The 57,296-nt window shown below is 68.2% G+C and carries 54 protein-coding genes (2 of these 54 only partly in view); 30 read left to right on the top strand and 24 right to left on the bottom strand.

What is annotated here, in order from left to right; translation table 11 throughout:
- The 3 genes in view from EV653_RS04305 to EV653_RS40965 are tightly spaced (at most 4 nt apart) and all read right to left on the bottom strand, a layout consistent with a single transcriptional unit that may run on beyond the window.
- On the bottom strand, positions 1–15 hold the 5' end (the start) of the coding sequence (locus EV653_RS04305) for an ArsA family ATPase (protein ID WP_134098147.1). The gene continues 1,305 nt to the left of window position 1, outside the view; the window shows 15 of its 1,320 coding nt (coding positions 1–15); the start codon lies at positions 13–15; its stop codon lies off the left edge, out of view.
- Positions 16–19: 4 nt separating this feature from the next.
- Positions 20–451, bottom strand: coding sequence for an SRPBCC family protein (locus EV653_RS40970; RefSeq protein WP_166679286.1), 432 nt, complete (start codon positions 449–451; stop codon positions 20–22).
- A 4-nt stretch (positions 452–455) separates the two neighbouring features.
- Entirely contained in the window at positions 456–899 is a 444-nt protein-coding gene (locus tag EV653_RS40965) for a polyketide cyclase / dehydrase and lipid transport (RefSeq protein WP_166679285.1), read from the bottom strand.
- A gap of 108 nt (positions 900–1,007) precedes the next feature.
- Between EV653_RS40965 and EV653_RS04295 the strand changes: the two genes are divergently transcribed.
- Entirely contained in the window at positions 1,008–2,798 is a 1,791-nt protein-coding gene (locus EV653_RS04295; RefSeq protein ID WP_134098145.1) for an AMP-dependent synthetase/ligase, read from the top strand.
- Positions 2,799–3,106: 308 nt separating this feature from the next.
- A complete protein-coding gene (locus EV653_RS40960; RefSeq protein WP_166679284.1) occupies positions 3,107–3,268 on the top strand; it encodes a hypothetical protein in 162 nt (53 codons plus the stop codon).
- Between the two features lie 467 nt (positions 3,269–3,735).
- Here the strand turns inward: EV653_RS40960 and EV653_RS04290 are convergent, their stop codons facing one another.
- Positions 3,736–5,601, bottom strand: coding sequence for a hypothetical protein (locus tag EV653_RS04290; RefSeq protein ID WP_134098143.1), 1,866 nt, complete (start codon positions 5,599–5,601; stop codon positions 3,736–3,738).
- A gap of 210 nt (positions 5,602–5,811) precedes the next feature.
- Here EV653_RS04290 and EV653_RS04285 point away from each other — a divergent pair, with 210 nt between their 5' ends.
- The 5 genes from EV653_RS04285 (at position 5,812) to EV653_RS04265 (ending at position 9,933) form a co-directional block, all read left to right on the top strand.
- Positions 5,812–6,726 carry an ABC transporter ATP-binding protein gene (locus tag EV653_RS04285; protein WP_134098141.1) on the top strand — a complete coding sequence of 305 codons (915 nt, stop codon included), beginning with the start codon at positions 5,812–5,814 and terminating at the stop codon, positions 6,724–6,726.
- Positions 6,723–7,499, top strand: coding sequence for an ABC transporter permease (locus EV653_RS04280; protein WP_134098139.1), 777 nt, complete (start codon positions 6,723–6,725; stop codon positions 7,497–7,499). The genes EV653_RS04285 and EV653_RS04280 overlap by 4 nt, the downstream gene beginning before the upstream one ends.
- A gap of 25 nt (positions 7,500–7,524) precedes the next feature.
- The gene (locus tag EV653_RS04275; protein ID WP_238159559.1) at positions 7,525–8,763 is read left to right on the top strand and encodes a sensor histidine kinase; all 1,239 of its coding nucleotides are present in this window, start codon (positions 7,525–7,527) and stop codon (positions 8,761–8,763) included.
- A complete protein-coding gene (locus EV653_RS04270) occupies positions 8,756–9,409 on the top strand; it encodes a response regulator (RefSeq protein WP_134098135.1) in 654 nt (217 codons plus the stop codon). The genes EV653_RS04275 and EV653_RS04270 overlap by 8 nt, the downstream gene beginning before the upstream one ends.
- Positions 9,410–9,501: 92 nt before the next feature.
- Positions 9,502–9,933, top strand: a complete 432-nt coding sequence (locus tag EV653_RS04265; protein ID WP_166679283.1) for an STAS domain-containing protein — start codon at positions 9,502–9,504, stop codon at positions 9,931–9,933.
- Between the two features lie 63 nt (positions 9,934–9,996).
- On the opposite strand, the gene EV653_RS04260 is transcribed toward EV653_RS04265, so the two are convergent.
- Positions 9,997–10,887 (bottom strand): LysR family transcriptional regulator, encoded by an 891-nt coding sequence (locus tag EV653_RS04260; protein WP_134098131.1) that lies wholly within the window; start codon positions 10,885–10,887, stop codon positions 9,997–9,999.
- Positions 10,888–10,957: 70 nt separating this feature from the next.
- Here EV653_RS04260 and EV653_RS04255 point away from each other — a divergent pair, with 70 nt between their 5' ends.
- Positions 10,958–11,707 (top strand): SDR family oxidoreductase, encoded by a 750-nt coding sequence (locus tag EV653_RS04255; protein ID WP_134098129.1) that lies wholly within the window; start codon positions 10,958–10,960, stop codon positions 11,705–11,707.
- Here the strand turns inward: EV653_RS04255 and EV653_RS04250 are convergent.
- Positions 11,667–12,869 carry an MFS transporter gene (locus EV653_RS04250; protein WP_238159558.1) on the bottom strand — a complete coding sequence of 401 codons (1,203 nt, stop codon included), beginning with the start codon at positions 12,867–12,869 and terminating at the stop codon, positions 11,667–11,669. The genes EV653_RS04255 and EV653_RS04250 overlap by 41 nt on opposite strands.
- Before the next feature lie 67 nt (positions 12,870–12,936).
- Here EV653_RS04250 and EV653_RS04245 point away from each other — a divergent pair, with 67 nt between their 5' ends.
- Genes EV653_RS04245 through EV653_RS04235 form a run of 3 tightly spaced genes read left to right on the top strand, consistent with a single transcriptional unit; the run spans position 12,937 to position 15,641 of the window.
- Positions 12,937–13,914, top strand: a complete 978-nt coding sequence (locus EV653_RS04245; protein WP_134098127.1) for a DUF5937 family protein — start codon at positions 12,937–12,939, stop codon at positions 13,912–13,914.
- A 26-nt stretch (positions 13,915–13,940) separates the two neighbouring features.
- On the top strand, positions 13,941–14,612 hold the full coding sequence (locus EV653_RS04240; protein WP_134098125.1) for a hypothetical protein: 672 nt from the start codon (positions 13,941–13,943) through the stop codon (positions 14,610–14,612).
- Between the two features lie 45 nt (positions 14,613–14,657).
- Positions 14,658–15,641: an EamA family transporter gene (locus tag EV653_RS04235; protein WP_238159557.1), complete on the top strand. Its 984-nt coding sequence runs from the start codon at positions 14,658–14,660 to the stop codon at positions 15,639–15,641.
- Here the strand turns inward: EV653_RS04235 and EV653_RS04230 are convergent.
- From EV653_RS04230 to EV653_RS04200, 7 genes are all read right to left on the bottom strand, one after another.
- Positions 15,634–16,785 carry an alanine--tRNA ligase-related protein gene (locus EV653_RS04230; RefSeq protein WP_134098121.1) on the bottom strand — a complete coding sequence of 384 codons (1,152 nt, stop codon included), beginning with the start codon at positions 16,783–16,785 and terminating at the stop codon, positions 15,634–15,636. The two genes, EV653_RS04235 and EV653_RS04230, sit on opposite strands and share 8 nt — an antisense overlap.
- A gap of 194 nt (positions 16,786–16,979) precedes the next feature.
- Positions 16,980–18,098 carry a glycosyltransferase family 4 protein gene (locus tag EV653_RS04225; protein WP_134098119.1) on the bottom strand — a complete coding sequence of 373 codons (1,119 nt, stop codon included), beginning with the start codon at positions 18,096–18,098 and terminating at the stop codon, positions 16,980–16,982.
- A gap of 7 nt (positions 18,099–18,105) precedes the next feature.
- Positions 18,106–19,350: a M48 family metalloprotease gene (locus EV653_RS04220; RefSeq protein WP_134098117.1), complete on the bottom strand. Its 1,245-nt coding sequence runs from the start codon at positions 19,348–19,350 to the stop codon at positions 18,106–18,108.
- On the bottom strand, positions 19,343–20,788 hold the full coding sequence (locus tag EV653_RS04215) for a hypothetical protein (RefSeq protein ID WP_134098115.1): 1,446 nt from the start codon (positions 20,786–20,788) through the stop codon (positions 19,343–19,345). Before EV653_RS04215 ends, EV653_RS04220 begins: the two co-directional genes overlap by 8 nt.
- A gap of 86 nt (positions 20,789–20,874) precedes the next feature.
- Positions 20,875–21,930 carry a C40 family peptidase gene (locus tag EV653_RS04210; protein ID WP_134098113.1) on the bottom strand — a complete coding sequence of 352 codons (1,056 nt, stop codon included), beginning with the start codon at positions 21,928–21,930 and terminating at the stop codon, positions 20,875–20,877.
- A 215-nt stretch (positions 21,931–22,145) separates the two neighbouring features.
- A complete protein-coding gene (locus EV653_RS04205; protein ID WP_202871476.1) occupies positions 22,146–22,403 on the bottom strand; it encodes a hypothetical protein in 258 nt (85 codons plus the stop codon).
- A gap of 82 nt (positions 22,404–22,485) precedes the next feature.
- Positions 22,486–23,793 (bottom strand): NYN domain-containing protein, encoded by a 1,308-nt coding sequence (locus EV653_RS04200; RefSeq protein WP_134098110.1) that lies wholly within the window; start codon positions 23,791–23,793, stop codon positions 22,486–22,488.
- A 183-nt stretch (positions 23,794–23,976) separates the two neighbouring features.
- Between EV653_RS04200 and EV653_RS04195 the strand changes: the two genes are divergently transcribed.
- Entirely contained in the window at positions 23,977–25,770 is a 1,794-nt protein-coding gene (locus EV653_RS04195; protein ID WP_134098108.1) for a DEDD exonuclease domain-containing protein, read from the top strand.
- Here the strand turns inward: EV653_RS04195 and EV653_RS04190 are convergent.
- Positions 25,767–26,177, bottom strand: a complete 411-nt coding sequence (locus EV653_RS04190) for a hypothetical protein (RefSeq protein ID WP_134098106.1) — start codon at positions 26,175–26,177, stop codon at positions 25,767–25,769. The genes EV653_RS04195 and EV653_RS04190 overlap by 4 nt on opposite strands.
- 84 nt (positions 26,178–26,261) lie before the next feature.
- On the opposite strand from EV653_RS04190, the gene EV653_RS04185 reads away from it, so the two are divergent.
- From EV653_RS04185 to EV653_RS04175, 4 genes are all read left to right on the top strand, one after another.
- Complete coding sequence (locus EV653_RS04185; RefSeq protein ID WP_134098104.1) at positions 26,262–27,053, top strand: helix-turn-helix domain-containing protein; 792 nt, start codon at positions 26,262–26,264, stop codon at positions 27,051–27,053.
- Positions 27,054–27,072: 19 nt separating this feature from the next.
- A complete protein-coding gene (locus EV653_RS04180) occupies positions 27,073–27,360 on the top strand; it encodes an Lrp/AsnC family transcriptional regulator (protein WP_130380065.1) in 288 nt (95 codons plus the stop codon).
- A 1,040-nt stretch (positions 27,361–28,400) separates the two neighbouring features.
- A complete protein-coding gene (locus tag EV653_RS40955) occupies positions 28,401–28,565 on the top strand; it encodes a hypothetical protein (RefSeq protein ID WP_166679282.1) in 165 nt (54 codons plus the stop codon).
- A complete protein-coding gene (locus EV653_RS04175) occupies positions 28,562–30,571 on the top strand; it encodes a hypothetical protein (RefSeq protein WP_134098102.1) in 2,010 nt (669 codons plus the stop codon). The genes EV653_RS40955 and EV653_RS04175 overlap by 4 nt, the downstream gene beginning before the upstream one ends.
- Positions 30,572–31,112: 541 nt before the next feature.
- On the opposite strand, the gene EV653_RS04170 is transcribed toward EV653_RS04175, so the two are convergent.
- Entirely contained in the window at positions 31,113–31,352 is a 240-nt protein-coding gene (locus EV653_RS04170) for a hypothetical protein (protein WP_134098100.1), read from the bottom strand.
- Between the two features lie 465 nt (positions 31,353–31,817).
- On the opposite strand from EV653_RS04170, the gene EV653_RS04165 reads away from it, so the two are divergent.
- Entirely contained in the window at positions 31,818–32,516 is a 699-nt protein-coding gene (locus EV653_RS04165) for a hypothetical protein (RefSeq protein WP_238159556.1), read from the top strand.
- Between the two features lie 41 nt (positions 32,517–32,557).
- Here EV653_RS04165 and trpD read toward each other — a convergent pair whose 3' ends face one another.
- The 3 genes from trpD to EV653_RS04150 are packed head-to-tail and all read right to left on the bottom strand — an operon-like array spanning position 32,558 to position 34,984.
- Positions 32,558–33,598 (bottom strand): anthranilate phosphoribosyltransferase, encoded by a 1,041-nt coding sequence (gene trpD, locus EV653_RS04160; RefSeq protein ID WP_134098098.1) that lies wholly within the window; start codon positions 33,596–33,598, stop codon positions 32,558–32,560.
- 3 nt (positions 33,599–33,601) lie between these two features.
- Entirely contained in the window at positions 33,602–34,021 is a 420-nt protein-coding gene (locus EV653_RS04155) for an Rv3143 family two-component system response regulator (protein ID WP_134098096.1), read from the bottom strand.
- A 45-nt stretch (positions 34,022–34,066) separates the two neighbouring features.
- Entirely contained in the window at positions 34,067–34,984 is a 918-nt protein-coding gene (locus tag EV653_RS04150) for a cytochrome c oxidase assembly protein (RefSeq protein WP_134098094.1), read from the bottom strand.
- 31 nt (positions 34,985–35,015) lie between these two features.
- Here EV653_RS04150 and ctaE point away from each other — a divergent pair, with 31 nt between their 5' ends.
- Genes ctaE through qcrB form a run of 4 tightly spaced genes read left to right on the top strand, consistent with a single transcriptional unit; the run spans position 35,016 to position 39,313 of the window.
- Positions 35,016–35,729 carry an aa3-type cytochrome oxidase subunit III gene (ctaE, locus tag EV653_RS04145; RefSeq protein ID WP_202871475.1) on the top strand — a complete coding sequence of 238 codons (714 nt, stop codon included), beginning with the start codon at positions 35,016–35,018 and terminating at the stop codon, positions 35,727–35,729.
- Positions 35,726–36,595: a cytochrome bc1 complex diheme cytochrome c subunit gene (gene qcrC / locus EV653_RS04140; RefSeq protein ID WP_134098091.1), complete on the top strand. Its 870-nt coding sequence runs from the start codon at positions 35,726–35,728 to the stop codon at positions 36,593–36,595. Before ctaE ends, qcrC begins: the two co-directional genes overlap by 4 nt.
- Complete coding sequence (qcrA, locus tag EV653_RS04135; RefSeq protein ID WP_134098089.1) at positions 36,588–37,643, top strand: cytochrome bc1 complex Rieske iron-sulfur subunit; 1,056 nt, start codon at positions 36,588–36,590, stop codon at positions 37,641–37,643. The genes qcrC and qcrA overlap by 8 nt, the downstream gene beginning before the upstream one ends.
- Positions 37,644–37,648: 5 nt before the next feature.
- Complete coding sequence (qcrB, locus tag EV653_RS04130) at positions 37,649–39,313, top strand: cytochrome bc1 complex cytochrome b subunit (RefSeq protein ID WP_134098087.1); 1,665 nt, start codon at positions 37,649–37,651, stop codon at positions 39,311–39,313.
- A gap of 67 nt (positions 39,314–39,380) precedes the next feature.
- On the opposite strand, the gene EV653_RS04125 is transcribed toward qcrB, so the two are convergent.
- Positions 39,381–39,845, bottom strand: coding sequence for a MarR family winged helix-turn-helix transcriptional regulator (locus EV653_RS04125; protein ID WP_202871474.1), 465 nt, complete (start codon positions 39,843–39,845; stop codon positions 39,381–39,383).
- Between the two features lie 41 nt (positions 39,846–39,886).
- Between EV653_RS04125 and EV653_RS04120 the strand changes: the two genes are divergently transcribed.
- From EV653_RS04120 to EV653_RS04110, 3 genes are all read left to right on the top strand, one after another.
- Positions 39,887–40,717 (top strand): alpha/beta fold hydrolase, encoded by an 831-nt coding sequence (locus EV653_RS04120; RefSeq protein WP_134098085.1) that lies wholly within the window; start codon positions 39,887–39,889, stop codon positions 40,715–40,717.
- A 294-nt stretch (positions 40,718–41,011) separates the two neighbouring features.
- Positions 41,012–41,437: a hypothetical protein gene (locus tag EV653_RS04115; protein ID WP_134098083.1), complete on the top strand. Its 426-nt coding sequence runs from the start codon at positions 41,012–41,014 to the stop codon at positions 41,435–41,437.
- Positions 41,438–41,665: 228 nt separating this feature from the next.
- Entirely contained in the window at positions 41,666–43,366 is a 1,701-nt protein-coding gene (locus EV653_RS04110) for an HNH endonuclease (RefSeq protein WP_238159554.1), read from the top strand.
- A 735-nt stretch (positions 43,367–44,101) separates the two neighbouring features.
- On the opposite strand, the gene EV653_RS04105 is transcribed toward EV653_RS04110, so the two are convergent.
- Entirely contained in the window at positions 44,102–44,941 is an 840-nt protein-coding gene (locus tag EV653_RS04105) for a LysR family transcriptional regulator (RefSeq protein ID WP_134098081.1), read from the bottom strand.
- Positions 44,942–45,106: 165 nt separating this feature from the next.
- On the opposite strand from EV653_RS04105, the gene EV653_RS04100 reads away from it, so the two are divergent.
- Complete coding sequence (locus tag EV653_RS04100; protein WP_134098079.1) at positions 45,107–45,832, top strand: SDR family oxidoreductase; 726 nt, start codon at positions 45,107–45,109, stop codon at positions 45,830–45,832.
- 94 nt (positions 45,833–45,926) lie between these two features.
- On the opposite strand, the gene EV653_RS04095 is transcribed toward EV653_RS04100, so the two are convergent.
- From EV653_RS04095 to ctaC, 4 genes are all read right to left on the bottom strand, one after another.
- Positions 45,927–47,165: a L,D-transpeptidase gene (locus EV653_RS04095; protein WP_238159553.1), complete on the bottom strand. Its 1,239-nt coding sequence runs from the start codon at positions 47,163–47,165 to the stop codon at positions 45,927–45,929.
- 220 nt (positions 47,166–47,385) lie between these two features.
- Positions 47,386–47,781 carry a cytochrome c oxidase subunit 4 gene (locus EV653_RS04090; protein ID WP_134098077.1) on the bottom strand — a complete coding sequence of 132 codons (396 nt, stop codon included), beginning with the start codon at positions 47,779–47,781 and terminating at the stop codon, positions 47,386–47,388.
- Positions 47,778–49,520 (bottom strand): aa3-type cytochrome oxidase subunit I, encoded by a 1,743-nt coding sequence (ctaD, locus tag EV653_RS04085; RefSeq protein WP_441294973.1) that lies wholly within the window; start codon positions 49,518–49,520, stop codon positions 47,778–47,780. The genes EV653_RS04090 and ctaD overlap by 4 nt, the downstream gene beginning before the upstream one ends.
- A 26-nt stretch (positions 49,521–49,546) precedes the next feature.
- The gene (ctaC, locus tag EV653_RS04080) at positions 49,547–50,434 is read right to left on the bottom strand and encodes an aa3-type cytochrome oxidase subunit II (protein WP_134098073.1); all 888 of its coding nucleotides are present in this window, start codon (positions 50,432–50,434) and stop codon (positions 49,547–49,549) included.
- A gap of 94 nt (positions 50,435–50,528) precedes the next feature.
- Between ctaC and EV653_RS04075 the strand changes: the two genes are divergently transcribed.
- The 5 genes in view from EV653_RS04075 to pulA are tightly spaced (at most 49 nt apart) and all read left to right on the top strand, a layout consistent with a single transcriptional unit that may run on beyond the window.
- Positions 50,529–51,644 carry a cysteine desulfurase family protein gene (locus tag EV653_RS04075; RefSeq protein WP_202871473.1) on the top strand — a complete coding sequence of 372 codons (1,116 nt, stop codon included), beginning with the start codon at positions 50,529–50,531 and terminating at the stop codon, positions 51,642–51,644.
- Positions 51,641–51,853, top strand: coding sequence for a sulfurtransferase TusA family protein (locus EV653_RS04070; protein ID WP_238159552.1), 213 nt, complete (start codon positions 51,641–51,643; stop codon positions 51,851–51,853). The genes EV653_RS04075 and EV653_RS04070 overlap by 4 nt, the downstream gene beginning before the upstream one ends.
- A gap of 10 nt (positions 51,854–51,863) precedes the next feature.
- Positions 51,864–52,439: a GNAT family N-acetyltransferase gene (locus tag EV653_RS04065; RefSeq protein ID WP_238159551.1), complete on the top strand. Its 576-nt coding sequence runs from the start codon at positions 51,864–51,866 to the stop codon at positions 52,437–52,439.
- Between the two features lie 10 nt (positions 52,440–52,449).
- The gene (locus EV653_RS04060) at positions 52,450–53,172 is read left to right on the top strand and encodes an SIR2 family NAD-dependent protein deacylase (RefSeq protein ID WP_134098069.1); all 723 of its coding nucleotides are present in this window, start codon (positions 52,450–52,452) and stop codon (positions 53,170–53,172) included.
- Positions 53,173–53,221: 49 nt separating this feature from the next.
- Positions 53,222–57,296, top strand: partial view of a pullulanase-type alpha-1,6-glucosidase gene (gene pulA, locus EV653_RS04055; protein WP_238159550.1) — the 5' portion only. 1,601 nt of this gene lie beyond the right edge of the window; the window shows 4,075 of its 5,676 coding nt (coding positions 1–4,075); it begins with the start codon at positions 53,222–53,224; the stop codon falls past the right edge of the window.

The raw sequence follows: 57,296 nt of genomic DNA, 5'->3' as shown, positions 1-57,296 counted from the left end.
CAGAACCCGAGTCACTGGATCAGGACTCGACGCGCTTCTTGAGGCCCTTCAGGGCGGTGTCGATGATGACCTTCTCGGCCTTCCGCTTGAGCATGCCGATCATCGGGATCGCCACGTCGACAGCCAGCCGGTAGGTCACCTCGGTGCCTTCCGCGCCGAGATCACGCAGTACATAGGCGCCGTCCATCCCCTTCACCATCTTGGCCTCGACCAGCGTCCAGGTCACCTCGTTGCGGGACCAGACGTAGGCCAGCGTGTACTCGTCGGAGATCGCGCCGGCGTCGACCTTGAAACGGACCTTGTTCGGCCGGCCGGCCTCGTCGGTGGACAGCACCTCGGTCTCCCGCATCGAGTCGGCCCATTCCGGGTACGCCGCGAAGTCCGCGATCACTGCCATGATCTCTTTGGGGCTCGCGTTCACCTGGATGGTCGAGGTGGTCTGTTCCGCCATCGATTCACCTCTTCGCCGGTCGGGTCTCAGTGTCGGTCTCGGGGTCCTCAACGGAGACTATCGCGGGATCGGACGAGGTACGTCGTTCGCCCGCCGCGCGGCCCGCTTCGGCTTCGTCCTTGAACCGCCACAGGTGCTCCCGGTACGCCGCGACGTACCGCTCCTTGAGCCGTTCGAGGGCGCGGCCGCGGACCGGCCGGGCCGGGTCGACGCGCAGGTACCAGTGCACGACGACGCCGTCGCGGACCGGTTCCAGCCACCACTCCGCCGTACCGATGGCTGCTCCGGTGACGGCCCAGCGAACCCCCTCCGCGCCGCGTCGCTCGGACGGTGTCAGGGTCAGGTCCGGCCACCATTCGCGCCAGAGGGTGTCCGAACCGAGTCGCTCGGCGACGTAGGCTGGATCAGCAACGACCAGGTCGTCGCAACTGATGTCGAGCGTGGGCATGCCTTCGAACCTAGTTCCTTGGGTCACATAAAGGTGGCTACTTGTGGGTAGGTGACTGTAGCGTGCGCCGGAAGTCGACAATTCGTGACCGACTAGGAGACGACGCGGATGCGTGAGTACACCGTTCCTGCTGTGACCGAGCCCGCCAGCGGGAGCCTGAGCGATCCGGTGTGGGCGAACGCGTCCTCCCATCCTGACACCGCGGTCTTCAGCCGCCGGGTGGCAGGCGGCGGCTGGCAGGACGTGACCGCCGTCGAGTTCGCCCAGCAGGTCATCGGCGTCGCGAAGGGCCTGATGGCGGCCGGCGTGAAGCCGGGCGAGCGGGTCGCCCTGCTCAGCCCGACGCGGTACGAGTGGACCCTGATCGACTACGCGATCTGGAGCATCGGCTCGGTCACCGTGCCGATCTACGAAACCTCCTCGCCCTCGCAGATCCAGTGGATCCTCTCCGACTCCGAGGCGGTCGTCGCCGTCGTCGAGAACGCGACCCACGGCGCGGTCGTCGAGTCGGCCCGGGCCGAGGCCCCTGCGCTGCAGGAGGTCTGGCAGATCGAGGCCGGCGCCGTCGACCAGCTCACCGCGCTCGGCCAGGACGTCAGCGACGCCGAGTTCGACAAGCGCCGCTCCGCGGTCACGGCCGACGACCTGGCCACGCTGATCTACACCTCCGGTACGACGGGACGCCCGAAGGGCTGCAAGATCAGCCACGCGAACTTCCTCGACGAGCTCGGCCCCGCGGTCAAGATCCTCGACAACCTCTTCGACACCACCGGCGCGAGCACGTTGCTGTTCCTGCCGCTGGCGCACGTGTTCGCCCGGATCATCCAGGTCGGCTGCGTGATGAAGCGGGTCAAGGTCGGCCACAGCGCCGACGTGAAGAACCTGGTCGAGGACCTCGGCGCGTTCAAGCCGACGTTCATCCTGAGCGTGCCGCGGGTGTTCGAGAAGGTGTTCAACTCGGCCAGCCAGAAGGCGCACTCCGACGGCAAGGGCAAGATCTTCGACGCCGCTGCGGACACCGCGATCGCGTACTCGCAGGCGCAGGACAAGGGCGGAGCGTCGTTCGGCCTCAAGACCAAGCACATGCTGTTCGACCGGCTCGTCTACAGCAAGCTGCGGGCGGTCCTCGGCGGCCAGGTGCAGTACGCCGTCTCCGGCGGCGCGCCCCTCGGCGACCGGCTCGGTCACTTCTTCCGCGGGATCGGCGTACCGGTCCTGGAGGGCTACGGCCTGACCGAGACCACCGCTGCCGTCGCGGTGAACCTGCCCGACGACATCCGGATCGGCACCGTCGGCCGGCCGCTTCCCGGTGTGACGGTCGCCGTCGCGGACGACGGTGAGCTGCTATTCAAGGGCGGCCAGGTGATGCAGGGCTACTGGAAGAACGACGAGGCGACCGCGGCCGCGATCGACGCCGACGGCTGGTTCCACACCGGCGACCTGGGCGAGTTCGACGTCGACGGGTTCATCAAGATCACCGGCCGGAAGAAGGAGATCCTGGTGACGGCCGGCGGCAAGAACGTCGCGCCGACGCTGCTCGAGGACCAGATCCGGCTGCACCCGCTGGTCAGCCAGTGCATGGTGGTCGGCGACGGCAAGCCGTTCATCGCCGCGCTGATCACGATCGACCCCGAGACGATCGTCCCGTGGGCGTCCGAGCGCGGGAAGCCGACCGACCCGGCCGAGCTGACCCAGGACGCGGACCTGATCGCCGAGTTCCAGAAGGCGATCGACGAGGCCAACGCCTCGGTCTCGCACGCCGAGGCGATCAAGAAGTTCTCGATCCTGCCGATCGACTGGACCCAGGAGAGCGGCGAGCTGTCGCTCAAGCTCTCGCTCCGCCGGCACATCGTTATGGAAAAGCACGGCGCCGACGTCGAGGCCCTCTACGCGAAGTAGTCGGCCGCGAGCGCGAGGAAACTGAAGGCAAGAAAACAAAGAAGCATAGAGCGGTGGCCGGTTCAGTGGTGGACCAAGGTTTCGTTGATGGGTGAGGACCTCCCGGCGTGGAGCGGAGCTGTCTAGGAACCTGTCGAACGGCGAGCAGGTCTTCGTGTCCCACGCCACCGCTGCTTTGACTTCCTCGCACCCGTTTGCGGCTGGCGCCTCCGGTGATGGATGACGGCTGGCCAGTGGCGCAGGCCGCGGAGCTTTCCAGGCGGCGTGGCCGACCACGAACCGGCGGACTGAGCGCTACCGCGAGCTCGGTGAGACCGGTATATGGGAGCGGCCATCTCGTCCACGCCACCAACCGAGCCGTACACCGCCGCACGTCGTACGCCGGATCGTCAGCCTGCGTCGCCTGCACCGGCTCGGTACAACTCGCCAACCAGACCGGCGTACCGGCATCGACCGTGCACAAAGCCTGAGGTACCGGACCGCCGCAACCGCGTACTGCGCGAACGTGGTCACTTGGTTCACCGACCGCGACATCACCATCCACCGAGCCTTGTCCGACAACGGCTCGGCCTAACGGCAAAATCGGAAGATCCACCGGACCCTCGCCGACGGCCGGCTCGGCAAATCCGATCCTCTGGACGCTCGCCGAATCGCCGAAGCCGCGCTGCCGCTGGGCGAAACCAGCTGCGACGTCCGCGCCACGGCGACGGGGAACGTGCTGCACTGCGTGTCCTGGTGGCGGCCAGGGACCAGATGACCAGCGCGTTCACGGCTGCCGTGAACGCGCTGACTGCGCTCGTTCGGGGCGTCGACCTCGGACCGAGACTCGCCGAGGCCGTGCGCCTGGCCAAGCGGGTCGTCGCTCTCGACGAAGAGCTGTCCCCCGACCAGAAGACGATGGACACCGTGGTGCTCTGCTCACGGCAACCATCACCGCCTAACCAACCCCCCTGGGCTGTACATCTAGCTCAGATCGGCTGTTGGTCGTGGAGTTAGGTAGGCGGTGGGTGCCGGTGGGGTCGACTCGGAAGGTGAACCCGTGGGGTGTGGTCCACTCCAGGGTTTTGGTGTCGACGCGGCGGACGTTCCAGCCGGTGGCATGGGTCTTTACCCGGTGGGCGAAACGGCTGAGCGGGGCGAGGTTGCGAGTGCTGGTTTGGCCGGCGGGGCCGTACGGGTCGTAGGGCTCGATGTGGTCGAGGTCGATGGTGCGGTGGGTTTCGCGGGTGCCGTACGGGAACAGTTCGACGGGGTAGGTGAGCCGGACACGTTCGCGGATCCGGCTGGGGATCTCGTAGGCGTCGGCGCTGACGGCGTCGTTGAGGTCGATCACCGGTTTGACGGTGTACGGCGCGTGGCCGACGAGTTCGGTGAGTTGGTCGGCGAGCAGCGGGCCGATCCCTTCGGCGCGCAGGACACCGTTGCCGGTGGCAAGGGTGTGGTCAGTCAGGTGGACGAAGACCTCGGTGTGCCCGGGACGCACCTGTCTTGCCGAGGTCGTGGGACGGGTGTAGGCCGCCTGCTTGATCTGGGCGAGGCGAGCGTCGAGTGCCCGTTGAGCCGCGGGATCCATCGGGAGCCCTGGATCGGGTTCTGTCCGCGGACCAGGAACGTAGCTCATGGCCCGACTGTCGAAGGGGTCAGCCGGCGGATCCGGCTCACGCGGCTCGGAGCCGTCCACGAACGGATCGCGCGGCGGCTCGAGTAGATCGCCTGACGGGGAGAGGCTGCTGTGGTCCGACCCGTCGCCTGCGCTCAGGCCCGCCGTCCTGTTGACGGATCCACCGACCGATCCACGGACGGATCCACCGACGGATCCACGGTTGGCTCCACGGTCGGCCTTGTCATCCCCTTCCAGTCGGCGACGAGCGGGCCGGCAGTCCTCCGGTTGGTCGGCCTCGTTTGCGTTCGGGGTGTCGTGTCGCGGGGTTGGCGGGCGCATCGCAGTACTACGTCGGTCGGTGCTCGGAGAAGAAACACCCACCTCATCTGCGACGGTGGCATCCGTTGGGCGCTCGGGGGCTGGGTGGTTGCGGGCTTGGGTCAGGAGTTCTTGGGTGAAGCGCGGGTCGGCGATGATGCCGATGGCGTCGGCGCGGCGGTGCTGCACCTGGCGGGTATCGCCAAAGGTCTTCAGGGCCTCGGCGATCGCGGCGATGGTCGCATCGTGGCGGATCACCGCACCGGCCGGAGCCTTGACATACAGGGTCTTGTTGCCGTGGTCGTCGCTGCGCCCGACGAACACGCCCCGCTCACCAGCAGCCTCGGCGGCCTCGGCGCGGGCCAGGTCAGGGTCGGCGTGGGCCTTCGCGGCGCGGATGATCTTGTCCAGCCGGTACGGCGTGATCGCATCGATCAACGGCGCGACACGACGATCGACGTACCGGGCGGCGTCCTCAGACAGCTTCAAGCACAGCGAGGCGAGCTGGCGTGCCTTCCAGGGAGTGGCGTCACCAGCCAGTACGCGGGCCCAGGTGAACGGGAGCCGGTGCCGCAACGCCAACGCCTCGCCGAGGAGCCCAGCTGCCACCCTCGGCGAGATCGCGAGCATCACACCGAACTCGGCGATCGCGAACTCCGCGATCTCCGGACAGCCCTCACCACCCAGCACCACGGCCCGCTCCCGCCCATCGGCCAACCGGCGACCAGGCCGGACGCCACAAACCGACGGATGGAACCGGTCGGCATAGATCTGAGCGTGCTGCAACAGCCGCGCGTCGGCCCGGTTGGCCAGCGCGCGGTTCTCGGCGGCCGACTCCAACAGGTCGGCCGTCGACAGCTCCTCCAGATCATTCTCGAACATACGTTCGATTCTAGCTGCTTGACGCTCGCCCTGCCAAATCGGCCCAACCGGCGAAACCCCTTATTTACAAGTCGAACGCGCGCACCCCACCATCGCGTCAGGTTCCCCGGGTCGAGTCCCGGTTGTAGGGCGGCATCAGCCATTTGGCTGATCCTGGCTCGAGCTTGTTGGGCGATGCCCGTGGGGTGGTTGGTCGGCGAAGCTCGAGGTATGACCACGAACAGGCCGATCGTCGAAGTCGGCAACCTGCGGAAGTCGTACGGCGGCCGCGCCGTCGTCGACGACCTGTCCTTCACCGTCGACGAGGGCGAGATCTTCGGGATCCTCGGCCCGAACGGCGCCGGCAAGACCACCACGGTCGAATGCATCGAGGGCCTGCGCGTCCCTGACAGCGGCCTGGTCCGCGTCGCCGGGCTCGACCCGGTCGCCGACCACGCGGCCGTCACCCAGGTGCTCGGCGCGCAGCTCCAGGAGAGCGAGCTGCAGGCCAAGCTCACCGTGCGCGAGGCCCTCGAGCTGTACGCCGCCTTGTACCCGCACCCGGCCGACTGGCGGCCGCTGGCCGAGCGGCTCGGCCTGACGGATCAGCTGACGTCTCGGTTCGGCGTACTCAGTGGTGGCCAGAAGCAACGGCTGTTCATCGCACTCGCGCTGATCGGCAACCCGCGCGTCGTCGTACTCGACGAGTTGACCACCGGCCTCGACCCGCGCGCTCGTCGCGACACCTGGGAGGTCGTCGAGGATGTCCGCGCCCGCGGCGTCACCGTCCTCCTGGTCACGCACTTCATGGAGGAAGCCCAGCGGCTGTGTGACCGGATCGCGGTCATCGACAAGGGCAAGATCACCGCGCTCGACACACCTCAAGGTCTGATCAGCCGTACGGCGGAATCGACCATCATCTCCTTCACCCCTTCGGCTCCGCTGGACGACGCCGAGCTGGCCGCGCTGCCCGCAGTCGGGTCGATCGAGGAGAAGGACGGCCGGATCACGCTCGGCGGCACCGACGAGACCGTGACCGCCGTCCTGTCGCTGCTCGCCCGCCACCGCATCACCGCCCACCAGCTTCGCGTCACCGATGCCACCCTCGACGACGCGTTCCTTGATCTGACAGGAGCCACCCGATGAGCGCCACCGCCACCACCGCGCCGGTACGCCGCACGTCACCCCGGGCCGCCGTACTGCGGGCCGAGGCCCGGCTGTTCCGCCGGGAGCCCGGGACCTTGTTCTGGATCCTCGGATTCCCGCCGCTGCTGCTGGTGATCCTGGGCAGCATCCCGTCGTTCCGCAAGGTCGACCCCGGCCTCGGCGGGCTGCGGATCATCGACCTGTACGTGCCGATCCTCGTCCTGGTCGCGCTGATCGTGACCGGTCTGCAGACGATGCCGCCGATCATCACCGGGTACCGCGAACGCGGCATCCTGCGCCGGATGTCGGCGACCCCGGTCAAGCCGTCCGCGTTGCTGACCGCGCAGATGGGACTGAACGGTGCGGCCGCGATCGTGTCGGCGCTCGTCTGCCTGACGATCGGCCGGCTCGCATTCGACGTCCGGCTGCCGAAGCAGGCGGCCGGCTATGCGCTGGCGTTGCTCCTCGCGGCAGCCGCTGCTCTGGCACTCGGAGCACTGGTGTCGGCGCTCGCCCGCACCGCGAAGATCGCCACCGCGATCGGCTCGGCCGTGTTCTTCCCGAGCATGTTCTGCGCGGGCGTCTGGCTGCCGGTCCAGTCCATGCCGCACGTACTGCGTCAGATCGTCGAGCTGACTCCCTTCGGTGCCGCGGCTCGCGCACTCGGTCAGGCAGCGGCCGGCGACTGGCCGTCCTGGTCGCACCTCGGCGTGCTGGCGGTCTGGGCTGTGCTCCTGTCCGCGGCCGCCGCCAAGTGGTTCCGCTGGGAATGATCGGCACGTCATGCAAACTGGGACGGTGACCACGGCGGCTGGGGACGTTCTCGACCGGCGGCAGGAAGTCTTCCGCCGCTGGGCGCCGTACTTCCTGCTCGCCCTGAGCACCTTCCTGGCCTTGGTGACAGCCGGCCTGATCACGCCGTTCAACGACCAACGCACCGTGGCCGCGATCCTGGTGGCGTCTGCTCTGGTGGTGGAGCTGTGCTGGAGCCGGATCGGCTGGCGCCAAACGGTTCCGAGCCGGTTGTCGATCACGTACTACGTGCTGCGCTGGGCGATCGGCTTCGCGCTCACCCTGCTGAACGGCTTCTTCGCGTTCTACGCCGCGGCGGGTTACTACGACGCCGACGAGAGGATCCCGGGGCGGCGGGCCAGGCGGTTCGCTCTGTTCGCCTGCTCCGTCCCGATCTCCGCAGCGCAGGCCAGTGGCATCCCGGTGCACGACACCGCACGCTGGCTGGTGTTCGCGGGCCTGTTGATCGCCAACAATGCGCTGCTGACGGTCGCTAAACACTTCGCCGACCAGGAGGAGCAGCGGTCCCGAGCGCGGGCTGCCACGATCGCCGAGCTCCAGCAGGCACACGACGAGAACGCGGCGTTGCAGGCACAGCTGCTGGTCCAGGCCCGCGAGGCCGGTATCGCGGACGAACGTCGCCGGCTGGCCGCGGAGATCCACGACACGATCGCGCAGGGTCTGACCGGCATCATCGCCCAGCTCCAGGTCGTCGCGAACACCTCCGACCCGGCGACGGTCAAGGACCACGTGGGCCTCGCGACCGACCTGGCCCGGCACAGCCTCGGCGAGGCGCGACGTTCGGTCCACAACCTCGCCCCGGTCGGCCTGTCGAACGACGGTCTCCCCGAAGCGCTGCGGAAGATCGTCGAGCAGTGGTCCGAGCGCACCGACGTACGGGCCGAGTTCACCGTCACCGGGACCCCGCAGCACCTGCACGGGGAGATCTCGGCGACGATCCTTCGCATCACCCAGGAGGCGCTGGCGAACGTCGCGAAGCACGCCGCGGCCACCCGGGCCGGCGTCACGCTCAGCTTCATGGACAGCGAGGTCACGTTGGACGTCCGCGACGACGGCAAGGGGTTCGACCCGATGTCGCTCCCCGCCCGCACCCACACCGGCGGCTTCGGCCTCGACGGCATGCGGGCCCGTGCCGAGCGCATCGCCGGATCGCTCACCGTCGAGGCCGAACCAGGCTTCGGCACGGCGGTGTCGGCTCGCGTACCGTTGGTGCCCCATGCCTGACAACCTGCATGACGCCACTCCCGGGATCTCGCTGATCCTGGTCGACGACCATCCGGTGGTCCGCAACGGCCTGCGCGGCATGTTCGAGGCCGTCCCCGGCTTCACTGTGCTCGGCGAGGCCTCGAACGGTGTGGAGGCGGTCGAGCTGGCCGCGGACCTCGACCCGGACGTGATCCTGATGGATCTGCGGATGCCCGGCGGTGGCGGGCTCGACGCCATCACCGAGCTGACCCGACGCGGTATTCGCTCGAAGGTGCTGGTCCTCACCACCTGGGACACCGACACCGACACGCTGCCGGCGATCGAGGCCGGGGCGACCGGTTACCTGCTGAAGGACGCACCGCAGGACGACCTGTTCAACGCCGTCCGCCAAGCGGCCGAAGGCCGCACGGTGCTCTCCCCCGCTGTCGCTTCACGGCTCGTGACGGCGGTCCGTACGCCGGCACCGAGCCCGCTCGCCGCGCGCGAACGGCAGGTTCTGGAGCTGGTCGCGAAGGGTACGCCGAACCGCGACATCGCCCGCGAGCTCTTCATCAGCGAGGCGACGGTGAAGACACACCTCAGCCACATCTTCACCAAGCTCGGCGTCACCGACCGGGCCGCGGCCGTCGCCAAAGGCTACGAACAGGGCATCCTCGGGCGTTAGCGGAGGGGCCCTACCCGCCACGAGCTGGTCTCAGCGGTCGCCGCCGGGGAATGTCCTGAGTAATGCGATTAGCGCGCGGGTACTTGGCCAGCATGAAGCCAGTCCCAAAACCTCAGGTGGTCCGCTCCCTCCGCCCGCCGGCTGATGTCAGCGGACCCTTCGTGTGCAGCTGGAGTGCCGTCGGCGAGTGCGCGGTCGTCCGCGTCGCCGGTGCAATCGACGTCGTCGCGCTACCGACGTTGGCCGGCGAGCTCCACCACGTGATCACCACCAAGCTCCCGCGGCTGGTGGTCGATCTGCGCCGGGTCACCCGGATGGAAGCGGCGGCTCTCGATATCTTCTCCGAGGCCCACGACCTCGCCGTCGAGAACGGCGGTTGGCTCCGCGCATCCGGAGCCGGCCAATGGTTCGCCGATCTGATCCGGGCCACCCGCAGCGACCGCCCCCTCGACCACTACGCAACCCTCGCCGAGGCTCTCCCCTCCTACCGACCGGCCGCAGTCGGAGCTACTTACCACCGCTGAACGTGATGCCGTCGGTGATCTGCTTCTGGGCGACCAAGAAAATCAGCAGGTCCGGACGGCTCGTTACGGCGCCGGTGGTTGTCCGCTCGAGTGCCTGATCGCTGCCTCGACGAACCGTGCCAGCTCCTTCGAGCGGCTGCCGGCCGGCCACACCACGAACATCCGGTAGGCCTCGACGTCGGCCACGGGTCGGTAGACGACGTCCGGCCGGATGTTGCGCTCGGCCATCGACCGGGGCACCAGCGCGACCGCCTGCCCGAACGCGACCACCTCGAGCAACTGCGACGAGTCCTGCACGATCGGTCCCTCGACCGGATCCTCCGGCCGCGCGGACCAGTAGTTGCGCTCGGCAACATTAGACCGGCTCCACCGCGGCGCCGGAATCCCGGCCAGGTCCTCCGCCACCAGCACCTCGCGCGCGGCCAGCTCGTGCCCCGCAGGCAACGCAGCCACCCGAGGCTCCGTATAGAGCTCCTCGAGCTCCAGTCCGGTGTCGTCGAACGGCCGACTCACCAGCGCCACATCCGCCCGCGCGTCCCGCACCATGTCCGCCTGCTCCCCGAACCCGCTCACCACGATCTGGATGCCGGGCAGCTCACCACCCTCGCGCAACTCGGCGACGATGCGATGAAGCAGCTCGGTAGCAACACCAGGCTTCGCCGTCACCACGAGCGCCTCCGACGAGACACCGGCCCGCTGCGTCCGGCGTACCGCGGAATCCAGCGCGTCCAGCACCGGCCCGGACTCCTTGAGCAAGGTCTCCCCCGCCGGCGTCAACTCGAGCCGCGTGCCCGACCGGTCGAACAGCTCGACGCCCAGCCGGTGTTCGAGCTGGCGCATCGCCCGCGACAGCGGCGGCTGGGCAATCCCCAGCCGCTCGGCCGCGCGGGTGATGTTCAGGTCCTCGGCGACCGCGCGGAAGTACCGCAGTTCGCGGATCTCAGGTTCCGGCATACCTCCAGGGTATGGCGGACCACCCGATCGGTGTTGGTCCGGGCCGGGGGTTCCGCGCTGGACTGGGGACATGAATCAGAACGAAGTCGCCCTGGTGACGGGCGGAAACAAAGGCATCGGCCGCGAGATCGTCCGGCAACTCGGCCTGCGCGGGCTCACGGTCTATCTGGCGGCACGCAACCCGGAGCTGGGCACGGCCGCCGCGACCGAGCTCAAGGACGAGGGTCTCGACGTGCGGTTCGTGCAGCTCGACGTGACCGACGTCGAGTCGGTCGACGCGGCCGCGAAGCAGGTCGAGGTGGACTCCGGCCGGCTGGACGTGCTGGTCAACAACGCCGGCATCGTCGCCGAGTGGGGTACGTCGGTCGCGGACATCACGGCCGACCAGGTGCGCACGGCGTACGACGTGAACGTGTTCGGAGTCGTGTCCGCGATCCACGCGTTCGTACCGCTGCTACGACAGTCGCCGAACGCACGGATCGTCAACATGTCCAGCGGACTCGGATCCGTCAACCTGCTGTCCGAACTGGACGGCCGGCTCGCTACCCAAGGCCTGCTCGCCTACAGCTCCTCGAAAGCAGCCCTCAACGCGCTCACCCTGGTCTACGCCAGCGCCCTGCGCGCCGACGGCATCAAGGTGAACGCCGCAACCCCGGGTCTCGTCCCGACCGACCTCAACACGCAGGCCTCGGTCCCCCGCGGCGAGCGCACCGTGACCGACGGAGCAGCCGTCCCGGTCGCCCTCGCGATGCTGCCCGCCGACGGCCCGACCGGAGTGTTCAGAGGACCTGGCGCACTGGACGAGGTTGCTCCGTGGTGAGCGCCTGACGTGCGATGAGCAGGATGGTCGCCGTACCGAGGATGCCCGCTGCGCCGATCGTGAGGTTCGGCGCCAGGAATGAACCGACCACGCCGGCCAGGGCGATGCTGACGCCCTGGATCGCCATCAGGCCGCTGGTCTGGACGGTGAACAGGCGGCCGCGGTACGACGGCTCGACCGCCTGCAGGATCAGCGGATCGACGCCCTGGTTGAACGCGTAGCCGGCGCCGGCCATCGCGAGCAGGACGGCCGCGACCGGGACCGACGGCTCGGCCAGGAACGCGATCGCGGGCAGTTGGCTCGTGAGCAGGAGCGGGACGACGAGCCGTCGCCGCGCGGAAGGGGGAAACCGCGCGACGACGAGCTCGCCGAGTACAGAGCCGACCGCGTAGCCAGTGAACAGCACGCCGGCAGCCGCGGCGGCGACGCCGACCTGACCGGTATAGGCGACGGCCAGTCCATCCGGGACCGACGAGAACGCCGGGGCGACCCAGGTCAGCAGGATCAGGTAGCGAAGCTTTCGGTTGGCAAACAGCAGTTGCAGCCCGGACCACGAATCCCGGACCGTGTTGCTCTTCCGCTCGCCCGCCGGCGTGTACGGCGTTCCGGCGCCGATCAGGACGGCCGAGGCCACGAAGCTCACCGCGTCCAGCGCGAGCAACCAGTTCGCACCGACCAGCGCGACCGCGATCCCACCCAGCGCGAAGCCGCTCAGCACCGCGACCTGACTGATTGCCCGCAGCAACGATCTGCCGATCGGGAACAGGTCTGCCGGCAGCAGGTGGGCCAGGCTCGCGGCCCGCGCTCCGGCGAACAGCGGCGCGATGAGACCGGTCCCGAGCAACAACCCGAGCAGCCCCGCCACCGGCATCCCGGGCACCAGCATGGCGGCCACGCAGGCCGCGCTGAGCAGATCGCACCCCACCAGCACTCGCCGCGCCGGGAACCGGTCCGCGACCGATGACAGCAGCACGCCGCCGACGGCGTACGGCAGGAACGAGCACGCCAGGACGAGCGCCGACAGCAGCGGCGACCCGGTGCGCTCGAAGACCAGGATCGACAGCGCGACCTGCGCGCCGATAGTGCCGAGCATCGACACCGCATGCGCGCCGAACACCGCCCGCATGCCGGGAACGCTCAGGACAGCTCCGTAGGACCTCACGCCGAGAGGGTGCACGACCGCCGGCCGCCCGGCGTAGAGTTTTGGTTGTGGCCGAAAGTTCGCGCTCATGACCGTACTGCGCTTCACGCAGGCGGATGCCCTGCGCTGCCGGTTCGGGGCGTCGCCGCTGTGGGAGACGATGTCCGCAGTACGGGTCCTGAACGGGTCGAAGCACCGGCCGCTGTACGGCGACTGGATCGACGCGAACCGCGAAGCGGCGAGCACGCTCGATCTGCGCGGGCTGAAGGCGGTGCAGCCACGAGTCGGGTTCACGCCGGACTTCCTGACGCCGCCGCCCAAGGCATCCCGCGCCAAGTTCGCGACCGAGATCGCCCGCGTCCGCAGCACCCCGCTCGAGACGGTACGGACCGAACTGATCCGCTCGCGGGACGAACTGAAGAATCCCGCCGGGCCCGAGATCGACAAGATGCTCGAGGACCTCGCCGGCACGCGTGAACGGCTCGCGGACGAGATCGAGAGCGCCTGGGAAACCCTGATCAAGCCCGATTGGCCGCTGATCAGCCGCGTGCTCGAGGACGACATCGCGTACCGCGGTCAGCAGCTGACCGAGGGCGGCCTCGCCGGCCTGTTCGACGACCTGCATCCCACGCTTGCCTGGGAAGACGACCGCCTGATCGCGACCCGGTACCGCTCCGAGGACCGCGACCTCACCGGCCAGGGTCTGCTGCTCGTGCCCGGAGTGTTCGCCTGGCCGTACCTCGTCATCGTCGCGGACCCGGCGTACCACCCGACGCTCGTCTACCCAGCCCGCGGCGCCGCCCGGCTGTGGTCGGACGCACCCGCTCCCCCGGACCCACTGGCTCGCCTCCTCGGTCGCACCCGCGCCACCCTCCTCGTCGCGCTCGACCCACCGGCGACGACCAGTGCCCTCGCCAACCAGTACGGCCTGGCGCTCGCGACGGTTGCCGAACACCTGTCTGCCCTGTACGACGCCGGTCTCGCCACCCGTCGCCGTACCGGCCATCAGGTCCACTACCGGCGTACCGAGGTTGGACAGGCCGTCGTCGACGCCTCCGTCGGTTAGCACGGGTTCGGGGACAGAATGCGGGGGTGGACAAGGTTCAGAAAGCCCCAGCACCGACGATGCGGCACATCCGGCGATGGCCGGCGTCCCTGGCGGTGTGCGCGGCACTGATCCTGCAAGTGATCGTGCCGACGCAGATCAACGTGCTGCCGCAATGGTTGCTGCCGAGCCTGGGGCTCCTGCTCCTGTTGCCGCTGGTGGGGATGAACCCGTTCCACCTGTCCCGGGACGAGCCCTGGCTGCGCTGGGTCGCCCTCGTGCTCGTCGGTGTGCTGGTCCTCGCCAACGCGGTGTACCTGGGCGGCCTGATCTACTTCCTGAACCACGGCGCCGCCAACAACGGCGGCGTGCTGGTGAAGGGCGCCGTCGTGATCTGGGTGACCAACGTCGTCGCGTTCGCAATCTGGTACTGGGAGATCGACCGCGGCGGGCCGTTCGCGCGGGCACCCGAGCACGAGCGCAAGGTGGAGCGTGTCGACCTGCTGTTCCCGCAGCTGACCGTCGACCTGCCCGGCTGGGAGCGCTGGCTGCCCGGATTCACCGACTACCTGTTCGTCTCGCTCACGGCGGCGACCGCGTTCAGCCCGACTGACACCATGCCGCTGACCGCACGCACCAAGACGCTGATGGGCGCCCAGTCACTGATCTCGTTGCTCACGATCGCGGTGGTGGCGGCCCGGGCGGTGAACGTCCTCTGAGATCTCTCTCGACAGTTCTGTAATGAGCATGAGAGCGTTATGCGCATGTACAGCACGAAGTCGGTGGGGTTGGGGTTCGCGATCTTCTCCGCAATCACGTTCGGCGGGTCGGGACCGTTCGCCAAGGCGCTGATCGGGGCCGGGTTCACACCGGAGCAGGCGGCCTGGCTGCGCATCCTCGGCGCCGCCGTCGTCCTCGTCCCGCTCGTGCTGGCGTTCCGCGGCCGCGCCGGTCTCCGCGCGGCCCGGGCGTCCTGGAAGGCGCTGGTCCTCTACGGCCTGACCGGGATCGCCGGCTGCCAGACGCTGTTCTTCCTCGCGGCGAGCCGGCTGCCGGTCGGGGTCGCGCTGATGCTCGAGTTCTCCGGCCCGATCCTGGTGGTCGCGTGGCTGAAGTTCGGGCAGAAGGTCGCCGTACCGCGGTCGGCCGCGATCGGCGTCAGCATCGCGGTCGTCGGCCTCGCGACAGTGGCCGAGATCTGGACCGGGCTGCAGATCGACCCGATCGGCCTGCTCGCCGGACTCGGTGCGGCCGCGTGCCAGGCGACGTACTTCATCCTGATCGACAAGCTCACCGGCGCCGCGGATCCGCTCGTGATGACCGCGGCCGGCAGCGTGGTCGGCGCCGTCGTACTCACCTTGATCGCCGCACCCTGGGGTACGCCGTGGCACGTGCTCGTCGACACGATCGCGATCGGCCACCGGCACGCACCCGGCTGGCTGATGGCCGCCTGGCTGATCCTGGTGAGTACGGTCGTCGCCTACCTGGCCGGCGCGGCCGCGGTGCAGCGACTGTCCGCAGCGATCGCCGGAGCGGTCGCGTACGTCGAGGTCGTGGCGGCGTGCATCTTCGCGTTGATCCTGCTCGGCGAGACGCTGCGGACCAACCAGATCATCGGCGGCGTGATCGTGCTGGTCGGCGCGTTCGTGGCCCAGTCGTCGGTCGGGAAGGTCGCCTCGCCGGAAATTCCCGACGCAGATCCTGGCTCCGACACTCCCCGCACCGACGTACTGGATCCCGTCATCTGAGCGAGTCCACCAACTCCCGCGGCAGGCCGTGGGTCTCGTGCAGGTACTCGTAGTCGGTGTCGTCGAGCGACTTGTGGAACCGCTCGTGGCTGAGCACCTTCCGGCCGCGGTCGAGCAGGTTGCTGAACCGGATCTCCTCGTCGATCAGGATCCGCCGGATCAGCGTCACCGTCTCGCCCTGGTGGAAGTGGTCCAGCGTGTGCTCGAACAGTTCGATCGGCACGTCGGACAGCGAACGCGAGTCGTCGTCGCGCCACAGCGTGGTCAGCATCCGGCGAATCAGCCGGCGCAGCACGTACCCGCGGCCGGTGTTCGACGGGTGCACGCCGTCGCCGACGATCACGATGCTGGACCGCAGGTGGTCGATCACGATCCGCTGCGACCGCTCGTCGAGCTTCCACAGCTTCGGGATGATCCGCATCCACGGCTCGAACAGCGAGGTCTCGTACACCGAGGGCTTGTCCTCGAGCAGCATCGTCAGCCGCTCGAGTCCGAGACCGGTGTCGATGTTCTGCTGCTTGAGCGGCTCGAGCGAGCCGTCGTCGAGGCGGCGGTAGCGCATCATCACGTGGTTCCAGACCTCGACCCAGCGGTCGTCCGTGGTCGGCGTACCCTCCGGCTCGCCGTCGCCGGTCCAGACGAAGATCTCCGAGTCCGGGCCGCACGGACCGGTCGGGCCGTTCGACCACCAGTTGTCCTCGGTGGTCAGCTCGATCGGCAGGCCCAACTCCTGCCAGGTCCGCAGCGATTCCTGGTCCAGCGGCACCTGCTCGTCACCGCCGAACACGGTCACGTACATCCGCCGCGGGTCGAGGCCGAAGCGGGTGGTGAGCAGCTCATAACCCCACTTCAGGGTCTCGCTGCTCCCGTAGTCGCCCAGCGACCACGAGCCCAGCATCTCGAACACGGTCAGGTGGGTCGGATCCCCCACCTCGTCGAGATCGGTGGTTCGCAGGCATCGCTGGATGCCCACGAGTCTGCGCCCCAGCGGATGAGGCTCACCTTCCAGGTACGGCGTGAGCGGATGCATGCCGGAGGTCGTGAAGAGCACCGGATCACCCAGCCGCGGGATGAGCGTGGAACCGGTGGTCGGGACGTGGTCGCGGTCGATGAAGAAGTCGATGAAAGTCCTGCTGATGGTCATTTCGGGTCCTTGGTCAGATCGGACCGGAAAGCAGACCACCGGGCTCAGGAACAACAACACCGGCGAACCGTTTCCGGTCGCCGGTGGGGGTTTCTCAGATGTCAGGCAGCGGCAGCCGGGGAGCGGAAAGCTCGTACGGCTGCGGCAAGTCGGAACATCCGGTGCATGTCGTTCACAGTACACGATTCAACGCATCAGCTGTCCAGTAATTCCCGCAGCACCGCCCCTGACCTCTCCCAGCCCCACTTCTCCGCGACCCATCTGCGCCCCGCCGCGCCCAAAGCATCACGGTGCTGCGCGTTCGTCAGCAGCTCCACGATGCGCACACCGACTGCGACCGGGTTGTGCGGATCGACCAAGTACCCCGTCTCGCCATGCTTCACGGTGTCGGCCGCTCCCCCGGAGTCCCCGACGATCACCGGCTTCCCGGTAGCCGAAGCCTCCAGCGTGACGATCCCCAACGCCTCCGGCTCCAGCCCGAACCGCCTCGTCCGGCAAGGCATAGCGAACACATCAGCGGCATCGATGTACGGCGGAATGTCCGCCCACGGCACTGCCCCCGTGAACACGACCGCCTCCGCGATCCCGGCCGCCGAGGCCAGCTCCTCGAGGTACTCCCGATCCGGGCCGCCGCCGACGAGCAGCAGCGTGGCGCCCGGCACAGATCTGCGGACGCGCGGCCACGCCCGGATCAACGTGTCCTGCCCCTTGCGCCGAACCAGTCGCGAAACACACACGACCACCGGAACGCCTTCCAGACCAAGGCCCTTGCGCACCTGCTCTCCCCCACAGCCCGGGGCGAAGCGATGCGTGTCCACGCCCGGCCTCAGCCGTCGGACGCGTCGAGCGGCTGCCGGGGACAGGGCGGGGACGATCTGCTCCTCACACCACGACGACACCGTGGTGAGCGTGTCCGCCGCATCCCCGATCCGCCGCAGCGCCTGCCGAGCCCCCGGTAGGCCGGCCCACCAGGTCTCATGCCCGTGCGTCATCGCGACGATCCGCCGCGCCCCCGCCTGACGCAGCGCGGGGCCCATCAACCCGAGTGGTGCCGCCGCACCGAATAGCACCCGATCCGCGGCGTACTCGCGCATCAGCCCGACGGCCCGCTGCGTAGTACGTGCCGTGGGCAACAACATCGCCGTACGGTCCCGGATCACCGGGAACGGCAGCGTGGCGTCGTACGCCGTGTCGCCCGGCTCCCGCGAGGTGTAGACGACGACGTCCGGAAGCTCGTCGCACAACGAGCGGACGAACGTCTCGATCCCGCCCTGGCGTGGTGGGAAGTCGTTGGTGACGACCAGGACCTTCATTGCACCGTCATCGCTTGACCAGCGGTGGAACCGGGTCGCCGTTCTCGGTCCCCCAGGCCCGGCCCATCGCGATCCGCTCCGGCGGGGTCGGGTGGTCGGCGAACATCCAGTACCGCCAGCGGCTCGGGTCGAGCCCGGAGATGTTCTGCACGGCCAGGTCGTGCTGCAGCGCGACGAAGTTCTGCGGATCGTTCGTCAGCCGGAGCGAGTGGTAATCGGCGCGGGCCTCGATCTTCCGGCTGACCAGATTCTGCACCGGGCTCGCCAGCGTCGTCGCGGCGGCGACCAGCGCGACCAGCAGCGCGGCCCGCCGCGGATCGGCCATCCGGTTCCCCAGCAGCAAGTACAGCAGCGTGATGCCGAACGCCGTACCGAGCACGCCGATCAGCGTGCCGTGCAGTACGTCGTCCGCGGCCGCGTGACCGAGCTCATGCGCGACGACGAGCCGTACCTGCGCGGGCGGGGTGTCCTTGAGGAGCGTGTCGTACACGACAAGCCGACGGGTCGAGCCGAAGCCGGAGACGTAGGCGTTCAAGGCTGTCGTCCGCTTCGACGCATCGGCGACCAGCACGTCCTTGACCGGTACGCCGTCCTGCTTGGCGAGCTGCAGGAACTCGTTGCGCTGGGCACCGGCCGGCATCGACGTGAAGTGGTTGAACCGCGGCTCGATCAGCACCGGGTACGCGAACGAGACGCCGAGCACGAGCAGCGCGGCAACGATTGCCCCAGGCAACCACCAGCTCCGCCGCCAGATCTTCGCGAACGCCATCAGGATGACCGCAACCACCGCGAGTCCGAGCGAGGTGATGGCCCAGTTGATGCCGCGGTCCCAGACCCACAGCCGCCAGTTCTCCACCGACAGGCCGTACTTGAGACTGACCCGCTCCGCGAGTACGTCGGTCGGGACGGTGAGCAGGCTCGTGATCAGGACCACGCCGGCGACCGTGATAGGAACGGCGATGAACCACAGCCGGACGTGCAGAGCGTCGTACAGCCGACGGCCGAGCGGGGTGAAGCCGATGACCAGCGGGACCACGAGCGAGATGATCCAGGACGCCGTCGACCACGGCAGGATCTCGTGGCGGAACGCGTTCTGGCGGGCGATCTCGGCGGTGGTGAAGTCGAGCGTGGCGTCGGGTTTCGGCAGGTCGATCAGGTGCCACGGAGTCGTGACGGCGATCGTGAAGACGAGCGCGACGGCGAGGATGCCTCCGGCGATCCAGGCAGCCGACCGGCCGGCCGGCTCAGGCACCGGCGAGCCTCTCGAGGTACTTCTGCCACTCGGCGACGAACTCGGCCTCGGTCATCCCCAGCACCGACTTGAACGCGTCCGCGAGACCGGTCGAACTCTTCGACGCGTGTACGGCCCGGTAGAACTTCACCAGCTTGGCCTGTCCTTCGTGCTCTGCGATCAACCGGCACGCCAGCCATGCCGACTCATAGGCCTGCGGCAGATCCGTCGCCGAGGCAGCGAACGCTTCGGACGTCGGCAACGTGGTCGGCACCTTCCCGGCGCGGACCGCCTTGAACAGCTCCTTCGCCGCCGACTCGTCCTGCACGGGTACGGCGGTGAAAGCGACGTAGTCCGCGAAACCTTCGGCCAGCCACAACGGCACCGGCGAAGCGGTCGCGGTGGACGCAACATGGGTGGTCTCGTGCGTCAGGACGATCCGGCGCCCCTGCTTGCCGAGCTCCTCGAACAGCTTCGGGTTGGCCACGATCCGCACCGGCGCGCCGATGGCCGGCGTGTCCAGCTCGGCGAACGTGACCGCGGCGATCTGGGTGTACGTGTTCGGCTGGGCGCCGAGGATGCCTTCCATCTGGGACTGTTTGGCGGGCAGGTAGACGATCACCTTCTGCCGCCAGTTCTTGCCCCAGACCTTGCTGACCGACTCGACCGCCTTGTCGGCCACCGACACGTAGCTCTTCGCTTCCGCCTCCGAATCGAGGCTGACCACCAGGCTGTGCTTGCCTTTGGCCACCTCGACCTGGCCGAGCGCCCACACCGGTCGCCGCTGCCCGGCCGCGAACCGCTCCGAGAACGAGGCGGCGTACGTCGTCCCGTCGCGGGTGACGAATGTCACCGGGAGGGTCTCGCGGGCCGGCTTCACGTCGTACCCGGAGAGCTGCCAGGACACCTCGACCTGGGCCAGCCAGGACTGGGTCCCGCCGAGCTGGGTCTGCCGGTCCGGGGTCAGGGCGCCGGCGTCGTCGCTCACGTAGCGCAACTGGAATGTGCTGATCGGGAGCGTGGTCAGGTTCGAGAAGATCGTCCGCGCGCTGCCCCGGAAGTCCGTGGCCTTCGGATCGATGGTGTCCAGGAACTCGGTGCGGTCGTCGTTCGCGACCGCGTCGGTCATCTTCTGCAGGACGGCCTCGCCCGCGACGGCCCGCCGTACGCCGGCCTCGGCCTGGTCCGGCGAGGCCGAGGTGGCCGGATGCGAGTGCGCCGGCGAACCGTTCGGGTCGGCGGGAGCGTTGGCGACCTGCCGCAGACCGGCGTACCCGGCGCCGGCGACGAGGCAGACGGCAACACCGAGAGCGACCTTCTTCAGGATCGGCGCTTGCCGGTGGCCACTCGGCTCCCGTGGGTCACCGGCTGACGGGATCACTGGCAGCGGCACCGTATCGCCCTGATCGTCGATCACCTCGGCCCTTCGCTGCTCACCTGCCCCAGTCAGGCGGGACACCCGGCCTCCTCCGAGATTACGTCATCACATGAATCGGCTCCGGGGGAGGGATCCCCCGGAGCCGCAGAGTATGTCAAGGGCGCAGGTCAGCCCGGGCGGACCGCGGAGTTGAACGGCATCTCGTCCATCGGTGCGATCTCGACGCTCTTGCCCGGGCGCGGGGCGTGCACGATCCGGCCGTTGCCGAGGTACATCGCGACGTGGCTGACCGGGGAGTAGTAGAAGATCAGGTCGCCCGGCATCAGGTCGGACTTGCTGACCGGGCGGCCCTCACCGGTCTGCGCCTTCGACGAGTGCGACAGCGAGACGCCGGCCTTGCCCCACGCGTACATCATCAGGCCGGAGCAGTCGTAGGAGTTGGGTCCGTCGGCGCCCCAGACGTAGGGGTCGCCGAGCTGGGACAGAGCGGCGTTCACCGCGATCGCCGCGCGGCCGCTGGCCGGGACGTTCGGCAGATCCTTCGATTCCCGGTCGCCGCCGCGGGTCGGACGCTCGCTGACCGCCTTCTCCGTCTCCTTGGCGTTCTCTTCCTCGATCCGCTTGCGGTCGGCGGCGCTGAGCTTGTCGAGCACCTTCTCCGCGTTGTCGAGGTTGGTCTGGAGCTGCTTCTTGAACGCGTCCTGCTTCGCCTGCACGGCCTGCAGCGCGGCCAGCTCGGTCTGCTCGCTGGCCTGCAGGTCGGTGAGCTTGCCCTGGGCGACCTGGTAGCGACGCAGTGCGGAGTTCTGCTGGCCGGCGAAGGCCTGGGCGGTGGAGGCCTGGCTGAGGAACTGGTCCGGGTTCGTCGACAGCAGCAGCTGCGCCGTCGTGGAGATGCCCGAGGTCTGGTAGCCGGCGACCGCGAGGGATCCGATCTGCCGCTTCACACCGTCGACCTGGCTCTGCTGCTTGGCGATCGCAGTCTGCAGCGCCTTGACCCTGACGGCGGAGGCGCTGATCTGCCCGCGGAGGTCGTTCGCCGACTCGCCGGACACCTCGGCCTGGTGCTGCAGCTCGGCGACCTGCTTCTTCGCCTCGTCCAGCGTGGGCGCGGGGTCGGCACTGGCCGCTCCCTGGATCAGGATCACTCCCGCAGCGACAGCGGTGCTGGTGATGGCGGCGAGGGCGATTCCCTTGGTGCGGTTGATGCGTCCGATGGACACAGCCCGGTCGGTCCCTTCCTCTGCTCGCGCCGTCCCCGTTGACCAGGCCCGCCGCGGACGATCAGTCCGTCGGCTTCGCCGGATCACTCCCTCGGCTTGCCGTTGCCCGGTCGGCCGGAACAGCCGACACCCTGAGGCAACGAGACGTAACAGTAGTGACCGTTTCGTGACCAGTGCAATTCGCCCCTCGGGTTTGATCGAAAATTAACGAAGAGTCATCCCGACCCAACGCTCGTTTCGCCTTCGCCGGAAGGGGTTTGGGCAGCAGCATCGAGCTCGACACTGCTGACGGCGTGTACGAGGCGTAACGGTGGCACCAGGCCCGAATCGGCCAGAGTGTTCAGCGCGGCCATCTCGTCGTCGTCGATCCGCAGACTTCCGGAGCGTTCGGCAGCGAATCCGAGGACGACCGTCACCACGCAGTCCTGACAGCCGGGACCCTTCATCGCACAGGCGTCGCAGTCGATCAGCACAACATCCTCCAAGTGGGGAAGCACCCGGACTTGCATCCGGCTACGAAGGACGCTAGAGAACCCCGCCGACAGTTTTCTGTTGCTAGGTGCGAGCGATGCGTGAGATGAGGCTGCTCGCGGAGAGTGCGCGGGCGCCGAGTTTGATGATGCTGTCGGCAACTTCGCGGTCGGTGGAGACGACGACTACCGGGCGGCCCGGCGGCTCGGCGCGGACAAGTTGCCGGATCACGTCATCGGCGATCACACCGGCCGGGCTGAAGCGCACCCGCACCCCGCGCGGCGGATTCAGTTGCACAGGGCCCGATAGTTCGGCGCCGTCGAAGACCACGGTGACCTCGACGCGACGTTGCGCGACCAACGCACCCAGCGCGGTGACGAGGCGCTGACGCTGCGAATGCAGCGGTGAGTTCGGCCATGCGGTCTTCGTCACGTTGTAGCCGTCGATGATCAGGTGCACCTGCGGCAGCGCCAGCAGTTCGTCGAACAAGGCCGGGTCGTCCTCAGGCGCCGTACGTCCGACCGGAGCCGCTTCGGGCTCAGAGCCGGCCACTGTGTCGGCAGGACGGAGCTCTCCCCCGGGTGGCAGGGCCAGCTCGCGACGCAGTCCACTCGCTGCCTCCAGCAACGTGTCGAGCAGCAGCCGGGTGCGCGTCGACGCGAGCTCCCGCTCCTGTCCGGCGGTACGGCGTGCCGCGTGCTCGACCGCCTCCAGCTCGGTGATCCGGGTCCGCAGCTTGCGCAGCTCCCGCTCAACTTCGGCGCGGGCGGCATCGACGCGTTCGTCGGCCGTCTCGGCCTCCTTGGTGCGTTGCTCGAGATCGGTCTGCAGACCGGTGATCTTCTGCCGTGCTTCGTTGAGCTTGCGGCGGAGCGTGACGTTCTCGGCTTTGAGCTCGTTGACCTGTTCACGAAGACGTTCGCGGACCTGACGGGTCTCGGTGCGGGCTTGATCGAGCTGGTCGGCCAGCCGGTGGACGGCCTCGTCGTCGGCGCGCGGGTTCTCCACCGGGACCTGGGCGGCGGCTGCGATGCGCTGCTCCCAGTCGTCCGGGCGCAGCAGGTACGCGAGTGCGGCCACCTCGACCGGATCGGCGGCGGGAACGGGTACGCCCTCGGCAACGGCGTCGCCGAGCTCCGGGTGCTCCCGTCGTACCTCGAAGGCCGTCAGCTTGCGGAAGTGCTCGTCGGTCTCGAGGATCGGGCCGAGCACCGAGGCGGACAGCTTGGCCCGTTTCGCCGGCGCGAAGCTGGCGAACCGGCGCAGCGGTGCCGGGATGTCGGTCGCAGGGAGCTGGCCGAGTGCGTGCGCGGCGAGGGTCAGGACGCGTTGCCGGACCGGTTCAGGCAAAGTCGTAGCGGCGGAGCTCGCGGCGGTGCCGGCCTCAGTCACCGGTCCGCAGTCCGGCCGGAACGACGATCTGGCAGCTGTTGCTTGACCAGTGACGCAGACCACAGCGAACGGGCATGCGGCCCTGATTCGCAGTGATCGCCTGTGTACGCATACAGAGAGCCTAGTCGACTCGCAGGCGTGTCACCTGCGGAATTGTCGGTGGCGGCTCTTAGCGTCGTGACCATGACCAGCCCAGGGCGTGCACAGGCCACGGATTCAGCGATGCCGATCCGCGGTGTGCAGCACAGCTTCGACGACCTGGGCACGCCGCTGCACGCCATCACGTTCTGCGTCGTCGACCTCGAGACGACGGGTAATCCGCCCGGCGAGGGTGGCATCACCGAGATCGGTGCGGTGAAGGTGCGGGCCGGCGAGGTCATCGGCGAGTTCCAGACGTTGGTCAACCCGTCGGAGGCGATCCCACCGTTCATCGCCGTGCTGACCGGCATCACGAACTCGATGGTTGCCACCTCACCGCGGATCGAGTCGGTGCTGCCGGCGTTCCTGGAGTTCGCGCACGGGTGCGTGATGGTCGCGCACAACGCGCCGTTCGACATGGGCTTCCTGAAGCACGAGAGCCTCGTGCACGGATACGACTGGCCCGACTTCGCCGTCGTCGACACCGCGCTGCTGGCGCGGCGCGTGATCACCCCGGACGAGGCGCCTAACTGCAAGCTCGGGACGCTGGCCAAACTGTTCCGCACCACGGTAACGCCGAACCACCGGGCGCTGTCGGATGCGCGGGCGACCGTCGACGTGCTGCACGGGCTGTTCGAGCGGGTCGGGTCGTTGGGCGTGCAAACGTTGGAGGACCTCCAGACGTACTCGTCGCGCGTCGCGCCGGCGGTCCGGGCCAAGCGCCACCTCGCCGAGTCGTTGCCGCACGCACCGGGTGTGTACCTGTTCACCGACGACCGCGGCGAGGTGCTGTATGTCGGGAAGTCGAAGGACCTGCGCACCCGTGTCCGGTCGTACTTCACCGCCTCCGAGACCCGCAACCGGATCGGCGAGATGGTCGGCATCGCCACCGGCGTCCGCGGGATCGAGTGCGGCACGCCGCTGGAGGCCGAAGTACGCGAGCTGCGGCTGATCGCCGAGCACAAGCCGCGGTACAACCGGCGGTCGAAGTTCCCCGAGCGGCAGCATTGGCTGAAGGTCACGGTCGAGCCGTTTCCGCGGCTGTCGCTGGTCAAACAGGTGCGGGACGACGACGCCGGATACCTCGGCCCGTTCAGCTCACGGAAGACGGCCGAGCGGGCGATGGCCGCGCTGCACGAGGCGTTCCCTATCCGGCAGTGCACCGCGCGGATGTCGAAGCACCCTTCGTTGTCGCCGTGCGTGCTGGCCGAGATGGGTCGCTGCGTGGCGCCGTGCGACGGGCGGATCTCGATGGATTCGTACGGCGAGTTCGTGGCCGCGCTGCGGACTGCGCTGACGGTGGATCCGACGCCTGTGGTCGAGGCGCTGGACCGGCGTATCGACCTCCTGTCGGCCGACGAGCGGTTCGAGGATGCCGCCGTACATCGGGATCGGTTGAGCGCGTTCGTGCGGAGCTCGGCGCGGATGCAGCGGATGGCGTCGGTGACCGGATGCGCCGAGATCTGTGCGGCCCGGCGGACCGAGGACGGCGGCTGGGAGCTGCACGTCATCCGGCGCGGTCGGCTCGCGGCGGCCGGGTTCGCGCCGCGGGGCACGGACCCGCGCCCGCATCTCAAGATGCTCCGGGCTTCCGCTGAGACCGTGCTGCCGGGTATCGGCCCGGTGGCGGCGGCATCGCCGGAAGAAATCGAGCTGATCCTGCGCTGGCTCGAGCTCCCCGGCATCCGCCTGGTCGAGATGGACGGCACCTGGACCTGCCCGGTCAGCGGTGCCGGACGTCACCTCACCCGCCTCGACAACTCCCACTCCGACGCCCACCACCACCCCACCGAACGCCGCCGCCACCTCCGCCCGCTGGGTCCTGCTCGCGTCGGTTAGACCTCGACGAACTGGTAGTCGGTGAGGATCCGGCCATCGGGGGCCAGCAGCAGGAGGTCGATGCCGATGGCAAGGGCCTCTCCGCCGCCGGCCGGGACCATCGCCCAGCGCAGCTTCACCAGGTCGCGGAGCGCGGCCGGCTCACCGTGCGGGACGAACTCGTACTGGCCGGGTGCGACGAACTCGTCGTACGCGCGGGTGACCCGCCGTACGAGCTCGTCATGGCCACGGGCTTCCAGGTGTGCGGTGACGCCGATCTCGGTCGCGCGCTTGACGATCTCCTCGGGCGGCTCGAGGAGGTGTACGCCGTCCTCCGTCCAGAGCTCCTCGATCGCCTTGCGGCGGGCGTCGGTGTCGGGCTCGTTCCAGACTGCTACATATCGGTTCGCGAGGTCTTTGCTGTTCATGGGTACGACCTTGCCGGGCGGGCCGCTGAGCCGACAATTCCCTGCTGGGTATGGATTGTCGGTGGCGTGCGTTAGAACTGCGGTATGGCATCAGAGCTGTCCGCGGGCCTGCGGACGTGGCGGACCCGACGACGAGTGAGTCAGCTCGAGCTGGCCATCCGCGCCGGGACGACGCAGCGGCATGTCAGCTTCATCGAGAGCGGTCGATCGGCGCCGGGGCGGGACATGATCATCCGGCTCGCCGAGTCGCTCCAGGTGCCGCTGCGCGAGCGCAACCAGTTGCTGGTGGCCGGTGGCTACGCGCCGGCGTACGACGAGACGCCGTACGGCGCACCTGGTCTCGGCGCGATCCGCACCGCGCTGGAGGCGATCCTCGAAGGCCACCGCCCGTATCCGGCGGTCGTCGTGGACCGCAACGGCAATCTGGTTCTCGCCAACCAGGCCTTCCATATCCTCACCGCCGACGTGGATGATCGCCTGTTGACGGCGCCGATCAACATCCCCCGCCTGCTGCTGGATCCCGCCGGTCTCGCTCCCCGGATCGTCAACTTCGCCCAATGGTCCTGGCACGTCATCGACGCGCTGGCCCGGGAGGCCGCGCAGAACCCGTCGCCCGGCGCCGACGCCCTCATCCACGAGCTCACCGCCCTGGTCCCGCCGCGGCCGGCGCCGGACCACCTGGGTCTCGCCGTACCGCTCCACCTGCGATCCCCGCACGGTGACCTACACCTCATCACCACGCTGACCAGGTTCGGTACGGCGATCGACGTGACGGTGTCGGAACTGCGGATGGAGGCGTTCCTGCCCGCGGACGAACCGACGGCGAGCGCGTTGCGGGGCCTCGACCGCACTATGCTTCAGCCGGTTGAAGTGTGAGCTCCGAGGAGAGGACGGCATGGTCACCGCGATCGTGTTCATCAAGGCCGACGTCGCACGGATCCCGGAGGTCGCCGAGCAGGTGGCGGCGATCGACGGCGTCAGCGAGGTGTACTCCGTCACCGGCGGGCTCGACCTGATCGCGCTCGTCCGGGTCGCGCGGCACGACGACCTGGCCACGGTCATCCCTGAGCACGTCAACAGGGTGCCCGGCGTCCTCAGCACCGAGACGCACATCGCGTTCCGCGCGTACTCCAGCCACGACCTGGAGGCGGCCTTCAGCCTCGGCGAAGAGAACGGTGTCTGACGACCGGTCTGATCGGTCCGACTGACACGAGCTGAAGTTACGGTGAACACATGAACGTCCGGGGCCAGTTCCGTGCCGACAACGGCGTGCTTGCTGCGTTTGCGTGGCGTGCCTTCGCGCCGGCAGCCGAGCGAGGACGCGGATGAGCAATCCGCCCGCCGGCTGGTACCCCGACCCCACCGGCCAGCCGAACACCATCCGCTTCTGGAACGGCGAGAAGTGGACCAACCAGACCGAAATCGAGCAGGAGAACGCTGCCGAACACCCGGAACAGGCCGAGGAATCGGTGCGGGAGTCAGCCCGGGGCTCGGCCCGGGAATCGGCGCGGGACACGGCTGGGGAATCGGCGCGGGACACGGCCCGGGAATCGGTGCGGGACACGGCCCGGGAATCGGCTCGGGAATCGGCTTGGCGAGAGTCGGTTGCGGCTGAGGCTTCCGGTCCTGGATTGCGGTCCGTGCAGGAGTCTCAGAACGACCAGGCGGAGTCTGGTGGTTGGTGGCAGCCGACGGCGACTCCGCAACTCTGGGACCTCGAGCCGACCGACGACGGTGCACAGGCGAACGGTGGACCACGTCTGCGTGCGGTGACTCCTGAGGAGCTTGCGCAGACCGCGGGACTTAGTGCGGCCGAGCGTGCCCGGGCGACGTGGGGTGCACCGGAGATCGCGCCTGCTCCCCCGGAACACTGGACGCAGCGCGACGTCACGGAGGAGGAGCTCGAGGCAGAGCTTGGTACGACGGCTGCCGACGTACCAACTGTCGAGACCGACGAACCTTCCAGCTGGACCCTCAAGCTCGCTCCTTCTCCAACCGAGCCCACGCCTCAGAGCGAACAGGGTTGGTCGGACGTCACCTTCACGGAGCAACCGAGATTCGCACCGACGCCAAAGGAGAACGTCCAGCCTGCCCACAACGCTGTCCCGGCCGCGGACGACGCAGGACCAGCTGCCGACGACGCTGGGCCAGCTGCGCACGACGCTAGGCCAGCTATCCACAACGCTGGGCCGGCCGCGGACGATGCTCGGTCAGCCGCGGACGATGCTGGACCAACTGCCGACGCTGGGCCAGCTATCCACGATGCTGCGCCGGCCGCCGACGACGCTCGGTCAGCTGCGGACCATGTTGAGCCAGGTGCCAACGCTGGGTCAGCTGACGACGGTGCTGGGCCGGCTGCGGACGGTGCTGGGTCAGCTGCCAATGTGACTGAGCAGGACGCGGAGGTTCAGGCGGCGGACGCGGCTGAGGTTGCCGCGCAACTGCAGCCGGACTGGGGCAGCCAAGCAGGCGACCAGCAGGAACAGCAGTCCAGTGATGAGCCGTCGTGGGGCGTCGAGGCCAGCGACGACGAGGACCTGCACACCCCGGACCACCCGACCGCGCCGCTGTGGACCGTGCCGAACGCCGACGACGCGACGCAGGAACAGCCCGTACCGGTCCAGCTCTGGGCCGACCAGCCAACCCAACAGCAATCCACCCACGAGTCCGAGCAGCAGCCTGACCAGCAGCAGCCCGAGCACGGCCAGAGCTGGGGCACCGCCCAAGCCGAGCAGGTTTGGAGCGCCGCGCAGGCCGATCAGGGTTGGGGCGCCGAGCAGGCTGAGCAGGGCCAGAGCTGGGCTGCCGGGCCGGCCGAGCAGGGGCAGGCTTGGAGCGCCGAGCAGGCCGAGCAGAGCCAGAGCTGGGCTGCCGGGCCGGCCGAGCAGGGGCAGGCTTGGGGCACCGGGCGGGCCGAGCAAGGTCAGAGCTGGGGCACCGGCCAGGCTGAGCAGGGCCAGGGCTGGCGTGCTGAGCAGGCTGGGCAGAGCCAGGGCTGGGGGGCTGAGCAGACTTGGGGTCCGCAGGGTGGCGCGGGGAACGACGCGTCGCCAGCGGACAACGGGTGGGCTGTTGGTGAGCAGCACGCGGTGCAGGAGTCGGGTCCGTGGGGTCCGCAGGCGACTGGCGAGACGCAGAACGGTCAGCAGACCGGCGATCAGCAGTGGGGCGGGCAGAGCTGGCCCGTACAGCAGAACGGTGACCAGCAGGCCAGCAACGGCTGGGCGCCGGAGCCGAGCTGGGACGACAACCACCAGAACCAGGCACCCGTGCAACAGAACGGCGCGCAGTCCTGGGGCAACGGGCAGGCCGAACAGCAGCCGTGGGGCGTTCAGCAAAACGGCGACCAGCAAGCCGGCGCACAGCAGCCTTGGGGAGAACAGAACGGCAGCCAGCAAGCCGGCCTGCCGCAGGCTTGGGGAGAGCAGCAGAACGGCGGCCAGCAAAGCGGCGCACCTCAGCCTTGGGGAGAACAGGACGGCGGCCAGCAAGCCGGCGTGCCGCAGGCTTGGGGAGAGCAGCAGAACGGCGGCCAGCAGGGCGGCGTACAGCAGGCTTGGGGGGAGCAGCAGGCGCCGCGTGCGTGGGGTGAGGACGAGAACGAGGCGTGGGGCGGGCAGACCGACCTGAGCACCGGCGTCGGGACCAAGAAGTCGAAGGGCTCTGGTGGCGGTGATGGCGGCCGGTCCGGTGCCAAGCTGCCGTTGTTCGTTGGCGGCGGGATCGCGCTGGTGTTGCTGATCGTCCTGGCTGTCGTGCTGATCACCGGCGGGGGCGACGACAAGAAGGCCGATCCGACCCCGACCGGTACGCCGACGCAATCGAGCGGCACGCCGACGAACCAGAGCAGCACCAAGCCCGGCCAGTCGAAGAACCCCAAGCTGCACGAGGGAATCGGCCGCATCTCCTCGGACGCGATCTCGTTTCCGCGCCGGAACCCGCCGTGGTCGGACCGCAAGCGTCTGGTCCAGCAGCTGCTGGACTCCAGCGGGCAGCACATCGTCCTGCAGGAGAACGTCAACGGCGCCGACGACTGGACCGCGGACATCTTCGTCGGCGGGCTCGGCACCGGGTCGGGCTTCAACGGCGACCCGAAGGCGACCGCGGCGACGCTGTCCGGGCAGCTGCGGACCAGCATGTACGGGTCGATCCCCGCGACGTACCGGACGGTCGCGAACGGCGCGGTGAAGCGGACGAACAAGTCGGGCTGGTTCTACCAGCAAACCGTGACCGCGAAGTCGGCGGCAGTGACCGATCGAGTGCTTACGCTGACCGTGGCCGTTTTCGACCTCGGCGACGGTACGGCGGTCGCCTACATCAGCGGCATCCCCAACAACCGCCCAGACCTCAAGGCGGCCGAAAGCCAGGCCTACAAGGGAATCAACGTTGGCTGAGAACGAAGACCAGACCCCGCCCCGCCCCGGCGCCGGCGATCCCCCCGCACCACCCACACCCGGCGACCCAGTCGCCAACCCCTGGATCCAGCCTGCGCAGAACACCCCCCAAGCCCCGTCCGACACCTCGGATGCCCTCTTCGGCCAGTCCCCCGCCCCCGCTCCGCCCCCTCCCCCTCGGCCCCAACACGCGGCCCCCCAAAACCCGGGCTGGCAACTACCTCCCCCACCGCCAGCAGACCCACAACAGCAGGCCGGCCAGATGTGGGCAGCGCAACCACCCGCCCAGCAGCCGAACCCCCAGCGCGCGGGCGCACAACACGCAGCCCCACCGCGCGGCCCGCAGTACACCCCCCAGCAATCAGCTGCCGGTCAACCGGGCGCGGGTCAGGTCGGCCCGGGACAGCCGAACCCAGGTCCGCTGGGCGCGGGTCAGGGCGGTCAGCCGCGGGCCGGTCAGCAGCCGTCGGGTCAGCCGTTCGCGGCCGGCCCACAGGCGAACCAGACCCAGGCAGGTACGCCGAGCGGCGGGCAGCCGCGCTCAGGTGGACCGGGTCCGGCGCACGCTCGTCCGGCCCATGCCGCCCAACCACAGCCAGGCCAGCGTCCGCCGGGCCAGCGTCCGCCGGGCCAGCCAAATCCGCAGCAACCACCTGTTGGTCCGCCACCAGCTGGGCAGCGCCGGCCTGGCCATGCCGCTCCTCAGCAACTGCCTCCCGCGCAGCCGCAGGTCGGGCAACCGCAAACTGCACAGCCACACGCTGGGCGTCAGCCAGGCCATGCCGCTCCGCCGCAACCACCTCTCGGACAGCCGCAGCCTGGGCAACCGCAAGGTGGACACTCGGGCGGCCAGCCGCAGGGTGGGCAGATGTGGGGGCCGCCGCAAGGTGCGCCGTCGCGGGGGCCGCGGCAGGTTGGGTGGCAGACGCAAGCTATTGGGCCTGAGCACGGGCAGCCGCATCAGACTGGCGGGAACGGGCAAGCGTCGCTCGGACAGACGATCGCGCCTGCGGCCGCACATGCTGCCGGCGCAGCCGGGCTGAGCGCCGGAGCGGCCGGCTCGCGTGCTGTGGGCACGGGCGGTGCGCATGCTGCTGGCGCGGGTGGGCAGGGCGCGGACGTGCGCGCCGGAGCAGCTGGCTCGCATGCAGCTCGCGCGGGTGGTTCTCGGGTTGCTGGGCGGTTGCCTGGTGGGAGTGGAGACGTCGGGAACGGAGCGCTGCCTGGGATTAGTGGGCGGGCTCGGATGGTTGGGGCGATTGTGCTGGTTGTGGCGGCGCTGGCGACTACAGGTTTGAGCGTCGGGTGGATCTGGTCGAAGGCCGACGCGGTCAGTCCGGTTGCGCTGCCGTCGGGTGGGAAGTCGATCGAGACTGTCAGCCCGTCGGTGAAGCCTTCGGAGACGCCGACGCCGTACGGCAAGGTGCTCGGGACCGCGATGGTTGCGTCGAACAACGACACGATGCCGATCATGAGCTCGGCGTGGGGCAACTACGGCGAGACCACCGGTCTGTGGGGCGGCGCCGCGATCTGGCTCACCGTGCACAAGAACTACAACGGCAAGGGCGCGTCCTGGGGCAACTACACGGCTTTCGGCCAGCTCCCGCCGGACATCCCGTACAAGAACACCGCGGCCGGCCTGAAGGAAGCCGCCGTACAGATCGGCTCACGCGCGATCATCAGCCTGTACGACAAGGACGCACAGGTGATGAAGGGCACGACCCACAAGGCGATCACGGTCAACGGCCACCCCGGCCACGAGCTCGTCGCCAAGGTCGTCGTCAAGGTGCCGATGCTGGCCGAGACCTACTCCACTGTGATGATCGCGGTGATCGACCGCGGCGACGGTACGGCGGACGTCGCGATCGCCGACATCGCCGGCTCGACCCCCGCCTGGCAGAACGTGTGGCGCTACAAGGTCAGCCAGATCGCGATCAACAAATGATGAAGGGCCGGCGGGTCACCCCCGCCGGCCCTTCATCACACTCAGCGCACCGAAGCGCAAGCAGCGATCCACCGGTCCAGCACGTCCTTCGCGGCACCGGAATCGATCGCCTCGGCCGCCCGGTCCATCCCGGCCCGGATCCGCGCCGTCACAGAACCTTCTTCCGGCGCGTACGCCGCCAGCGCGGCCCCGGCGTTCAGCAGTACGACGTCCCGCACCGCCCCCGGCTCGCCGTCGACCAGCGCCCTGACGACCTTCGCGTTGTACGCCGCGTCCGCGCCCTTCAACGCATCCGCCGACACCGGCTCGATCCCCAGCTCGCGCGGATCGAGCGTGACCGGGCCCTCGACCTTCCCGCCGCCGACGACCCACACCTGCGACGTCGTACGCGTGGTCAGCTCGTCCAAGCCGTCGTCGCCGTGGAACACCAGCGCGTCGATCCCGCGCCGCGCGAGTACGCCGGCCATCAGCCCGGCCACTCGCCCGTCCGCGACCCCGACCGCCTGCGCGGACGGATCGCCCGGGTTGGCCAGCGGACCGAGCAGGTTGAACGTCGTCGGTACGCCGAGCTCCCGCCGCGGCACCGCGGCGTTGCGCAGGGCCGGGTGGAACGCCGCCGCGAAGCAGAATGTGATCCCGACCCGCTCCCCCACCTCGGCCACCTGCGGCCCGGTGAGGTCTAGCGGGATCCCCAGCTCCTCGAGTACGTCGGCGGCGCCGCACGCGGACGAGGCCGCGCGGTTGCCGTGCTTCACGACCTTCGCCCCGGCGCCGGCCGCGACGATCGCCGACATCGTGCTGATGTTGACCGTGTGGGCTTGGTCACCGCCGGTGCCGACAACGTCGAGCGTGCGGCCGGGCACGGTGATCCTGGTGGCGAAGTCGCGCATGGTCGCGACCAGGCCCTCGACCTCGGTGACCGTCTCGCCCTTGGAGCGCAGCGCGATCACGAACCCGGCCAGCTGCGCCGGCGTCGCCGCGCCCGACAGGATCTGCTCCATCGCCCACGCAGTGGCGGAGGCCTCCAGGTCTTCGCGCCGCAACAGCGGCCCGAGCACCTGAGGCCAGGTGTAGGCGGCCATGGATCAGGCGGTGGTGGCGGGCAGCTTGGACAGCCGCTGGCGGAGCAGGTCCGCGGTGACCTGGGCCATCCGGATCGGGTCGATCGGGTGCGAGACCGCGCCCTCGGCCCGCGACCAGGTCGCCAGCCACGCGTCCTGCGGACGGCCGGTGAGAACCAGGATCGGCGGGCACTGGTAGATCTCGTCCTTCAGCTGCCGGGCGATGCCCAGACCGCCGGCCGGAACCGCTTCGCCGTCCAGGATGGCGAGGTCGATCCCGCCCTTGTCCATGGCCTTGATCACGGCCGGCTCGGTCGCGCACTCGACGTACTCGAGCTCGGGCAGATCGGCTGCCGGACGCTTGCCGAGGGCCAGCCGGACGGACTCCCGCGTCGTACGGTCGTCGCTGTAGAGCAGCACCTTCAGCGGACGCTCTGAACTCATCGATCCATCCCAAGCTTGTTCAAAGAAGACTGGACACCCGGAATGCTACCGGGGCGACTGTTCGGCCCGGCGAGCCTGTTCCTCCAACCGGTCCAGGCGCCGGTCCTCGCGGCGTGCCTCGCGCTGCGACTCCCGCACCCACTGGACGAACAGCACGGCGAAGAACACCACCCCGACGAGGTCACCCGAGCCCCACAACAGACCGCCGGCGATGTACTGGTCACGCAGCGGCGACGGCGACCAGGACCGTCCGAAGCTGGTGTACCAGTCCTCGGCGATCAGCTTGTTGGCCGACATGATCGTGATCCCGAGGAACGCGTGGAACGGCAGCGTGAGGAACGTCAGCATCAGCCGGAACGGGTAGATCACCCGGCCCGGCACCGGGTCCAGTCCGAGCAGCGGCCAGAAGAACAGCGACCCGACCAGGATGAAGTGCACATGCAACAAGTCGTGCAGTACGGCGGAGTGCAGCGTCGCGTCGTACCAGCCGCTGAAGTACAGCGCCCACGGGCTCAGGACGAACAGCGTGAAGCCGATCAACGGGAAGCACAGCACCTTGGCGATCCGCGAGTGCAACACGGAGAGCAACCATCTCCGGGGCCGTTGCGGCAGCGTCCGGAGGGCCAGCGTGATCGGCGCGCCGAGCGCCATCATCAGCGGCGTCAGCATCGACAGGATCATGTGCTGCACCATGTGCACGCTGATCAGGACCGTGTCGTAGGTGCCGAGCGCCGACTGGGTGGCGATCAGGGCACTCCCCAGCCCGAGTCCGACGAACGCGAACGTCCGCGCCCGGGACCACGTGTCACCGCGTTTCCGCAGCTTGTGGACGCCGTACAGATAGAGGCCGCCGAGGACGATGATCACGCCGAGTAACACCGGCTCGAAGGTCCATGCCGTCAGCAACCGGACCGGCGTCAGCGGCTCGATCTGGTCGCCGGGCGTGGCGTGGAGGGGAAGCACGCTTCCACAGTAGGAACACCCGGTTCACGACATGCACGGGGGTGGTCGTAGCGCCGAACGCGAGGACCGACATAATGACCGCGTGGCCACTGCAACCGCGCTCCCAGCGTCTCGTGAACACGGACACCACGACCGTCCCAGCATGGTCAGTGTCGGCACGATCGTCTGGCTCTCGAGCGAACTGATGTTCTTCGCCGCACTCTTCGCGGCGTACTTCACGATCCGGTCGGTGACGACCGCTGCCGCCGCTCCGGGGACACAGACCCTGTGGCAGGCGATGACCGAGCACCTGGACGTGCCGTTCGCCTCGGTGAACACGTTCATCCTGGTCGCGTCGTCGTTCACCTGCCAGGCCGGCGTGTTCGCCGCCGAGCACGGCAAGGTGGGCCGGATCGGCTCGCTGGCGAATCCGCGCAACTGGGGCATGCGTGAGTGGTTCATCCTCACGTACGTGATGGGCGCCGTCTTCGTCGCCGGCCAGGTGACGGAGTACACCGGGCTGGTGCAGGAGGGCCTGACGATCTCGTCCAACGCGTACGGCTCGGTCTTCTACCTGGCCACCGGATTCCACGCGCTGCACGTGACCGGCGGCCTCATCGCCTTCGTGTTCGTCCTGGCCAGGACGTACATGGCTCGAAAGTTCACCCACGAACAGGCCGTCTCGGCGATCGTCGTGTCGTACTACTGGCACTTCGTCGACGTGGTCTGGATCGCCCTGTTCGCGACCATCTACCTGCTCAAATGAGTGAGAAGAGATCTTCCTTGTCACCGGCGCGCTTTCTCTCCGCGCGACGACGGCACCGGTCCGCCGGCCTCGTCGTGCTCCTGTTCGGCCTCCTGGCAGTGGGTTCGGCGTACGCCGCTTTCGCCCCTGACGACGCGGTGGCGGACAACTCGGCCCAGTCCCAGCAGATCGAAGAGGGCAAGAAGCTCTTCGCGGTCGGCTGCTCCAGCTGCCACGGCCTGAACGCCGAGGGCGGCGGGAACGGCGCGGGCAAGATGGCCGGCCCGTCGCTGATCGGCGTCGGCGCCGCCGCGGTCGACTTCCAGGTCGGCACCGGCCGGATGCCCGCGATGCAGCCGGGCGCGCAGATCCCGCGCAAGACCCCGGCGTACTCGCAGGAGGAGATCGAGGCCCTGGCCGCCTACATCGCCTCACTGGCCCCCGGCCCGGCGGTCCCGGCGCAGGACTCGTACGACGTGAGCAAGGCCACCGACGAGCAGATCACCCGCGGCGGCGAGCTGTTCCGCACCAACTGCACGGCCTGCCACAACTTCGCCGGTCGCGGTGGCGCGCTGCCGAACGGCAAGTACGCGCCGTCGTTGATGGGCGTCAGTGAGAAGCACATCTACGAGGCCATGCTGACCGGCCCGCAGCAGATGCCGGTCTTCTCCGACCAGGTCATGCAGCCGCAGGACAAGGCCGACATCATCGCCTACCTGAAGGCACTGCAGACCCAGAAGGACCCGGGCGGCTTCGGCCTCGGCCGGCTCGGCCCGGTGTCCGAGGGTCTGTGGGGCTGGCTCGTCGGCATCGGTCTGCTGGTGTGCGTAGCGGTCTGGATCGGCGCCAAGGGCGTCAAGGCCAAGGGAGCGAAGGCTCATGAGTGACGAGAAGAACCTTCCGGCGGTGAAGGACGACGGCGAGCACCACGGCGCGGTCGAGGTGGCCGAGCCGATTCCGGACCCCGGTCTGGAGCCGCACGAACCGCGAATCACCGACATCGACCCGAAGGCCGCCGACCGCGTCGAGCGGCAGGTCTCCGCCATGTTCGGCCTGGCCACCCTGCTGGTGCTCGGGGCCTGTGTGGCGTACTTCGCGATTCCGCGGGACTCGATCCTCCAGTTCGGGCCGCTGTCCGGCAACGCGAACAACATGGTCATGGGCCTGTGCATCGGGCTGGCGCTGTTCCTGATCGGCGCCGGCGCGATCCAGTGGGCCAAGAAGCTGATGGTCGACGAGGAGATCTCCGAGGACCGGCACCCGGCGCACTCGTCGCCGGAGCAGATCGCCGAGATCACCGAGGCGTTCAAGCAGGGCACGGCCGAGTCCGGCTTCGGCCGGCGCAAGATGATCCGCAACTCGCTGATCGGCGCCCTGGGCGTGCTCGGGCTGCCGGCCATCATCTTCCTGCGGGACCTCGGTCCGCTGCCGGGCCGGGCGCTGTACAACACGATCTGGGCGAAGGGCATCCGGGTCGTCAACGACGTCACCGACCGCCCGATCAAGCCGTCCGACATGATCGTCGGCCAGCTGGTCAACGCGGCGCCGGCCAACCTGGCCCCGCTGCAGGAGGAGGACCCGACGGCGTACCAGAACGCCAAGGCCAAGTCCGCGGTGATCGTGGTCCGGATCAAGCCGAGCGAGATCCGCACCAAGCCCGGCCGGGAGAACTGGGGCGTCGACGGCATCCTGTGCTACTCGAAGATCTGCACCCACGTCGGCTGCCCGATCTCGCTGTACGAGCAGACCACCCACCACGTGCTCTGTCCCTGTCACCAGTCGACCTTCGACCTGGCTGACGGCGCCAAGGTCGTCTTCGGCCCTGCGGCCCGGCCACTGCCTCAGCTACCGTTGGCAGTGGACAGCGAGGGTTATCTGGTTGCGCAGAGCGGCTTCCACGAGCCGGTCGGCCCGAGCTTCTGGGAACGAGGGTGACAAACATGTCCGCTAACACAGAGTTTCCCGGTCCGGTCAAATGGATCGACGACCGCCTGGGCATCGCCAAGATCGGCAAGAAGAACCTGCGGAAGGTCTTCCCCGACCACTGGTCGTTCATGCTCGGCGAGATCGCGCTCTACAGCTTCATCATCCTGATCCTGACCGGCACGTTTCTGACCTTCTGGTTCAAGCCGTCGATGGCCGAGGTCCAGTACAACGGCTCCTACAGCCTGCTCAAGGGTCTGCACATGTCGGAGGCCTACGCCTCCACGCTGGACATCACCTTCGACGTCCGCGGCGGTCTGCTGGTCCGGCAGATCCACCACTGGGCGGCCGTGCTGTTCATCGCCGCGATGATGGTGCACCTGCTCCGGATGTTCTTCACCGGCGCGTTCCGCAAGCCGCGTGAGCTGAACTGGCTGATCGGCTTCGGAATGCTGTTCCTCGGCATCGTCGAGGGCTTCATCGGCTACGGCCTCCCCGACGACCTGCTGTCCGGCACCGGTCTGCGGATCACCAACGGCATGATCCAGGCCTCACCGGTGGTCGGCACGTACATGAACTTCTTCATCTTCGGCGGCGAGTTCCCGGGCGACGACTTCGTCTCGAGATTCTTCATCGTCCACGTGCTGCTGATACCGGGCATCATCCTGGCCCTCGTCACGGCCCACCTGTTCCTGGTCGTGTACCACAAGCACACGCAGTACGCCGGGCCCGGCCGGACGCAGAAGAACGTGGTCGGCTACCCGCTGTTCCCGGTGTACACGGCCAAGGCCGGCGGCTTCTTCTTCGTGGTCTTCGGAATCACCGCCCTGATGGGCGCGCTGATGCAGATCAACCCGGTCTGGCTGTACGGGCCGTACAACCCCGCCGAGGTGACGGCAGGGTCCCAGCCCGACTGGTACATGGGCTGGCTGGAAGGCTCGGTGCGAATATTCCCCGGCTTCGAGTCGCACTTCTGGGGAGTCACCCTCAGCTGGAACCTGCTGATCCCGGCGCTGATCATCCCGCCCGCGTTCGTCACGCTGGTCGCGCTGTATCCGTTCATCGAGGGCTGGATCACCGGTGACAAGCGCGAGCACCACCTGCTGGACCGGCCGCGGGACGTCCCGACCCGGACCGGTATCGGCGTCGCGTTCATCACCTTCTACGCCCTGCTGTGGATCGGTGGCGGTAACGACCTGATCGCGACCCACTTCGGGATCTCGCTGAACAACGTGACCTGGTTCCTGCGGTTCGCGGTGATCCTGGGGCCGATCCTGGCCTTCATGGTGGCGCGCCGCTGGGCGATCTCGCTGCAGCGGGCCGACTACGAGCGGCTCACCCACGGCCTCGAGACCGGTGTGATCGTGCGCTCGCCCGAGGGCAAGTACACCGAGAAGCACCAGCCGATCTCGACGTACGAGGCGTACTCGCTCACCGCACGGGACCGCGTCCTGCCCCACGAGATCGGTCCGGAGACCGACGACAACGGCGTACGCGCCCCGCGCCGGGCGCTGCACAAGGCCCGCGCCGCACTGTCCCGCTTCTACTTCGCCGACGCGGTGCAGAAGCCGACCGCACAGGAGCTCGAAGAGGCGCACGAGCACGCGCACGACCCCGACGAGATCCACGAGCTGACGGAAGACACGGAGACCTACCGCGAGGTCACCAGCGACCGCAGCTGACGCAGTACCGAACGCATAGGGCCCCGGCAGTCAGTCGCCGGGGCCCTATCGTTTATCCCAGCTTCCTTTATCCCAGTGCTTCGGAGACCGCGGTCAGGTAGCCCTTCACGAGCTTCTGCTGGTCCGGGTCGAGGGTCCGGGTCGTGGCGATCATGCGGTCGAGGAGCGGGCCGAAGAACTGCCAGCCGAGGTCGACAGCACTGTCGGAGACCTGGAGGCGAGTACTGCGGCCGTCTGTGCGGCTTCTGAGGCGTTCGACGTGCCCGGCGGCCTCGAGGCGGCGGATGACGGCTGTCGTCGCCTGAGAGGTCATTCCGAGCTGCTGAGCGAGCCAGCTGGGCGTGGCCTCGACCTCGGCCCGTTCGGCGTCCAGGAGGCTCACCAGCGCGCGTACGTCGGTGGCGTGCAGCCCAGTCGCCCTGGCGAACTCCCCGATGGCGAGCTCCCACCTGAGCACGATGTCCCGCAGCCGGTGCACCAGCTCCAGCGCGGCGGCCTGCTCGGGGTCGGCCGGCATCACTCCTTCACGCATGCCCACTAGATTACCTCACTCAGTGAGCTATTCTCGGCGACATGGCCTTCCAGGACGCGTACGACGCTCTCCTCACCCGCTGGGACGTACCGGTCGAGCAGCTCGAGCTGACCGACGAGTTCGGTACGACGCACGTCAACGCCTGCGGACCCGCGGACGGCCCGCCCGTCGTACTGCTTCCAGGGCACGGCGCGACCTCGCCCATCTGGTTCAGCGTCGCGCCGCGGCTCGCTGAGCGGTACCGGGTGTACGCGATCGACCTGATCGTCGACGCCGGCCGCAGTACCAACACCGGCCGTACGCCGAAGACCCCAGCCGACCTGCACACCTGGCTGTCGAACGTCCTCGACGGCCTCGGCATCGACAGGGCAGCCTTCTGCGGTCACTCGTACGGCGCCTGGAGCGCACTGACCTATGCCCTGGCCCACCCGGAACGCGTCGACCGCTTGGCTTTGGTCGACCCCACGGACTGCTACGTCGGCCTACGCCTCCCCTACATCCTCCGAGCCCTACCGAGCCTCCTACGCCCCTCCCGGGCTCGCAGCATCTCCTTCCTCCGCTGGGAAATCCAGGGCCTCCCGGTAGACCCCCAGGTCCTCGAACTGGCCGGCCTGGCCGCCGAGCAACCCTCAACCCCCTTCGTCCGCCCCAAACGCCCCGCCGACAACCAACTGCGAACCATCACTCCCCTGGTCTTCGTCGCCGGCCACAGCAAGAGCCAGGACCCCGCCCGGCTGGCTCGCCGCGTCACGGCTCTATCGCCGGGGTCAACCGTCGTACAACTCGAGACCGCCACACACCACTCGCTTCCGTCCCTCCACGCAGAGGAGCTGCTACCTGAGCTCGGGAAGTTCCTCGATCACGCTCAGTGACACGCCGCTTTCGATGTAGTCCAGAGCTCAATATCTGACCATTGGAATGTGGCCAGGTGCAGGTGGATCAAGCCGAACGGCCGCCGCTGCAGGAATCCGGTCAGCCAGGAGGGCATGCGCTGCTGGCGTCATAAGAATCTTCCGGTCACCAGCCAGAGGCCTTCCAAGCGACGGCCTACGGCGTCTACCCGGGCTCGATCGACAGACAGCCGCCGCAGCGCCGGAAGCCACCACGTCGTACCTCGAAGCGCAGCACTGGACGCTCACGCACTCGACAGAAGGCACGCCGGTCGCATGAGCGCTCGTACAGCAGTCTGTCGACGGCAAAGCGGAAGAAGGTCGACAGCGCGCCGACGTCACTGCACCGCGCTCGCGGACGTCGCAAAGTTCATCCTCGCCGCCAAGGACAAGGCACACGAGTTAGCCGGGTGGGTCGGCGGCGGCATTCTTGCTCTCTTGGGTTTGGAGGGGCTGGCGAAGCGGTTCGCGCGGGAGCTGATCGAGCACATTCCACTTCCATTCGATGGCAAAGCCGTCGCTGCGGCCCGAGGTGTGCAAGTGACCGGGATCCTGCTCTGCCTACTGAATGACGACGACCTCCGTCGCTGCCAATGCTTCATCGATCTCGCTCTTGAGCAGGCGAAGACTGCTGTCAGGAAACTCCTGACGACCGCGATGGAGGACTGGACCCAGCTGGCACGGTTCGCTGCCAAAGCGTAAGGACCGGGAAGGGGCTTTTCTCAGTCGAATGGGCTGGGCCGGACACCCCGAGGTGCGCTTGCCCATCTCCCCGCCTCCACTCGGGACAGCGCCGGACCTTCCTTGTGGGCGGCCGTCCACGCGGAGAAGGTGCTCGACGGTCTGTTGACTGTGTGGGCCCACGAATTGCCCACAGAATAAGGGGATTCTGGTTCGTGGATCGTCGGCGGTGCCGCCTAGGGTCGAGGTATGGAACTCCTGGGCGAGCGGCCGGCGTGGTCGATGGGCGGCGGCGAACTGCTGTCGACTCTCGACACAGTGGACGCCGAGATCGCCCGGCTGGAGTCCTACCGGTTGGGTGTGGTCGCCACCATCGAGAGCAGCGGGTACGCCGCTGAGCTCGGCGCTCGGGACACAGCGGAGCTCCTGCGCTTCCGCTACCGCCTGGACGCGTCGACGGCCCGCCGTACGCTCCGACTCGTACAGGCGCTGTCGAAGTACCCAGCTGTGTCCGCTGCCCTTGAGCGGACGGCCGCGTCACCAGATGCCCTCGGACACGCCGACGATCTGGGCGCTGTCGACGAGCCAGACGCTATGGACGCTGGCGACGAGGCAGATGCTGTCGCCGAGGCGGACGCTGTGGACGCTGGCGCATGGCTGCTGCGGCCTGCGCAAGCAGACGCGATCGTGTCCGCGCTGAAGCGCGTTCCGGCCCACGTGCCGATCGACGAACGCGACGCGGCCGAACGCGAGCTGGTGAAGCTGGCCGCACACATGTCGCCGGGTGAGCTTCGCCAGGCGGGCAACCAGATGCGGGACATCCTTGATACCGACGGCCCCGAGCCGGAGGAGCTCAAGGCGTACGACCGCGAGTCGCTGACCTTGACGCCCGCGTATCGCGGAGTGAAGTTCCGCGGCTACCTCGCCAACGAGAACGCCGAACTGCTCCGCACCCTGATCCACGCCGGCGCCCGCCCCCACAAGACCGTCGACGGCGACCCAGACCCACGCCTCCGCGACAAGCGCCAGGCCGACGCCCTAACCGCCACCCTCGGCATCGCGGCCGCCGCACTCGAGTCCGGCCAGACGACAGCCCGTCCGTCGTCCAGGGCCGGGCAGTCCGCAGACCATCCGTCCTCCGGCGCCGGGCAGTCGGCAGACCGCCCGTCGTCCGAGGCCGGGCAGTCGGCGGACCGCCTTTCGTCCGGAGCCGGCTTGATGGGTGAGGCCGCCGTCGGCGCAGTGCCGGGGCTGGGGGCCAAGGCGCAGTTGACGGTGACCATCGACTTCGAGGATCTGAAGGCGGCTACGGCAGACGCGGATGGGCAGCTCGTGTATGGCGACGGGCTCTCGGCTGCCACCGTCCGGCGCCTCGCCTGCGACGCAAAGATCATCCCGCTGGTCCTCGGGTCGAACTCGGAACCACTGGACGTCGGCCGCTCCGAGCGACTCGTCACTCGCGCCATCCGCCGCGCCCTCAACGCCCGCGACCGAGGCTGCGTGATCTGCGGCGCGCCACCGATCATGTGCGACGCCCATCATCTGGTGTCTTGGATCGACGGCGGCGAGACGAAGGTCTCCAACCTCGTCCTCCTCTGCCGCCGCCACGACATCGATCTGCACCACGGCAACTGGACCGTCTCCATCACGAACGGCGCCGTGCACGTGACCCGCCCCACCTGGACCGATCCCCCGCCCACCTCACAGCGACGGTACCGTCGACGCGCGCACCCTCCGGTCGGACCTAGCCCCGCAACCCACCGCCCGACCAGCTGCCCCACCGCCAGCGATGCTGCCAGGGATCCTGCCAGCGATCCCGCAAGGGATCCTGTCGGTGGTTCCGTCAGTGGTTCCGTCGCGCCATCAACTCTCCGATCCCGGTGGAGAGCCGACGCCGCGATCCTCCAGGAAGCAGCTGCCTTCGCCTCGGCAGGCCCGGCGGCAGGCTGACAGAGCATGCCCTTCGCTGCTAGGCCGTCTTACAGGGAGCAGGCGGTCCGGTCCCGTTCGACGACGAGTACGCCGTCGCCTCGGCAGCCCGGCAAGCCCGGCGGCAGGCTGACAGAGCATCCCCTTCGCTACTAGGCCGTCTTACGGGAAGCGGGCGGTCTGGTCCCGTTCGACGACGAGTACGCCGTCGCCTCGGCAGCCCGGCAAGCCCGGCGGCAGGCTGACAGAGCATCCCCTTCGCTACTAGGCCGTCTTACGGGAAGCGGGCGGTCTGGTCCCGTTCGACGACGAGTACGCCGTGCACTCACGCGTTTGGTGCCGTGCGGGCGGTCTTGGAATGTCGCGTCGCGTGATGCGGTCTCTGACGAGGCCTGGGCCGTGATCGGGCCGCTGTTGCCGTTGGCGAAGGCGACCAGAGTCAGGCGCAGTGCTTCGGCTCCTGAGGCGCCGCCCGACTGACCGGGCTGTGTTGGCGGGCTTGGCGGACCCGGCGGGCTTGGCGGGCTCAGCTGCGTGCCGGGCTGGGCGGGCTTGGCCGGGCTTGGCCGGGCTTGGCCGGGCTTGCCGGGCTTGCCGGGCTTGCCGGGCTTGGCCGGGCTTGCCGGGCTTGCCGGGCTTGCCGGGCTGACCGGGCTTGCCGGGCTTGCCGGGCTGACCGGGCTGACCGGGCCTGGCGGGCCTGGCGGGCTGGGTCGCTTCGAAGCGGGCTACCGGTGGGAGTGCGGATGGTGTCGGTTAGAGGTTGATCGCGGTGCGGACGAGGTTGGCGACGGCTTGGGATGTGCTGTGGGGTGGCCAGGCGATGACGGTCGTGACGGCCGGGGCGTCCGGCACGGGCACGATGGCGTGATCGTGGCGTAGCTGGGTTCGGAGGGACTCGGGCATGAGCGCGCAGGCCCGACCGAGCGCGATCAGCTGGGTCAACTGGGTATGGTCGCGGACCTGCGGGCCGGGGCCGTCGGGATAACTCCCATCGCGTCGAGGCCAGCGTGGCAGGGGCAGGTCCGTCAGGGCGTTGACCTCAGCCATCGACAGGTGGGACCGGTCGGCGAGCGGATGCCCAGCGGGCAGGACCACGACCTGCTGTTCGGTGTGCAGATCCTCGGTGTCGAATCCGGCCGTCAGGTCATAGGGTCGGTGGAGCAGAGCAACGTCGGCACGCCCCTTGCGCAGCAGGCCTTCCGGTTCGCCCGGCCCGCAGAGCATTACCTCGACGGCGACAGCGCGCGGATCGGCGGCGTACGCGTCCAGCAGCTTCGACAACAGTTCTGTGGACGCTCCTGCCTTGGTGGCCAGCACCATACCGGGCCGGTCGGCAGCGGCGCGGCGGGTGCGGCGCTCGGCGGCTTCCACCGCTTCAAGGGCTAGCCGTGCCTCTTCCAGAAGCACCGCCCCGGCCTTGGTCAAGGCGATTGCGCGAGCGGTGCGGTGCAGCAGGTCGACGCCGAGCCGCCGTTCGAGCTGCTGGATGGCTCGCGACAGTGGTGGTTGCGCGATCGCGAGCCGCTGTGCAGCCCGCCCGAAGTGCAACTCCTCGGCGACGGCGACGAAGTACCGCAGCTCCCGAGTCTCCACCAGGTGATCGTATCCGGCGCGACGTGGCCCGCGGCTCGGTCATCGTCGCTGCCGAGACCTGCCCCGGCACCCGCCAGGCGCTGACCACGACCAATACTCGTGCGGTATCGCCGGCCACCCGATCGGTCTTGGACGCTGCACCGGAATCGCAGCAGTATCGGCGGTGTGAGTGAACAGACGATTGCGCTGGTAACCGGCGCAAACAAGGGAATTGGGTACGAGATCGCGGCGGGTCTGGGGACGCTCGGTTGGCGGATCGGTGTGGGCGCGCGTGATCGGGAACGCCGCGACACCGCAGTGGAGAAGCTGCGCGCGGCCGGGACCGATGCGTTCGGTGTGCCGCTCGACGTGACCGACGACGCAAGCGTGGCCGCGGCGGCCGAGTTGATCGCCGACCACGCCGGAGGGCTCGATGTTCTGGTCAACAATGCAGCGATTACCGGCGATATGCCGCAGACACCGACCACCCTTGATCCCGCGACCATGCGTACGGTCGTGGAAACCAACGTGATCGGGGTCGTCCGGGTGACCAACGCGATGCTGCCGATGTTGCGCGCCTCGGCCTCACCGCGCATCGTCAACATGTCCAGCAGCGTCGGCTCGCTCGCCCTGCAAACCACACCCGGCATCGACATGGGCCCGGTTCCCGCCGCCTACCTGGCCTCGAAGACCTTCCTCAACGCGCTCACGGTCCAGTACGCCAAGGAGCTGGGTGATACCGACATCTTGATCAACTCCGGCTGTCCCGGATTCACCGCCACCGACCTCAACGGCTTTCGCGGCGTCCGTACGCCGCAACAGGGTGCAGCCATCGCCATTCGCCTCGCGACGCTGTCCGACGACGGCCCCACCGGCGGATTCTTCGACGACGCGGGAACGGTGCCCTGGTAACGGACCTCCAAGAGCTTCCGCACCTTAAGAGGTCGGGCCGGACACCTCAAGGGTGCCCGGCCCGACGACGCCTTCAATTCTCAGCGGACGGATCTCAGAGGGCGGAGCCCTTCTTGTAGGCGGCCCAGGTGGTGTTCCAGTCGGTCCAGCCGTTGCCGGGCTCCATGTGGCGGGAGGTGCCGGTGACGGTGACCGGGTCGCCGCGGAGGGTCTGGTTGAAGAACCACTGGGCGTCGGCGAGGCTCATGCCGACGCAGCCGTGGCTGACGTTGGCGCTGCCCTGGCTGCCGGCCGACCACGGGGCCCCGTGGATGAACTCGCCGGAGCTGGTGACGCGCTGGGCCCACTTCACGTCACTGATGTTGTAGTAGTTCGGGTCGCCGGGCTTGATGCCGATCGTCGCCGCGTCCATCCGCTTCGTGGTGAACTTCTCCATGATCACCTTGACGCCGCTGCGGGTGGTGAACCCGTCCTTGCCGGCGGTGATCGGGATCGTGCGGGCCAGCTTGCCGTTGATCATCACGGTCATCGAGTGCTTCTTGACGTTCACGTAGCTGACGACCGACTTGCCGATGCTGAAGGAGATCTTCCGGCTGGAGGTGCCCCAGGTGTTGTTACCGGCGTTGACGCCCTGGGTGTCGATGTTCACCGAGACCTTGGTGCCGGCCGGCCAGTAGTTCATCGGGCGGTAGTTCACCTGCTTGCTGTTCACCCAGTGCCAGGTGCCGGTGACCGGGACCGAGGTGGTGACCTTCAGCCGCTTCTCGACCGCAGCACGGTCCTTGACCGGGTTGTTCCAGTAGATCTGGATCGGCAGCGCGACGCCGACGGTCTCGCCGTTCAGCGGGACGACCGAGGCCTTCAGGCTCTTGGACGCCTTCAGCGTCTTGAACGTCGAGCTGATCGGCACGGTGCCGCCGTCGGTGCCCTCGGCGGAGCCGCTCACGGTGTACGACGCACCGGGCTTGAGGTGGTCCGTCGAAGTCCACTGGGTCTTGTCGGCGTTGAAGCTGCCGTCGACCTTGTCACCGTCGTCGTCCTTCAGCGTGACCTCGGCCAGCTTACCGGCCGTCGTGGTCACCGTCACCGGCTTGTCCGGCTGCACCGAGGATGCACCCTTGGCGGGCACGATGGCGATGTTGGCCGCAGGCGAGTCCGACGGCGTGGTCGAGGCGCCCGGGGTGGTCGATGCACCGGGCGAGTTGCTCTGCGACGTGGACGGGGTCGACTGACCACCGTTGCCGTTACCTCCGTCGGCCTTCGTGTCACTGCAGGCCGTGCCGGCCAGCAGCAGCACGCAGATCCCCGCCACGGCAAGCCCATGCTTCCTCACCGAACCGCTCACCATTCCCCAGCTCTCCCCTGTTTAGTCAAACCGCGGTAAGGGTAACCTGCCGCAGCGACATTTCTTCGCATCGCACCGCCACCGAACTGGTACGGACCACAACGGTCCGTACCGGTGGCACTCCTAAAGACGCACGAAGACGCCGCCCGGTTCGTTCCCGGACGGCGTTTTTCGTACGATGCTCAACTAGCGAGCAGCGTCAGCACACTCAGTGAGCGTGGTCACCGCGGTAGTACTCGAAGATGAACCCGCTCAGCGTCACGATGCCGATCCCGACTCCGGCGATGAACAGCCACCAGCCGAAGACGATGCCGAGCACGACGACCGCCAGCGTCATCGCGCACCACAGCGGCCACCAGGAGTACGGCGGGAAGAAGCCGAGCTCACCGGCTCCTTCGGCGATCTCCGCTTCCTTGCGGTCCTCCGGCCGGGCGTCCATCCGGCGCGCGGTGACGCTCAGGTAGAACGCCACCAGCAGCGACAGGAAGAACGTCATCACCAGCGCCGTGGTGCCGGTGGGGTCGTTGGACATCAGCCAGTAGATCGGCGTGACGACCACCACGAAAACGCTCAGGATCCCGAAGACCCAGGCTTCGACCTTCACGCCTTGTCCTTCCCCTCGGTCCCGCTATCGGCGATCTCCTCGAGATGCTCCACGCGCCCCTGGTCCTCACCCGCGTCGAGCAGGTTGTCGGTGCCGGCCCGGTTGTCCGGGTACTCCGCCAGGGCGAGTTCCGCGTGGTGCAGGTCGAACGCCGGGGACTCGGAACGGATCCGCGGCAGCTTCTCGAAGTTGTGCCGCGGCGGCGGCGAGCTGGTCGCCCACTCCAGCGACCGGCCCCAGCCCCACGGGTCGTCGACGCCGACCTTCGGCGACTTGCGCGACTTGTACACGTTGTAGAAGAACGGCAGCATCGACAGGCCCAGGATGAAGGCGCCGACGCTGGAGACCTCGTTCAGCGTGGTGAAGCCCTCGGACGCCTTGTAGTCGGCGTACCGGCGCGGCATGCCCTCGACACCCAGCCAGTGCTGCACCAGGAACGTGGTGTGGAAGCCGATGAACAGCAGCCAGAAGTGCAGCTTGCCCAGTCGCTCGTTGAGCATCCGGCCGGTGAACTTCGGCCACCAGTAGTAGAACCCGGCGAACATCGCGAACACCACGGTGCCGAAGACGACGTAGTGGAAGTGCGCGACCACGAAGTACGAGTCGGACAGCTGGTAGTCCAGGGCCGGGGAGGCCAGGATGATGCCGGTCAGACCGCCGAAGAGGAACGTCGTCAGGAAGCCGACCGCCCAGAGCATCGGGGTGTCGAACGACACCGATCCGCCCCAGATCGTGCCTATCCAGTTGAAGAACTTCACACCCGTAGGCACTGCGATCAGGAACGTCATGAACGAGAAGAACGGCAGGTTCACCGCGCCGGTGACGAACATGTGGTGCGCCCAGACCGCCACCGAGAGGACCGCGATACCCAGCGTCGCGCTGACCAGGCCGATGTAGCCGAAGACAGGCTTGCGGCTGAAGACCGGCAGGATCTCGGTGATGATGCCGAAGAACGGCAGGGCGATGATGTAGACCTCTGGATGTCCGAAGAACCAGAACAGGTGTTGCCACAGCAGTGGCCCCCCGTTCGCGGCATCGAACACATGGGCTCCCAAGGCTCTGTCCGCCTCGAGCACGAGCAGCGCGCCGGCCAGGATCGGGAACGCGATCAGGACGAGGATCGACGTCACCAGGATGTTCCAGGTGAAGATCGGCATCCGGAACATCGTCATACCGGGTGCGCGCATCGTGATGATCGTCGTCACGAAGTTGACCGCACCGAGGATGGTGCCCAGACCGGCCATCCACAGACCCATGATCCACAGGTCGCCGCCGACACCGGGCGAGCGGACCGCGTTGGACAGCGGGGCGTAGGCGAACCAGCCGAAGTCGGCCGCGCCGCCCGGGGTGAAGAAGCCGCTGACCGTGATCAGACCGCCGAACAGGAACAGCCAGTAGCTGAACATGTTCAATCGTGGGAACGCGACGTCGGGTGCGCCGATCTGGATCGGCATGATCTCGTTCGCGAAGCCGACGAACAGCGGGGTCGCGAACAGCAGCAGCATGATCGTGCCGTGCATCGTGAAGAGCTGGTTGTAGGTCTCTTCGTTCACGATCTGCAGGCCCGGCTTGGCGAGCTCGGCGCGGATGATCAGCGCCATCACGCCGCCGATCAGGAAGAACGCGAACGACGTGATCAGGTACATGTGCCCGATCAGCTTGTGGTCGGTCGTGGTGATCCACTTGACCAGGATCTGACCCTTGGTGCGTCGCCGCGGATATACGGTGCTGGTACCGATGGCGCCGGTGCGCTCGGCGAAGTCGGTCACTTCTCGCCCTCTCCTGTGCCGGGAATGGTGGTGGCGTCGGAGCCTCCGGTGGCGGCGCCGGTCTGGCCCCTGGCGGCCAGCTCACGGAGGTGTGTGTCGTACTCGTCGCGACTGACGACCTTGACGCTGAAGACCATCCGGCTGTGGTAGAGCCCGCAGAGCTCCGCGCACTTGCCCTCGAAGGTGCCGATCCTGGTCGGGGTCAGCTCGAACTTGTTGGTCCGGCCCGGGATCACGTCGAGCTTGAAGTAGAACGACGGCACCCAGAACGAGTGGATCACGTCCGGCGAGTTCAGGTCGAAGTGGACCGACTCGTTCACCGGCAGCCACAAGGTGGCCGGCCGGTCCATCGTGCCGGTCTCCCAGACGCCCTGCTGCCCGTCGACCGTGTCCTTGTAGTTGAAGGTCCACTGCCACTGCTGGGCCACCACGTTCACGGTGTGCTGCGGGGTGCCCGACATCGCGGTGATCTTGTTGCCGTGCTCCACCGTGTAGAAGAAGAGCACGCCGATGATCGCGAACGGTGCCAGCGTGTAGAGCACCTCGAGCGGCAGGTTGTACCGCACCTGCCGGGGTGCGTCGTCGTTGCGCTTGCGGTACCGGACGGAGACCCAGAGGATCAGGCCCCAGACCATCACGCCCACGATCAGCGCGGCGATCCACGCACCGATCCAGAGGCTTCGGACCGCTTCGGTCCGGTCGGACGCGCCCTCGGGGAGACCGAGTCGTTTCCACTGCTCAGTGGTCGCCGTCGAGCAACCGGTCAGCATGAGGGTGCCGAGCACCACTGCACTGCCGACCAGCAGGCGACGCTTCGCCGGTCGTGTGGCGCCGGCAGAACCTGCCGGTCGCTCCTCCACTCCGGGCGTGCCGTTCGAACCCACGGGGCGCCTTTCCCTTCCCAAGTGAGACTGACGACCAAACACTACTGGACACCATTCGCGCCCCCGCGCATAGGTAGGGCTTAGCGTTTCCCGTGTGAGCGAGCGTGGGTATCTGGACGCGGCGTCGGCGGAGCCGTTGCACCCGGCAGCACGGGAAATGTTGCTGTCGGCAGTGGATTCCGGATGGGCCGATCCGGTGCGTCTGCACCACGAAGGACGGACCGCGCGGCTGCTGCTGGACAACGCCCGGGCGGTGCTCGCGGACGCGATCGGAGTACGCCCCGACGAGGTCTATCTGACGACTTCCGGTACGACGGCCATCCAGGCCGGCCTGTCCGCGGTACGGGCCGCGCGCGAGCGGGTCGGCCGGACCGTGGTGCACACGGCTGTCGAGCACTCCGCCGTTCTGCACAGTGCTGGGGACGAGGGTCTCGAGGTCGGCGTGGACATCCGCGGACGGGTCGACCAGGAGGCTTTCTCAGACGCAGTACGCCGACCTGGCGTCGCCGTGGCTGCTGTCCAGTCGGCTAACCACGAGGTAGGTACTAGGCAACCAATCGCCGCGATCGCGCAGGCCTGCGGCGACGTACCGCTGTTTGTTGATGCGTCTGCGTCCATCGGCCACGACGTGGTGCCTGAGGGTTGGTCGGTGCTGGCGGCCAGTGGGCACAAGTGGGGCGGACCGGCTGGTGTGGGATTGCTGGCGGTGCGCAAGGGGACGCGGATAGCGCCCGCGTGGCCGATGGACGAGCGCGAGGACGGGCTCTCCCCCGGCTTCCCCGACGTACCGAATGCGCTGGCTGCGGCGGCAGCGCTGCAGGCCCGGCTGGGCGAGGCCGAGGAGCTCAACAAGCAGCACAGGGCGTGGATCGACGAGGTACGGCGTCGTGTGCCGGCCGACGTACCGGATGTGGAAGTGGTCGGCGAGCCGGACGACCGCCTGCCCCACATCCTCACGTTCTCCTGTCTGTACGTCGACGGCGAGGCCCTGGTGACCGCACTGGACGCGGAGGGCTTCGCAGTCTCCAGTGGCTCCGCCTGTACGTCGAGCACCTTGAAGCCCTCGCATGTCCTGGCCGCGATGGGCGTGCTGACGCATGGAAACGTGCGGGTGTCTCTGAGCCGTGAAACCACGTATGAGGACGTCGATAGGTTCTGCCAGGTGCTGCCGGGCATCGTGCAGCGGATCCGGGCTGAGGTGGGGATGTGAACGTCGACCTGGACTGCCAAGGCATGGTCTGCCCACTCCCGGTGATCAAACTGGCCAAAGCGCTACCGACCGTGGCTGTCGGCGAAACCGTCACCGTTCTGGCCGACGACCCGGCCGCGGCTGTCGACATCCCTGCGTGGTGCCGGATGCGGTCCCAGGAGCTGGTCGAAGCAACCGGAAAAAGTTACGTCGTACGGCGCGTCAGCTGACAGACTCGGTATGGTGACCGACTTCGCGCACAAACCTACGTTGACCGGCGATCTCGTCGTACTGAGACCGCTGGACGAGGGGGACTACGACGCGCTCGCTGCCGCGATGGACGACCCGGACGTGGCCCGGCTGACCGGGAGCCACGGGGAGATCAGCGAGGAGCGCGCCCGCGAGTGGATGCGCACCCGGAAGGACCAGACGGACCGGCTCGACCTGGCGATCGTCGACCGCGCCTCCGGACAGGTCGTCGGCGAGGCCGTGCTGAACGACTGGGATCCGCCCAACAAGAGCTGCAACTTCCGGATCCTGATCGGCGCGGCCGGCCAGGGTCGTGGACTCGGCACCGAAGCGACCCGGCTGATCGTCGGCTACGGCATCGGCCAGATCGGCCTGCACCGGATCAGCCTCGGCGTCTACGCGTTCAACCCGCGAGCCCGGCGCGCCTACGAGAAGGCCGGCTTCAAGGCCGAGGGCCTACTGCGGGACGCCCTGCTCTGGGAGGGCGAATGGATCGACGAGATCGTCATGTCGATCCTCGCCTCCGAATGGATCCCCGCTCACAGCCCCCGCGGCGTCTCCACATAGGTTCGGAACCGTGATCGACGCCGAACGTATCGCCGTGCTGACCGGGGCCGGGATCTCGACCGCTTCCGGGATCCCCGACTTCCGGGGGCCGCAGGGCGTGTGGACGAAGAACCCGGCCGCGGAGGCGATGTTCGACATCGACGAGTACGTCGACAGTCGTGAGGTCCGCGTGGCTACCTGGAAGCACCGGCTCGCTGTGCCCGCGTGGACAGCCGAGCCGAACCCCGGGCATCTGGCACTGGTCGAGCTGGAGCGGCAGGGTCGTCTGACCGGTCTGATCACGCAGAACGTCGACGGCCTGCACCAGAAGGCCGGATCGTCGCCGTCCCTCGTCCACGAGCTGCACGGGACGGTCTGGTACGTCGACTGCCTGCAGTGCGGCCGGCGGATCCCGATGGCCGACGTACTCCCCCGGCTCGAGTCCGGTGACGAGGACCCGGCCTGTGAGGTCTGCGGCGGCATCCTCAAGTCGGCAACGGTGTCCTTCGGCCAGTCGCTGGACCGCGAGGTGCTCGATCGAGCCGTCGCCGCCACCGAGGCCGCCGACCTGTTCCTGGCCGTCGGCACCTCCCTGCAGGTCTACCCGGCCGCAGGTCTGTGCGACCTCGCCCTGAACGCCGGCAAGCCGCTGATCATCCTGAACGCCCAGCCGACGCCGTACGACGAACAGGCCACGATCGTCCTGCGGACCCCGATCGAGACCACCCTGCCGGACCTCGTGACCTTACCGTGACATTCGAGCCCTCCTCACAGGAAAGAGCGGCAGCTACCGTCCCCGGCAGGTGAATCGGCGGGAGGGGACCGTGATGCGCGGGTTCAGGCGTTGGACGGCAGGTTTCACCGCGGCCGCTGTGGTCGTGCTCGGACTGGGTACGGCGACTCCGGCGCCGGCGCAGGTCGCGGTGGATCGGGTCGTCACCTTGGCGGGGTCGCTGCAGAGCGAGCTGGGGTGTGCGGCCGACTGGGATCCGGGCTGTGACGCGACCAGCCTCGGGGCGGGTGCGCCGTACACGAAAGTGTTCGACGTGCCGGCGGGGACGTACGAGTACAAGGTCACGATCAACAAGGGCTGGGACGAGAACTACGGCGCGGGCGGGGTGCTGAACGGGCCGAACATCCCGCTGAGCATCGCGGGACCGGCCAAGCTGCAGTTCAGTTACGACGACACCAGTCACGTTGTGACGGTGAAGCCGGTCGACCTCGCGGGGTCGGCGGTCACCGCCGCGGACAAGACGCTGGCATCACCGAGCCTGCGGCCGGACCTGACCAAGGAGCGGTTCTATTTCCTGATGGCGGACCGGTTCGCCAACGGTGACACGTCGAACGACGCCGGCGGACTCACCGGCGACCGCTTGCAGACCGGCCTCGACCCGACCGACAAAGGCTTCTACCACGGCGGCGACCTGGCCGGTGTGATGCAGAAGCTCGACTACATCAAGTCCCTGGGTACGACGTCCATCTGGCTGACCCCGTCGTTCAAGAACCGCCCGGTGCAGGGGGCCGGGGCGAACGTGAGCGCCGGGTACCACGGGTACTGGATCACCGACTTCACCCAGATCGACCCGCACCTCGGCACCAACGCGGACATGAAGCGCCTGATCGATCTCGCGCACCGCAAGGGGATGAAGGTCTTCTTCGACATCATCACCAATCACACTGCGGACGTGATCGACTACCAGTCCCACAACTACGGCTACATCCCGAAGTCGACGTCGCCGTACAGGGATGCTCAGGGCAACGTCTTCGACGACAAGCAGTACGCCGGCGGCGACACCTTCCCGCCGCTGGACGCGAACACGTCGTTCCCGAACGTCCCGGTGTTCCGCACTCCGGCCGACGCGACCGTCAAGGTGCCGGCCTGGTTGAACGACCCGACGCTGTACCACAACCGCGGCGATTCGACGTTCGCCGGCGAGAGCGCGGAGTACGGCGACTTCGTCGGCCTGGACGACCTGTTCACCGAGCAGCCGCGGGTGCGGGACGGGATGATCGACGTCTACAAGACCTGGGCCGAGTTCGGTATCGACGGCTTCCGGATCGACACCGTCAAACACGTCAACATCGAGTTCTGGCAGAAGTTCTCGCCGCAGATCCTGGCCGCGGCCAAGAGCGCGGGGTCGAAGAACTTCTTCATGTTCGGCGAGGTCTTCGACGCGAACCCGCAGTTCATGTCGACGTACACCACCAAGGGCGACCTGCAGGCGACGCTCGACTTCGGGTTCCAGCAGAACGCGGTCGCCTACGCGAAGGGCGATCCGAGTACCAAGCTGCAGGACTTCTACGCCGACGACGACTACTACACCGATACCGATTCGAACGCGTACGAGCTGCCGACGTTCCTCGGCAACCACGACATGGGCCGCGTCGGCATGTTCCTCAAGCAGGGCGGCGCAGCCGGTCAGGATCTGCTCGCGCGGGACGAGCTGGCGCACTCGCTGATGTACCTGACGCGTGGCCAGCCGGTCGTCTACTACGGCGACGAGCAGGGCTTCACAGGTCCGGGTGGTGACAAGGACGCGCGCCAGGACATGTTCGCGACCAAGACCGCCGACTACGCGGACGACGAGGTCGTCGACGGCACCGGTACGACGACGATCGGCAGCAAGGACCGGTACGACGTCAACTCGCCGATGTACAAGCACATCGCGGCGCTGGCGAAGCTGCGGGCGAAGTACCCGGCGCTGTCGGACGGACGGCAGGTGCACCGGTACTCCTCCAACCTCAACGGTCTGTACGCGTTCAGCCGACTCGGCAGCGACAACGTCGAGTACCTGGTAGTCGCGAACAACTCGAAGACCGCGGCGTCGGCGACAGTGCCGACGTACGGGCCGAACACGTGGCTCAAGCCGGTCTACGGCGGCACCAAGTCTGTGAAGACCGACCGTGAAGGCCGAGTGGTCGTCAGCCAGGCTCCGCTGTCCGTGACGGTGTACCAGGCCCAGACGAAGGTCCCGAAGCCTGCTAAGGCACCTGCTGTCTACATGAGCTCCCCAGAGCTCGGTGCCACGGTCGGTGGGCGCGCTGAGGTCGCCGCCGCGGTTCCTGCGAACACTCCGGTCACTGTGACCTTCGGCTACCGGCCCGTCGGTACGACAGCGTGGACGCGGCTCGGTGCGGACGACAACGCGCCGTACCGGGTCTTCCAGGACGTGTCCGGTCTGGCGAAGGGCACTCTGCTCGAGTACCGCGCCGTACTGCGGGATGCCGCGGGCAACTACTCGGTGTCCGGGTCGTACGGCGTTGTCGGCGACGCACCTGCGGCCGGCGGCGGCGGCGGGGGCACCGGTCCGGTCGTCCAGCCTGCCAACGTGTCGGTGCCGGGTGATCACAACAGCGAGATGGGCTGTGCTGCGGACTGGGCGCCGGACTGCGACCAGGCCCAGCTGACGCTCGACCCGAAGGACAAGGTGTGGAAGGGCACGTACACGATCCCGGCTGGTGAGCACGCGTACAAGGCGGCGATCAACAAGACCTGGGACGAGAACTATGGTGCCGGTGGTGTCGCGAACGGCGCGAACATCTCCTACACCGCACCTGCCGGACCGGTCAGCTTCTACTACGAACACGGACGGCACTACGTCACGTCCAGTGCGCAGGGACCGATCATCACCGTCCCCGGCTCGTTCCAGTCCGAGCTGGGCTGTCCGGCCGACTGGGACCCGTCCTGCATGCGACCCTGGTTGACCGACGAGGACGGGGACGGGACGTACACCTGGTCCACCAGCGAGTTGGGAGCGGGCAACTATGAGGCGAAGGTCGCGCACAACCTGTCTTGGGACGAGAGCTATCCGGCGAACAACGTGCCGGTCTCGGTACCGAGTGACGGACTCGTGGTCACGTTCTCGTACGTGCTCGCGACGCACCAGTTCACGGTGACGACGTCCAAGCCCGGTGCAACGCCGGACCTGAGTCAGGCCAAGGCGTACTGGCTGGACCGCAACACGCTCGCCGTACCGGCCGTCGCGCACCCGGAGCGCTACCGGTGGCGGCTGCACTGGTCCGACACGGGCTCGTTGAAGGTCGATGCGGACGACATCGGTGGATCGTCGACAGCCCTGCGCTACGACTCGCGGATTGTGAAACCGGGCTACACGACGCTCCGCCTGGACAATGGAGACGCCCGCAAGATGCTCACCGGGCAACTCGGTCTGGCGCAGTACGACGACACGGGCCGACTGCTCGATGCGACCGGCGTGCAGATACCCGGCGTCCTCGATGACCTCTATCAGAGCGCGGCCGGCCGTTCGTACGGCGTGACGTGGCACGCGGGTGCGCCCACCTTCACCTTGTGGGCTCCCACCGCGCAGAACGTGCGATTGCTGGTGGGCTCGGCAGCTGTCGCGATGAAGCGCAACGATGACGGCGCGTGGGTAGTCGGCGGATCCCGCTCGTGGAAGAACGCGTCGTACCGCTTCGAGGTGACGGTCTTTGCGCCCAGTACCGGGAAGGTGGAGACGAACGTCGTCACGGATCCGTACTCGGTCGCGTTGACGACGGACTCGGCGTACTCCGTCGCCGCCGACCTGAATGATCCGGCGGGTCAGCCCGCCTTGTGGTCGAGGACGCCGGCGCCGAAGCTTGCGCGGGGTGTCGACTCGACGATCTACGAGTTGCATGTCCGCGACTTCTCGATCAACGACAACACGGTTCCCGCCGCGCACCGCGGTACCTATCTCGCCTTCGCCGACGACGGCGATGGAACCAAACACCTCAAGGCACTAGCGGCGGCCGGGCTCAATACCGTGCACCTCTTGCCGACGTTCGACATCGCGTCAATCCCCGAGACCAATCAGCAGACTCCGGCCTGTGACCTGAAGGCTCTGCCGCCCGACTCGGACCAGCAGCAGGCCTGCGTGA

The sequence above is a fragment of the Kribbella pratensis genome, assembly GCF_004365355.1.
Lineage (GTDB): Bacteria > Actinomycetota > Actinomycetes > Propionibacteriales > Kribbellaceae > Kribbella.
The sequence above is the reverse complement of the archived record's forward strand: the minus strand, read 5'-3'. Positions and strand labels throughout refer to the sequence as shown.

What these genes read in the sequence shown, in the direction of transcription:
- EV653_RS04280 (WP_134098139.1), top strand. Translation starts at nt 6,723, where the DNA reads ATGAGCGCCACCGCCACCACCGCGCCGGTACGCCGCACGTCACCCCGG.
- EV653_RS04185 (WP_134098104.1), top strand. Translation starts at nt 26,262, where the DNA reads ATGGCATCAGAGCTGTCCGCGGGCCTGCGGACGTGGCGGACCCGACGA.
- ctaE (WP_202871475.1), top strand. Translation starts at nt 35,016, where the DNA reads ATGCACGGGGGTGGTCGTAGCGCCGAACGCGAGGACCGACATAATGAC.
- EV653_RS04120 (WP_134098085.1), top strand. Translation starts at nt 39,887, where the DNA reads ATGGCCTTCCAGGACGCGTACGACGCTCTCCTCACCCGCTGGGACGTA.
- EV653_RS04110 (WP_238159554.1), top strand. Translation starts at nt 41,666, where the DNA reads ATGGAACTCCTGGGCGAGCGGCCGGCGTGGTCGATGGGCGGCGGCGAA.
- EV653_RS04170 (WP_134098100.1), bottom strand. Translation starts at nt 31,352, where the DNA reads ATGGCCTGGCTGACGCCCAGCGTGTGGCTGTGCAGTTTGCGGTTGCCC.
- EV653_RS04295 (WP_134098145.1), top strand. Translation starts at nt 1,008, where the DNA reads ATGCGTGAGTACACCGTTCCTGCTGTGACCGAGCCCGCCAGCGGGAGC.
- EV653_RS04285 (WP_134098141.1), top strand. Translation starts at nt 5,812, where the DNA reads ATGACCACGAACAGGCCGATCGTCGAAGTCGGCAACCTGCGGAAGTCG.
- qcrC (WP_134098091.1), top strand. Translation starts at nt 35,726, where the DNA reads ATGAGTGAGAAGAGATCTTCCTTGTCACCGGCGCGCTTTCTCTCCGCG.
- qcrB (WP_134098087.1), top strand. Translation starts at nt 37,649, where the DNA reads ATGTCCGCTAACACAGAGTTTCCCGGTCCGGTCAAATGGATCGACGAC.
- EV653_RS40965 (WP_166679285.1), bottom strand. Translation starts at nt 899, where the DNA reads ATGCCCACGCTCGACATCAGTTGCGACGACCTGGTCGTTGCTGATCCA.
- EV653_RS04065 (WP_238159551.1), top strand. Translation starts at nt 51,864, where the DNA reads ATGGTGACCGACTTCGCGCACAAACCTACGTTGACCGGCGATCTCGTC.
- EV653_RS04115 (WP_134098083.1), top strand. Translation starts at nt 41,012, where the DNA reads ATGAGCGCTCGTACAGCAGTCTGTCGACGGCAAAGCGGAAGAAGGTCG.
- EV653_RS04195 (WP_134098108.1), top strand. Translation starts at nt 23,977, where the DNA reads ATGACCAGCCCAGGGCGTGCACAGGCCACGGATTCAGCGATGCCGATC.
- EV653_RS04260 (WP_134098131.1), bottom strand. Translation starts at nt 10,887, where the DNA reads ATGCCGGAACCTGAGATCCGCGAACTGCGGTACTTCCGCGCGGTCGCC.
- EV653_RS40955 (WP_166679282.1), top strand. Translation starts at nt 28,401, where the DNA reads ATGCTGGACCAACTGCCGACGCTGGGCCAGCTATCCACGATGCTGCGC.
- EV653_RS04190 (WP_134098106.1), bottom strand. Translation starts at nt 26,177, where the DNA reads ATGAACAGCAAAGACCTCGCGAACCGATATGTAGCAGTCTGGAACGAG.
- EV653_RS04155 (WP_134098096.1), bottom strand. Translation starts at nt 34,021, where the DNA reads ATGAGTTCAGAGCGTCCGCTGAAGGTGCTGCTCTACAGCGACGACCGT.
- EV653_RS04165 (WP_238159556.1), top strand. Translation starts at nt 31,818, where the DNA reads ATGGTTGGGGCGATTGTGCTGGTTGTGGCGGCGCTGGCGACTACAGGT.
- EV653_RS04290 (WP_134098143.1), bottom strand. Translation starts at nt 5,601, where the DNA reads ATGTTCGAGAATGATCTGGAGGAGCTGTCGACGGCCGACCTGTTGGAG.
- EV653_RS04125 (WP_202871474.1), bottom strand. Translation starts at nt 39,845, where the DNA reads ATGCGTGAAGGAGTGATGCCGGCCGACCCCGAGCAGGCCGCCGCGCTG.
- EV653_RS04265 (WP_166679283.1), top strand. Translation starts at nt 9,502, where the DNA reads ATGAAGCCAGTCCCAAAACCTCAGGTGGTCCGCTCCCTCCGCCCGCCG.
- EV653_RS04230 (WP_134098121.1), bottom strand. Translation starts at nt 16,785, where the DNA reads ATGACCATCAGCAGGACTTTCATCGACTTCTTCATCGACCGCGACCAC.
- EV653_RS04255 (WP_134098129.1), top strand. Translation starts at nt 10,958, where the DNA reads ATGAATCAGAACGAAGTCGCCCTGGTGACGGGCGGAAACAAAGGCATC.
- EV653_RS04245 (WP_134098127.1), top strand. Translation starts at nt 12,937, where the DNA reads ATGACCGTACTGCGCTTCACGCAGGCGGATGCCCTGCGCTGCCGGTTC.
- EV653_RS40970 (WP_166679286.1), bottom strand. Translation starts at nt 451, where the DNA reads ATGGCGGAACAGACCACCTCGACCATCCAGGTGAACGCGAGCCCCAAA.
- EV653_RS04270 (WP_134098135.1), top strand. Translation starts at nt 8,756, where the DNA reads ATGCCTGACAACCTGCATGACGCCACTCCCGGGATCTCGCTGATCCTG.
- EV653_RS04180 (WP_130380065.1), top strand. Translation starts at nt 27,073, where the DNA reads ATGGTCACCGCGATCGTGTTCATCAAGGCCGACGTCGCACGGATCCCG.
- qcrA (WP_134098089.1), top strand. Translation starts at nt 36,588, where the DNA reads ATGAGTGACGAGAAGAACCTTCCGGCGGTGAAGGACGACGGCGAGCAC.
- EV653_RS04225 (WP_134098119.1), bottom strand. Translation starts at nt 18,098, where the DNA reads ATGAAGGTCCTGGTCGTCACCAACGACTTCCCACCACGCCAGGGCGGG.
- EV653_RS04235 (WP_238159557.1), top strand. Translation starts at nt 14,658, where the DNA reads ATGTACAGCACGAAGTCGGTGGGGTTGGGGTTCGCGATCTTCTCCGCA.
- trpD (WP_134098098.1), bottom strand. Translation starts at nt 33,598, where the DNA reads ATGGCCGCCTACACCTGGCCTCAGGTGCTCGGGCCGCTGTTGCGGCGC.